At 68.3% G+C, this 55160-nt stretch carries 53 protein-coding genes (2 of these 53 running past the window's edge); 20 read left to right on the forward strand and 33 right to left on the reverse strand.

What is annotated here, in order from left to right; all coding sequences use genetic code 11:
• The 3 genes in view from ACTVZP_RS14495 to ACTVZP_RS14505 are tightly spaced (at most 8 nt apart) and all read right to left on the reverse strand, a layout consistent with a single transcriptional unit that may run on beyond the window.
• A protein-coding gene (locus tag ACTVZP_RS14495) for an NAD(P)-dependent oxidoreductase (protein ID WP_443212868.1) crosses the window boundary here: on the reverse strand, window positions 1-191 show its start. The gene continues 673 nt to the left of window position 1, outside the view; the window shows 191 of its 864 coding nt (coding positions 1-191); its start codon is at window positions 189-191; its stop codon lies beyond the left edge, outside the window.
• A gap of 1 nt (window position 192) precedes the next feature.
• Complete coding sequence (locus tag ACTVZP_RS14500) at window positions 193-801, reverse strand: RraA family protein (protein ID WP_443212869.1); 609 nt, start codon at window positions 799-801, stop codon at window positions 193-195.
• Window positions 802-809: 8 nt separating this feature from the next.
• Window positions 810-1508 (reverse strand): fumarylacetoacetate hydrolase family protein, encoded by a 699-nt coding sequence (locus ACTVZP_RS14505; protein ID WP_443212870.1) that lies wholly within the window; start codon window positions 1506-1508, stop codon window positions 810-812.
• 215 nt (window positions 1509-1723) lie between these two features.
• Between ACTVZP_RS14505 and ACTVZP_RS14510 the strand changes: the two genes are divergently transcribed.
• The 7 genes from ACTVZP_RS14510 to ACTVZP_RS14540 all read left to right on the forward strand — a co-directional run bounded on the left by ACTVZP_RS14510 (window position 1724) and on the right by ACTVZP_RS14540 (window position 8431).
• The gene (locus ACTVZP_RS14510) at window positions 1724-2755 is read left to right on the forward strand and encodes an ABC transporter substrate-binding protein (RefSeq protein WP_443212871.1); all 1032 of its coding nucleotides are present in this window, start codon (window positions 1724-1726) and stop codon (window positions 2753-2755) included.
• Window positions 2755-3570: an ABC transporter ATP-binding protein gene (locus tag ACTVZP_RS14515; RefSeq protein ID WP_443212872.1), complete on the forward strand. Its 816-nt coding sequence runs from the start codon at window positions 2755-2757 to the stop codon at window positions 3568-3570. Before ACTVZP_RS14510 ends, ACTVZP_RS14515 begins: the two co-directional genes overlap by 1 nt.
• Window positions 3567-4412, forward strand: a complete 846-nt coding sequence (locus ACTVZP_RS14520) for an ABC transporter permease (protein ID WP_443212873.1) — start codon at window positions 3567-3569, stop codon at window positions 4410-4412. Before ACTVZP_RS14515 ends, ACTVZP_RS14520 begins: the two co-directional genes overlap by 4 nt.
• 2 nt (window positions 4413-4414) lie before the next feature.
• Window positions 4415-5164: a GntR family transcriptional regulator gene (locus ACTVZP_RS14525; RefSeq protein WP_443212874.1), complete on the forward strand. Its 750-nt coding sequence runs from the start codon at window positions 4415-4417 to the stop codon at window positions 5162-5164.
• Between the two features lie 74 nt (window positions 5165-5238).
• The gene (locus ACTVZP_RS14530) at window positions 5239-5697 is read left to right on the forward strand and encodes a (2Fe-2S)-binding protein (RefSeq protein WP_443212875.1); all 459 of its coding nucleotides are present in this window, start codon (window positions 5239-5241) and stop codon (window positions 5695-5697) included.
• Window positions 5698-5700: 3 nt separating this feature from the next.
• A complete protein-coding gene (locus ACTVZP_RS14535; protein ID WP_443212877.1) occupies window positions 5701-7836 on the forward strand; it encodes a molybdopterin cofactor-binding domain-containing protein in 2136 nt (711 codons plus the stop codon).
• A 7-nt stretch (window positions 7837-7843) separates the two neighbouring features.
• A complete protein-coding gene (locus tag ACTVZP_RS14540) occupies window positions 7844-8431 on the forward strand; it encodes an Isoquinoline 1-oxidoreductase subunit (RefSeq protein WP_443212878.1) in 588 nt (195 codons plus the stop codon).
• An 11-nt stretch (window positions 8432-8442) separates the two neighbouring features.
• On the opposite strand, the gene ACTVZP_RS14545 is transcribed toward ACTVZP_RS14540, so the two are convergent.
• From ACTVZP_RS14545 to ACTVZP_RS14555, 3 genes are read right to left on the reverse strand one after another with little or no spacing between them, the layout of a single operon-like run.
• On the reverse strand, window positions 8443-9765 hold the full coding sequence (locus ACTVZP_RS14545) for a TRAP transporter large permease (protein ID WP_443212879.1): 1323 nt from the start codon (window positions 9763-9765) through the stop codon (window positions 8443-8445).
• Between the two features lie 9 nt (window positions 9766-9774).
• Window positions 9775-10338 (reverse strand): TRAP transporter small permease subunit, encoded by a 564-nt coding sequence (locus ACTVZP_RS14550; protein ID WP_443212880.1) that lies wholly within the window; start codon window positions 10336-10338, stop codon window positions 9775-9777.
• A 56-nt stretch (window positions 10339-10394) separates the two neighbouring features.
• Complete coding sequence (locus ACTVZP_RS14555) at window positions 10395-11414, reverse strand: TRAP transporter substrate-binding protein (protein ID WP_443212999.1); 1020 nt, start codon at window positions 11412-11414, stop codon at window positions 10395-10397.
• A gap of 650 nt (window positions 11415-12064) precedes the next feature.
• Here ACTVZP_RS14555 and mprF point away from each other — a divergent pair.
• On the forward strand, window positions 12065-14680 hold the full coding sequence (mprF, locus tag ACTVZP_RS14560) for a bifunctional lysylphosphatidylglycerol flippase/synthetase MprF (protein ID WP_443212881.1): 2616 nt from the start codon (window positions 12065-12067) through the stop codon (window positions 14678-14680).
• 325 nt (window positions 14681-15005) lie between these two features.
• Here the strand turns inward: mprF and ACTVZP_RS14565 are convergent, their stop codons facing one another.
• Window positions 15006-16229, reverse strand: a complete 1224-nt coding sequence (locus tag ACTVZP_RS14565; protein WP_443212882.1) for an extracellular catalytic domain type 1 short-chain-length polyhydroxyalkanoate depolymerase — start codon at window positions 16227-16229, stop codon at window positions 15006-15008.
• A 42-nt stretch (window positions 16230-16271) separates the two neighbouring features.
• Complete coding sequence (locus tag ACTVZP_RS14570) at window positions 16272-16679, reverse strand: CopG family transcriptional regulator (protein ID WP_443212883.1); 408 nt, start codon at window positions 16677-16679, stop codon at window positions 16272-16274.
• 422 nt (window positions 16680-17101) lie between these two features.
• On the opposite strand from ACTVZP_RS14570, the gene ACTVZP_RS14575 reads away from it, so the two are divergent.
• Genes ACTVZP_RS14575 through ACTVZP_RS14590 form a run of 4 tightly spaced genes read left to right on the forward strand, consistent with a single transcriptional unit; the run spans window position 17102 to window position 20376 of the window.
• Window positions 17102-18142 (forward strand): acyl-CoA dehydrogenase, encoded by a 1041-nt coding sequence (locus ACTVZP_RS14575; RefSeq protein WP_443212884.1) that lies wholly within the window; start codon window positions 17102-17104, stop codon window positions 18140-18142.
• Entirely contained in the window at window positions 18135-18842 is a 708-nt protein-coding gene (locus ACTVZP_RS14580) for a PIG-L deacetylase family protein (protein WP_443212885.1), read from the forward strand. Before ACTVZP_RS14575 ends, ACTVZP_RS14580 begins: the two co-directional genes overlap by 8 nt.
• A 5-nt stretch (window positions 18843-18847) precedes the next feature.
• Window positions 18848-19396, forward strand: coding sequence for a class I SAM-dependent methyltransferase (locus ACTVZP_RS14585; RefSeq protein WP_443212886.1), 549 nt, complete (start codon window positions 18848-18850; stop codon window positions 19394-19396).
• Window positions 19393-20376 carry a glycosyltransferase gene (locus ACTVZP_RS14590; RefSeq protein ID WP_443212887.1) on the forward strand — a complete coding sequence of 328 codons (984 nt, stop codon included), beginning with the start codon at window positions 19393-19395 and terminating at the stop codon, window positions 20374-20376. The genes ACTVZP_RS14585 and ACTVZP_RS14590 overlap by 4 nt, the downstream gene beginning before the upstream one ends.
• A gap of 23 nt (window positions 20377-20399) precedes the next feature.
• On the opposite strand, the gene modC is transcribed toward ACTVZP_RS14590, so the two are convergent.
• The 18 genes from modC to chvE form a co-directional block, all read right to left on the reverse strand.
• Window positions 20400-21521, reverse strand: coding sequence for a molybdenum ABC transporter ATP-binding protein (gene modC, locus ACTVZP_RS14595; RefSeq protein ID WP_443212888.1), 1122 nt, complete (start codon window positions 21519-21521; stop codon window positions 20400-20402).
• Window positions 21518-22204, reverse strand: a complete 687-nt coding sequence (gene modB / locus ACTVZP_RS14600) for a molybdate ABC transporter permease subunit (protein ID WP_443212889.1) — start codon at window positions 22202-22204, stop codon at window positions 21518-21520. The genes modC and modB overlap by 4 nt, the downstream gene beginning before the upstream one ends.
• 2 nt (window positions 22205-22206) lie before the next feature.
• Window positions 22207-22968 (reverse strand): molybdate ABC transporter substrate-binding protein, encoded by a 762-nt coding sequence (gene modA / locus ACTVZP_RS14605; RefSeq protein ID WP_443212890.1) that lies wholly within the window; start codon window positions 22966-22968, stop codon window positions 22207-22209.
• Window positions 22969-23011: 43 nt separating this feature from the next.
• Window positions 23012-23437: a TOBE domain-containing protein gene (locus ACTVZP_RS14610; protein ID WP_443212891.1), complete on the reverse strand. Its 426-nt coding sequence runs from the start codon at window positions 23435-23437 to the stop codon at window positions 23012-23014.
• A gap of 339 nt (window positions 23438-23776) precedes the next feature.
• The gene (locus ACTVZP_RS14615; protein ID WP_443212892.1) at window positions 23777-24562 is read right to left on the reverse strand and encodes a TOBE domain-containing protein; all 786 of its coding nucleotides are present in this window, start codon (window positions 24560-24562) and stop codon (window positions 23777-23779) included.
• A gap of 159 nt (window positions 24563-24721) precedes the next feature.
• Entirely contained in the window at window positions 24722-25459 is a 738-nt protein-coding gene (locus ACTVZP_RS14620) for a FadR/GntR family transcriptional regulator (protein WP_443212893.1), read from the reverse strand.
• 1 nt (window position 25460) lies between these two features.
• Entirely contained in the window at window positions 25461-26438 is a 978-nt protein-coding gene (yjfF, locus tag ACTVZP_RS14625; RefSeq protein WP_443212894.1) for a galactofuranose ABC transporter, permease protein YjfF, read from the reverse strand.
• Window positions 26435-27451 (reverse strand): ABC transporter permease, encoded by a 1017-nt coding sequence (locus ACTVZP_RS14630; RefSeq protein ID WP_443212895.1) that lies wholly within the window; start codon window positions 27449-27451, stop codon window positions 26435-26437. The genes yjfF and ACTVZP_RS14630 overlap by 4 nt, the downstream gene beginning before the upstream one ends.
• Window positions 27448-28968, reverse strand: coding sequence for a sugar ABC transporter ATP-binding protein (locus tag ACTVZP_RS14635; protein ID WP_443212896.1), 1521 nt, complete (start codon window positions 28966-28968; stop codon window positions 27448-27450). The genes ACTVZP_RS14630 and ACTVZP_RS14635 overlap by 4 nt, the downstream gene beginning before the upstream one ends.
• Before the next feature lie 49 nt (window positions 28969-29017).
• Window positions 29018-29989, reverse strand: coding sequence for a galactofuranose ABC transporter, galactofuranose-binding protein YtfQ (ytfQ, locus tag ACTVZP_RS14640; RefSeq protein ID WP_443212897.1), 972 nt, complete (start codon window positions 29987-29989; stop codon window positions 29018-29020).
• A gap of 113 nt (window positions 29990-30102) precedes the next feature.
• Entirely contained in the window at window positions 30103-30942 is an 840-nt protein-coding gene (locus ACTVZP_RS14645; protein ID WP_443212898.1) for an SMP-30/gluconolactonase/LRE family protein, read from the reverse strand.
• 49 nt (window positions 30943-30991) lie between these two features.
• Complete coding sequence (locus ACTVZP_RS14650) at window positions 30992-31603, reverse strand: 2-dehydro-3-deoxy-6-phosphogalactonate aldolase (protein ID WP_443212899.1); 612 nt, start codon at window positions 31601-31603, stop codon at window positions 30992-30994.
• A gap of 10 nt (window positions 31604-31613) precedes the next feature.
• Window positions 31614-32525 (reverse strand): Gfo/Idh/MocA family protein, encoded by a 912-nt coding sequence (locus ACTVZP_RS14655; RefSeq protein ID WP_443212900.1) that lies wholly within the window; start codon window positions 32523-32525, stop codon window positions 31614-31616.
• Window positions 32525-34267 carry an L-arabinonate dehydratase gene (gene araD, locus ACTVZP_RS14660; protein WP_443212901.1) on the reverse strand — a complete coding sequence of 581 codons (1743 nt, stop codon included), beginning with the start codon at window positions 34265-34267 and terminating at the stop codon, window positions 32525-32527. The genes ACTVZP_RS14655 and araD overlap by 1 nt, the downstream gene beginning before the upstream one ends.
• 8 nt (window positions 34268-34275) lie before the next feature.
• On the reverse strand, window positions 34276-35265 hold the full coding sequence (araD1, locus tag ACTVZP_RS14665; protein ID WP_443212902.1) for an AraD1 family protein: 990 nt from the start codon (window positions 35263-35265) through the stop codon (window positions 34276-34278).
• 4 nt (window positions 35266-35269) lie between these two features.
• Window positions 35270-36466 carry a multiple monosaccharide ABC transporter permease gene (gene mmsB / locus ACTVZP_RS14670; RefSeq protein WP_443212903.1) on the reverse strand — a complete coding sequence of 399 codons (1197 nt, stop codon included), beginning with the start codon at window positions 36464-36466 and terminating at the stop codon, window positions 35270-35272.
• An 86-nt stretch (window positions 36467-36552) separates the two neighbouring features.
• Window positions 36553-38070, reverse strand: coding sequence for a multiple monosaccharide ABC transporter ATP-binding protein (gene mmsA / locus ACTVZP_RS14675; RefSeq protein WP_443212904.1), 1518 nt, complete (start codon window positions 38068-38070; stop codon window positions 36553-36555).
• Window positions 38071-38148: 78 nt separating this feature from the next.
• Window positions 38149-39174: a multiple monosaccharide ABC transporter substrate-binding protein gene (gene chvE, locus ACTVZP_RS14680; RefSeq protein ID WP_443213000.1), complete on the reverse strand. Its 1026-nt coding sequence runs from the start codon at window positions 39172-39174 to the stop codon at window positions 38149-38151.
• 183 nt (window positions 39175-39357) lie between these two features.
• Here chvE and ACTVZP_RS14685 point away from each other — a divergent pair, with 183 nt between their 5' ends.
• The 5 genes from ACTVZP_RS14685 to ACTVZP_RS14705 all read left to right on the forward strand — a co-directional run bounded on the left by ACTVZP_RS14685 (window position 39358) and on the right by ACTVZP_RS14705 (window position 44687).
• On the forward strand, window positions 39358-40302 hold the full coding sequence (locus ACTVZP_RS14685) for a LysR family transcriptional regulator (protein ID WP_443212905.1): 945 nt from the start codon (window positions 39358-39360) through the stop codon (window positions 40300-40302).
• Between the two features lie 309 nt (window positions 40303-40611).
• Window positions 40612-41616 (forward strand): Bug family tripartite tricarboxylate transporter substrate binding protein, encoded by a 1005-nt coding sequence (locus tag ACTVZP_RS14690; RefSeq protein WP_443212906.1) that lies wholly within the window; start codon window positions 40612-40614, stop codon window positions 41614-41616.
• Window positions 41617-41747: 131 nt separating this feature from the next.
• Entirely contained in the window at window positions 41748-42311 is a 564-nt protein-coding gene (locus tag ACTVZP_RS14695; RefSeq protein ID WP_443212907.1) for a tripartite tricarboxylate transporter TctB family protein, read from the forward strand.
• Window positions 42311-43840 (forward strand): tripartite tricarboxylate transporter permease, encoded by a 1530-nt coding sequence (locus ACTVZP_RS14700; RefSeq protein WP_443212908.1) that lies wholly within the window; start codon window positions 42311-42313, stop codon window positions 43838-43840. Before ACTVZP_RS14695 ends, ACTVZP_RS14700 begins: the two co-directional genes overlap by 1 nt.
• The gene (locus tag ACTVZP_RS14705) at window positions 43824-44687 is read left to right on the forward strand and encodes a shikimate dehydrogenase family protein (RefSeq protein WP_443212909.1); all 864 of its coding nucleotides are present in this window, start codon (window positions 43824-43826) and stop codon (window positions 44685-44687) included. The genes ACTVZP_RS14700 and ACTVZP_RS14705 overlap by 17 nt, the downstream gene beginning before the upstream one ends.
• Window positions 44688-44902: 215 nt before the next feature.
• Here the strand turns inward: ACTVZP_RS14705 and ACTVZP_RS14710 are convergent, their stop codons facing one another.
• From ACTVZP_RS14710 to xth, 3 genes are all read right to left on the reverse strand, one after another.
• Window positions 44903-45997 (reverse strand): transglutaminase-like domain-containing protein, encoded by a 1095-nt coding sequence (locus ACTVZP_RS14710; RefSeq protein ID WP_443212910.1) that lies wholly within the window; start codon window positions 45995-45997, stop codon window positions 44903-44905.
• Between the two features lie 214 nt (window positions 45998-46211).
• Window positions 46212-46916, reverse strand: a complete 705-nt coding sequence (locus ACTVZP_RS14715) for a phytochelatin synthase family protein (RefSeq protein ID WP_443212911.1) — start codon at window positions 46914-46916, stop codon at window positions 46212-46214.
• Window positions 46913-47731, reverse strand: coding sequence for an exodeoxyribonuclease III (gene xth / locus ACTVZP_RS14720; RefSeq protein ID WP_443212912.1), 819 nt, complete (start codon window positions 47729-47731; stop codon window positions 46913-46915). Before xth ends, ACTVZP_RS14715 begins: the two co-directional genes overlap by 4 nt.
• 370 nt (window positions 47732-48101) lie before the next feature.
• On the opposite strand from xth, the gene ACTVZP_RS14725 reads away from it, so the two are divergent.
• A complete protein-coding gene (locus ACTVZP_RS14725; RefSeq protein WP_443212913.1) occupies window positions 48102-48662 on the forward strand; it encodes a putative glycolipid-binding domain-containing protein in 561 nt (186 codons plus the stop codon).
• A 182-nt stretch (window positions 48663-48844) separates the two neighbouring features.
• Here the strand turns inward: ACTVZP_RS14725 and ACTVZP_RS14730 are convergent, their stop codons facing one another.
• The gene (locus tag ACTVZP_RS14730) at window positions 48845-49468 is read right to left on the reverse strand and encodes an autoinducer binding domain-containing protein (protein ID WP_443212914.1); all 624 of its coding nucleotides are present in this window, start codon (window positions 49466-49468) and stop codon (window positions 48845-48847) included.
• 530 nt (window positions 49469-49998) lie between these two features.
• On the opposite strand from ACTVZP_RS14730, the gene ACTVZP_RS14735 reads away from it, so the two are divergent.
• On the forward strand, window positions 49999-51321 hold the full coding sequence (locus ACTVZP_RS14735; protein ID WP_443213001.1) for a mechanosensitive ion channel family protein: 1323 nt from the start codon (window positions 49999-50001) through the stop codon (window positions 51319-51321).
• Window positions 51322-51330: 9 nt separating this feature from the next.
• Here the strand turns inward: ACTVZP_RS14735 and ACTVZP_RS14740 are convergent, their stop codons facing one another.
• Both ACTVZP_RS14740 and ACTVZP_RS14745 read right to left on the reverse strand, forming a co-directional pair.
• On the reverse strand, window positions 51331-51810 hold the full coding sequence (locus tag ACTVZP_RS14740) for a VOC family protein (RefSeq protein WP_443212915.1): 480 nt from the start codon (window positions 51808-51810) through the stop codon (window positions 51331-51333).
• Between the two features lie 52 nt (window positions 51811-51862).
• Window positions 51863-52285 carry a VOC family protein gene (locus tag ACTVZP_RS14745; RefSeq protein WP_443212916.1) on the reverse strand — a complete coding sequence of 141 codons (423 nt, stop codon included), beginning with the start codon at window positions 52283-52285 and terminating at the stop codon, window positions 51863-51865.
• A 256-nt stretch (window positions 52286-52541) separates the two neighbouring features.
• Here ACTVZP_RS14745 and ACTVZP_RS14750 point away from each other — a divergent pair, with 256 nt between their 5' ends.
• Entirely contained in the window at window positions 52542-53189 is a 648-nt protein-coding gene (locus ACTVZP_RS14750) for a protein-L-isoaspartate(D-aspartate) O-methyltransferase (RefSeq protein ID WP_443212917.1), read from the forward strand.
• Window positions 53190-53207: 18 nt separating this feature from the next.
• Here ACTVZP_RS14750 and ACTVZP_RS14755 read toward each other — a convergent pair whose 3' ends face one another.
• A protein-coding gene (locus ACTVZP_RS14755) for a PAS domain-containing protein (RefSeq protein WP_443212918.1) crosses the window boundary here: on the reverse strand, window positions 53208-55160 show its 3' portion. 450 nt of this gene lie beyond the right edge of the window; the window shows 1953 of its 2403 coding nt (coding positions 451-2403); the start codon falls outside the window, past its right edge; its stop codon occupies window positions 53208-53210.

Raw genomic sequence — 55160 nt, forward strand, 5'->3', positions numbered from 1 at the left:
AGCGACAGAAGGATCAGGTCGCTTTGGGCGAGGTCCGGCAGAGACACCGCCTCTGCGCCCGCTTCGACGGCCGCTGCCTTCCGGTCGGGGTTGCGGTTCCAGACACGCACCCGATGACCCGTTTCGCAAAGACGCCGGGCGAAGGCCGTGCCCATACGCCCGGTGCCGGCTATGGCGACCGTCTCGATCATGTCAAACCTCCTTCATCAGGCCCAGTATCGACAGCGTCGTCTCGCCTCCTGCAATGCGGCGCTTCATCTCCTCCTCGCGCGCGGCGCGTTCGCGGCCTGCGGCAAGCGCCGCTTCCGCATCGCCCCTCGGAAGGATCAGAACGGCATCCGCATCCGCGACCACCACGTCCCCCGGCGCCACGGTCGCGCGCCCGAAGTCCAGAACGCAGCCTGTCTCGCCCCGGTCGGTCTTGCTCGTGCCACGAATGTCGAGGCCGCGGGCGAAAACCGGAAAGCCCGCGGCCGCGATCTGCGCACTGTCGCGCACCGCACCGTCGATCACCAGCCCCGCGATCCCGCGCGACCGGCAGGAGAGCGCCATGATTTCGCCGAAGGGCCCGCTCTCGAGGCTGCCGCCATAGTCGACCACCAGCACCTCGCCCGGCTGCGCCGCGGCCATCGCGCGGTGAAGCGCGAGATTGTCGCCCGGCCGGCAGCGCACCGTGAAGGCGGGTCCGGCCAGGGCCATCCCGTGCGAGAGCGGTCGGAGCGGCAGACCCGGCAGCCGGGCCGGAGGCCAGGCCTCGGCCAGAGTGGCGGTGCCGAGCGCGAGGAGGTCTGCCGGGGTCACGGGCGGCCTCAGGCCGCTCGCGACCCGACGCGCACCTGCATCGGCTCCAGCCCCTCCATGCTGCAATCGAGCACGTCGCCGGTCACGACCGCCCCCACTCCGGCCGGTGTCCCGGTCATGATGATGTCGCCCGGCTCGAGCCGGTGCTGCTCGGACAGCTTCGCGATGATCTCGTCCACCTTCCAGATCATCAGCCCGATGTCGGCGTCCTGCTTCACCTCTCCGTTGACCGCCAGCCGCAGCTGGCCGGAGGTGAGCACTCCGCAATCCTCGACCCGCGTGATCGGGCCGATCGGCGCCGAGAGGTCGAAGGCCTTCGTCACCTCCCAGGGCAGGCCCTTCTCGAGCACGCCCTTCTGGTGGTCGCGCCGCGTCATGTCGAGGCCCACCGCATAGCCGTAGATGTGGCTCGCCGCCTCGGAGACGGAAATGTTGTAGCCGCCCGATTTCAGCGCCACCACGAGTTCGCATTCGTAGTGGAAGTTCTCGGTGAAGACGGGATAGGGGATCTCGCCCCCGTTCGTCACCACCGCATCGGCGGGCTTCATGAAGATCACCGGCGGGTCGCGCTCGTCCGCGTTCATCTCGCGGATGTGGGCGACGTAGTTCTTGCCGATGCAGTAGACGCGGCGCACCGGATACTTCTCGTCGCTGCCGACGACATCGAGCCGGGCCTGCGCCACTGCAGGTAGAACATAGTCCGCCATCGTTTCCTCCTCCTCATCGGGTCGAGCCGTTCCGCATCACGCGGCGACTCGTCGGACAGAAGCGTTCCCCGGATCCCCGCCCGGATCAAGATACGAATACGTCTGAACGGGCATTTCGTATATTTTTTTGATTCAGAGGCGGAATGGTATACGCTACTGGCGGGAGCAACCGCTCGCCACGGGCGGAACTCCCGACAACGGGAGGAGAATGAGACATGACAAGCTCGACCAGGATGAGCCGCCGCAGCTTCGGCCTTCTGAGCGCCGGGGGCGTGGCCAGCCTCGCCATCGGCGCACCCGCCCTCGTCCGCGCACAGACGGCCGTGAACTTCGCCGTGCCGAACCCCTCGGCGCTGACCTGGCTGCCCTACTGGGTCGCCGTTGGCGAGGGTTACTTCGCCGAGGAAGGCTTCGAACCGCGGCTCGAGGCGATCGACGGCTCCTCCGCCGTTCTGCAGGCCATGTCGGCAGGTCAGGCGCAGATCGGGGCGCCCGGTCCCGGCCCCACGCTCGGAGCACGCGCGCGCGGAGTGGACGTGAAGTTCCTCTACAACCTCTATCCGAAGTCGGTCTTCGGCCTCCTCGTGAAGGAGGACAGCGACTTCAAGGCGCCTGCCGACCTCAAGGGTCAGGTCATCGGCGTGGGTACCGCCGACGGGGCCGAGGTGTCCTTCACGCGGGCGATCCTCACCGATGCCGGAATGGCCGAGGGCACCGACTACAGCTTCCTGCCGGTGGGCGACGGTGGCACGGCAGCGGTCGCCTTCCTGCGCGACGAGGTGGCCTGCTATGCCGGTGCCGTCTCGGACGCGGCGATCCTTGCGGCCCGCGGTCTTGCGCTGCGCGAGATCACGCCCGAGCAATATCTCGGCTTCTTCGGCAATGGCATTGCGATGCTGGAAAGCCAGATGCAGGCGATGCCCGAGCTGGCCCCCGCCTTCGGCCGGGCGCTGGTGCGCGGCACGCGCTTCGCCTCGGATCCCGCCAACAAGGAGAAGGCGCTCGCCCATTGCGCGGCCGGCAACCCGCAGGAGGGCGAGCAGGACTACGCGGCATCGCTCTATGACGGCGTGGTCAACCGCATGACGCCGACCGAAGCCTACATCGACAAGGGCTACGGCTACCAGCCGCCCGAGCACTGGCAGGCCATTCACGACTCGGCCGTGGCCTCCGGCGCCCTGTCGGAGCCGATCGCCGACCTCTCCTCGGTCTACACCAACGAGTTCGTCGACGGCTGGAACAGCTGATGGCGATGGCGGAGCCCCGTGCCCTGGCCTCGGAACCGGCTGCCTCCGCGCGGCCGATCTACGAGATCGAGCGCCTGTCGAAGACCTATGCCAACAACCGGCTGGTCGCGCTTCAGGACGTCCACCTGACCCTGCGCAAGGGCGAGTTCGTCTCGGTGGTCGGCTCGTCCGGCTGCGGAAAGTCGACGCTCCTGAAGATCATGTCGGGGCTCCTGCCGCCCACGCGGGGGCGCGTCGTGCTGGACGGCAAGCCGGTGACGGGGCCGCGCCCCGACATCGGCATGATGTTCCAGCAGGCGACGCTCCTGCCCTGGAAGACCACGATCGAGAACATCGTGCTACCCATCGAGATCCGCGAGGGGCGGGCGGCGGCGAGGGCCGCCCTGCCCCATGCCCAGGCCCTCCTGCAGCTCGTGGGCCTGGGCGACTTCGCCCATGTCTACCCGGGCGAGCTGTCGGGAGGCATGGCACAGCGGGCCTCGATCTGCCGCATGTTCATCTCCAACCCGGCGGTTCTCCTGCTTGACGAGCCCTTCTCGGCACTCGACGAGCTCACGCGCGACTTCATGAACATGGAGCTGCAACGGATCTGCGCCGAGCAGGACTCGACGGCCTTCCTCGTCACCCACTCGCTCGCCGAGGCGGTGATCCTGTCCGACCGGGTGCTCGTCATGAAGCCGCGTCCGGGGCGTGTGGTCGAGGAGATCGTGATCGACCTGCCCCGCCCCCGCACGCTCGAGATGATCAACACGCCGAAGTTCGGCCAGATCGTCGGCCACATCCGCGACCTGCTCGGCAAGGAGGCCCACCAATGACCGACACTCCCGACAGCCGCGACACCGTCTGGGTCGAGCACGAGGCGCTGATTGACCGAGTGCCGCGCTGGGTGGCGATGCTCGCCCTCGCCGTCGTCGTGGTGGCGATCTGGGATCTGGCCACCGCACGCATGGCCTGGGTCTCGCCCATCATCCTGCCGAGCCCCGGCGAGACGCTCGACGACCTGATCTTCGTCGGCAGGAACCTCCTTTCGGGGGGCTACATGCTCGAGGCGCTCTGGACGACGACGCGGACGGTCTTCTGGGCCTTCCTGCTGGCCACGGGCATCGGCTTCTCACTCGGCGTCCTCGTGGGCGAGACCAAGTTCGGCGAGCGGGCGGTCATGCCCTATCTCGTGGCCATCGACACGATGCCGAAGGTCGCCTTCGCGCCGCTCTTCATCGCCTGGCTCGGCTTCGACATCGCCTCGAAGGTGGCGCTCGCGGCCTTCATCGCGACCTTCCCCATCGTGGTCTCGACCGCCGCAGGCCTCTATTCGGCGTCCGAGAACGAGCGGATGCTGTTCAAGGCGATGGGCGCGTCACGGCTTCAGACGCTGGTGCGGCTCAAGCTGCCGAACGGGCTGCCGCACATCTTCACTGGCCTGAAGATCGCGGCCGTGGGGGTGATGGCGGGCGCGATCACGGGCGAGTTCCTCGGCGGCGGGCGCGGCTTCGGCGCATTGATCCGCCAGTCGGCAAGCCAGATGGACACGCCGCGCGTCTTCGCGCTGATCCTCTATCTCAGCCTCCTCGGTCTAGCCCTTTTCTTCACCGTGGCCTGGCTGCAGAAGCGTCTCGTTTTCTGGAACAAGGCGAATCAGCCCATCGGAGCTGCGTGAACATGAGTGCTGCGGAGAAGGCGCCCGCGGAGGCGAGGAACCTGTCCGAACGGGCCTATGACCGGATCCGTCGCGACATCCTGCGCGGAGGGCTCTTCCCGGGCGCGAAGCTCCAGATCGAGGGCATCTCGGAACGCTACGGCATCGGCATCGCGCCGGTGCGCGAGGCACTGAACCGCCTCTCCTCGGAAGGGCTCGTCGAACGCAAGAGCCAGCGCGGCTTCTTCGTGGCCGGCATCTCGATGACCGCCCTCGAAGAACTGGTGAAGACGCGGATCTGGCTCGAGACGCTGGCGCTGCGCGAATCCATTCCGCGGGGCGATCTGGACTGGGAGGAGAACCTCGTTCTCGCCTACCATCGTCTCGCGCGGACCAACCGGCGCATGCCGGCCGAGGAAGGCCGTGATCTCGCCGAGGAATGGGAGCATTTCCACAAGGCGTTTCACATGCTGCTGCTCGACCGCTGCGGCTCGACCTGGCTGCTCGGCTTCTGCTCGACCATGATGGATCAGGCGGTGCGCTACCGCAGCCTGTCGATGAACTTCCACCCGAACATCCAGCGGCGGGAGGGGGCGGCCGCGGAACATGCCGCCATCCTCGCGGCCGCCATCGACCGCGACACCGACCTCGCCTGCCGGCTGCTGACCGAGCACTATGCCGCAACCCTCGAGGCCCTGCGCGGCGTGATCGGCGAGCAGGGCATTGCCGAGGCGGACCGTGGCCCGGCCGCGCAGGATGCAGAGGCCGGCTGAACGGCCGCCTGCGGCCCCTTGACGCAGCGGCCGCCCCTCCTAGTTCGCCGGCTGAAGCCACCGGGGAGGCAGCCATGGTCAATCTGTCCATCAACGGACGCGAGGTATCCCTCGACGTCGATCCGGACACGCCCCTGCTCTGGGTCCTGCGCGACGAACTTCGGCTGACGGGCACGAAGTTCGGATGCGGCGTCGCGCAATGCGGCGCCTGCACCGTCATGCTCGATGGGATGCCGAGGCGCTCCTGCGTGACGCCGATCGGCTCGATCGAGGGAGGGCAGGTCACCACCATCGAAGGGATGGAGGGACGTGAGATCGAGGCGGTTCAGGCGGCATGGGCCGCCGTGGACGTGCCCCAGTGCGGCTGGTGCCAGTCGGGACAGGTCATGTCGGCCACGGCGCTCCTGCGGCAGATCCCGAAACCCACGGACGAGGACATCGACCACGCCATGGCCGGCAACCTCTGCCGGTGCGCGACCTATGTCCGGATCCGGCAGGCGATCCACGATGCCGCACGCACGCTGGAGGGCTGAGCCATGACCCTCATGTCACGCCGCAATTTCCTCGCCACCGGAGCGGGCTTCACGCTCGCGCTGGTCCTGCCTGCGCCCTTCGCGCGGGCGCAGGGCGCACCCTCCGACATTCCGGCCACGCCGAACGCCTTCATCCGGGTCGGTTCCGACGACACCGTGACCGTCATCATCAAGCATCTCGAGATGGGCCAGGGTCCCTACACGGGCCTCGCCACCCTCGTCGCCGAGGAGATGGACGCCGACTGGAGCCAGATCCGGGCCGAAGCCGCTCATGCGGATGATGCGCTCTACAAGAACCTTGCCTTCGGCGCACAGGGGACCGGGGGCTCGACCGCCATCGCCAACAGCTACATCCAGATGCGCAAGGCAGGCGCGGCGGCGCGGGCCATGCTGGTCGGCGCGGCGGCGGCCGAATGGGGCGTGCCCGCTTCCGAGATCACGGTGCGGGCCGGCCGCCTTTCCCATTCGAGCGGCAAGGAGGCGGGCTTCGGCACCTTCGCCGAGGCTGCGGCTTTGATGGAAGTTCCGCAGGATCCGCCGCTCAAGGATCCTGCGGATTTCGTGCTGATCGGCAAGGACGTCGCCCGCCTCGATTCCGCGGCCAAGTCGGACGGGTCGGCCCAGTTCACCCTCGACATCTACCGCGAGGGGATGCTGACCGTCGTCGTCGCCCATCCGCCGGCCTTCGGGGCGAGGGTCGCCTCGTTCGACGACGCGGAGGCGCTGAAGGTGGCAGGGGTCGAGATGGTCCGCCAGATCCCCGAAGGGATCGCGGTCTATGCCCGAAACACCTTCGCCGCGATCAAGGGCCGCGGCGCGCTCGAGATCCGCTGGGACGAAAGCGGCGCCGAGCGCCGACCCACGTCGATGATGATCGAGGACATGGCGAAGGCGCTTCCCGGCGCGCGGGTGGTCGAGGAATCCGGAGACGCCGGCGCCATCGACGGAGCGGCCGAGATCCTCGAGGCCGACTATCGCTTCCCCTACCTCGCCCATGCCCCGATGGAGCCCCTCGATGCGGTGATCGAGGTGAAGGGTGGGCAGGCGGAACTCTGGTACGGATGCCAGTTCCCATCCATCGACAAGCCCACCGTCGCGCAGGCGCTGCAACTGCCCCCGGATGCCGTCCGGATCAACGTGCTCTTCGCGGGCGGCTCGTTCGGGCGCCGCGCGCAGGGGAACGGGCACCTTGCCGCCGAGATCGCGCATGTGGCGAAGGCCGCGGGGCGCGACGGAACCTTCAAGCTGCTCTGGACTCGCGAGGACGACCTCAAGGGCGGCTATTACCGGCCGATGACGCTTCACCGCCTCCGCGCGGGGCTCGATGCCGAGGGCAACATCATCGGCTGGGAGAATGCGGTCGCCAACCAGTCGATCATGTCGGGCACCGCGCTCGAGGCCTTCATGCAGGACGGGCTCGACCCCAGCTCCTACGAGGGATCGAACGACCTGCCCTATGACGTGGGCGCGCGCCGCATCTCCTGGGCGAAGATCGAAAGCCCCGTGCCGGTTCTCTGGTGGCGCTCGGTCGGACACACCCACACCGCCTTCGCCGTCGAGGTATTTCTCGACGAGGTCCTGGAGCGGGCCGGGAAGGATCCGGTGCAGGGGCGGCTCGACCTGCTCACGCCCGGATCGGGCCGCTACAGGGGCGTTCTCGAGAAGGTTGCCGAGATCGCGGACTGGCAGGGGCGCACGAAGGACGGGCGCGGCTATGGCGTGGCCGTGGCCAAGAGCTTCAACACCTACGTCGCGCAGATCGTCGAGGTCGAGAACGGCGGGGTGATGCCGAAGGTCACGCAGGTCTGGTGCGCAGTGGATTGCGGCGTCGCGGTCAATCCCGACGTGATCCGCGCCCAGATGGAGGGCGGCATCGGCTATGCGCTTTCGGCCGCGCTCTACAGCGCGATCACGCTCGACGGCGAAGGGCGGGTGGAACAGTCCAACTTCGACGACTACCGCCTGTTGCGGATCAACGAGATGCCGAAGGTCCATGTCGCGATCCTGCCATCGGCCGAGCCGCCGACCGGCGTGGGCGAGCCCGGAGTGCCGCCGCTCGCCCCGGCCGTGGCCAATGCCTGGAGGGCGCTGACCGGTCAGCCCGTCCGCCAGCTTCCCTTCGCGCAACTCCTGTCCTGAGGTGACCATGCGTCTTTCCTTCGTTGCCGCCGCGATCCTCGCGGCGGCCCCGCTTGCCGCGCAGGAGTTGCGCGGCCCAGAGGCCTTCGAGGGCATGGCGGACGGGGCCGAACGCTCGGCCGCGATCTTCACGGAAATGGGCAAGGTGCTGACCCATCCGCGCTGCCTGAACTGCCATCCTGTCGAGGGCGGCCCCACGCAGGGTGACCGGATGCAGGCGCACAACCCGCCCGTCGTCCGCGGCCCGGCCGATTTCGGCGCCGTGGGCATGAACTGCACGACCTGCCATGGCCGCGAGAACGTGGCCTTCACCGGCAGTCCGGGGAGCATTCCGGGCCATCAGCCCTGGTCGCTCGCGCCGATCAGCATGGGCTGGGTCGGCCTCGGCCTCGGCGATATCTGCCGGCAACTGAAGGATCCGGCGCGGAACGGCGGCAAGACGCTCGAACAGTTGCACGAGCACAACGCGAGCGACGGCCTCGTCGGCTGGGGATGGGAGCCGGGCGAGGGGCGTGAGCCCGCCCCCGGCAGCCAGGAGATCTTCGGCGAACTGACCCGCGCGTGGATCGACAGCGGAGCCGCCTGCCCCTCGTGAGCACCGGGCCTTCAGCGGCCGGTGATCCCCGGGAAGGCAATCACGAGGGCAAGGGCCACGATCTGCAGCGCGATGAAGGGCAGAAGTGCGCGAAAGATCTCGCCCAGCGACATGTCCCGCGGCGCCACCGACTTCAGGTAGAAGGCGGCTGGCCCGAAGGGCGGCGACAGGAAGCTCACCTGCATGTTGATCGCGAAGACCACGCCGAACCAGATCGGATCGTAGCCAAGGCTCGTCACGATCGGCACGAAGATCGGCATGCAGAGGAGGGCGATCCCCACCCAGTCGAGGAACATGCCGAGCAGGAACAGGATCGCCATCATGAACAGGATGATGACGATGGGGTCCTCCGACACGCCGGTGATGAGTTCCGAGACGAAGCGCACCCCGCCCATCAGGTTGAAGACGCCGACCAGCGCCGATGCCCCGATGCCGATCCAGACGATCATGCCGACCGTCCGCAGTGTCTGGAGCGCCGCCCCCACGACCAGCTCGCGGCTGAACTCGCCCCGGATCACCGTAGAGAGCGCCACGCCGATGACTCCGATGGCCGAGGCCTCCGTCACCGAGGCGATGCCGCCATAGATCGAGCCGAGCACGAAGATCACCACGAGGATCGGCAGGAACAGCCCCTTGAGCAGCCGCAGCTTCTCCGACCTCGTGCGATCCTCGGGCTCGGCCACGGGCGCCATCGCAGGATTGATGTAGGCGCGGATCAGCACATAGGCCGCGTAGAAGCACGCGAGCATCAGCCCTGGCACGAAGGACGCGGTAAAGAGCTGCCCGATCGAGACGTTCGCTGTCAGCCCGTAGACGATGAGGACGATGGATGGTGGCACCATCGCCCCGAGCGCGCCCCCCGCGCAGCAGACGCCGATGGCGAGACCCCGATCGTAGCCGAGCCGCAGCATCTGCGGCAAGGCAAGGAGGCCGAGAAGGATGATCTCGCCGCCGATGATCCCCGACATCGCGGCGAGGATGACGGCCACCATCAGCGTCTGGATCGCCACGCCGCCCCGGATCCGGCCCGCCAGCACCTTCATCGCGTCGAACAGGTCGCGCGCGATGCCGGACCGGTCCAGGATCGCGGCCATCAGCACGAACATCGGCACCGAGACGAAGACGAAGCTGTTGACGAAGCTGAAGATCCGGCTGGTGATCAGCGGCAGCGCCATCGGCCCGAACCAGCCGAGCGCGAAGATCAGCGCGACGAGGAGTGTCACGAAGGCCAGCGGCATTCCGGTCAGAAGCAGCAGGATCAGCGACACGAACATGGCAATGGTCGCGCCCTCGATGCCGAGGGATTTCAGGTCGAACAGGGTGCTCGGATCCATGATCCCTCCTCAGCGCGCGTGCCGGCCGCGGGCATAGCCGGCGGCTAGGATGAGAAACTGGATGGCGAGCGCGACGAGCACCACGAGAAGGAAGACCTTCAGCAGGCCGGGATAGACGGGATCCCATGCGCTGCCTGAGCTCTCGAGCCGGAACTCGCCCGCGGGCGTCCAGACGGCGCGCTTCACGCTCTGCCACGCGGCGAAGGCGAAGAAGCCCGAGGCCACTGCACAAGTGAGCGAGATCGCCATGTCGAAGACCCGGCGCACGCCCGGCGACAGCGCATCGTAGAAGAGGACGACGCGGATATGGGTATTGAGCGCGGCGGCGTAGAGGCCGCCGAAGACGAAGGCGCAGGCATTCAGGAAGACAACCGTCTCATGCGCCCATGTCGTGGGACTGTTGAAGACATACCGCATGATGACCTCGTAGAAGAGGATCAGCGCCGAGACGACGATCGCGGCGGCAAAGAGCAGGCCCGCCCCCACGACGCCCCTCCCGAAGATCCCCGCCTCCGCAATGGCGGAAGGCCCGGGATGGACCATGTCTTCTTCCTCGTCGAGCGGTTCGTTCATCCGCGCCTCCTTCACTCTGGAATGAGGTCCCCGGCCGGCGGCCGGGGATGGCCCCGTCACTCGGTCAGGAGGCCCTTCTCCTGCAGGTAGGCCGTCAGCGTGTCATAGACCTTCTGCGAGGCCGGCGAGGCGGACGCCGCCTCTTCCCACTGCGTTCGGGCGATGCCTCGGAACTTCGCCCTCTCCTCGTCGGACCAGTCGTGGATCGTCACCTTGCCGGATGCCTCCGCCTTCTCCGCGGCGGCACGGTCGTTCTCGAGCACGGTCTGCGACTGGTATTGCGCAAACTCGCGCACGCTCTCGGTCATCGCCTGCTGGAGATCCTCGGGAAGCGCATCCCAGGCGGCCTTGTTCATCGAGACCTCGATCAGCGGCATCGAGTGGAAACCGGGGAAAACCGGATGCGTCGCGATGTCGTGCAGGCCCTGCGCCTCGTTCGTGGAGAAGGTGTTGTAGTCCGCCGCGTCGATGACGCCCTTGTCGAGCGAGGTGAAAACCTCGGAGCCCGGCAGGTTCACAGGCGCCGCCCCGGCTGCCGCGAAGACACGCTGCACCATGCCTTCGGGTGCGCGGACCTTCAGGCCCTGCAGGTCATCCACGCCGTCGAGCGGCACCTTCGAGACGAAGGCTTCAAGCCCGGGCGTGGTGGCGCCGATGAAATGCAGGCCGTAAGGCTCCAGCATCTCGTTCATCAGTTCCTTGCCGCCGCCCGTCTCCATGAAATCGAACATCTGGTCCGGCGAGGACCAGGCGCCGACCGGGTTGGCGATGAGGCCGAGGGCAGGCTCCTTGCCGGCGAAATAGGATGTGTCGGTGAAGTGGCCGTCGATGATACCCGCCGCCACGGCATCCTGGGTCTCGTTGTGGGCGACGATGGTTTCCACGGGCAGCATCTCGACGGCGATGCGGCCGCCGGACTTCTCGTCCACCATCCGCGCCCATTCCTTCTGAAGCTGGAAGTTGGTGTTGCCCGCCGGATCCGAGGACTGGAAGCGGAACGTGTGCTCCTGGGCCGAAGCGCCCGAGGCGAGTGCGATCCCCGCCGCGGCACCCAGCAAGAGGTGTCGCATCGTCATGTTCTTCATCTGGTTCCTCCCATCGGGGTCCCGTGCCTGCGCGCCGTCGCATGCGGCTGCGCCTCTTCACGCTGCCGGGACCGTGCTGCCCAACGCAGGCCGGACGCCGGGCGTTCCGCCGCAGGGTGCCTCCGCGGGAATTGCAGGAAGGGACGGCGCAGGTGGGCGTGCCCGGACGGCCACGGATCCGGGTCTGGCCGCAGACCCGTGCAATCTCAGAGGTGAAGCGGAAGGCGCGCCGGCGCCTGACCGCTGGCTCGGGCTGTCATGCGGCCTGCCGAAGGGCGGAGCGGGCCAGCGGCGCGGCGCGCCTACGGCTCGCGGACGCTCTCCCGGCCGAGAGCGGAGCCGGGCCGGCCCCCAGACACAGGCAAGCGACCGCGCGCGAGCGGACCCGGGCCTCGACCAGGCGCGGTCGCCTGCGCCTGTCTCGCCCGGCCGGCGGGTTGCGACCCGAGGGCGCGGTCCGGCGGAAGGTCGCCGGGGGGCTTGGCGAGCACGCGCCCGCAGGCTAGATGTCCACGCGACAACGAATTTCCGGCGGTCGGCGATCTTCGGTCTGTTGCATCCGGTCCTTCTGCGCGACGGGACCGGGCCGCAGGCTCAATCCGGTTCCGTCACGCCGGCAGGCGACCTAGAAGGGGCAAGACATGTCCTGGCGCAGCGAGACGCCTGAATCCGTCACCTCTGCCGGCGAAGGTGTGCCCGCCCGTGCCCGTCCCCTGCGGGACTGGTTCGGCCGCAACCGCACCATGCTTCTCGCGCTGGTGACCTGGGTCGTCTTCGCGGCGGTCGCCTACACGACCTACCGGATCACCGGCGACATTCGCTACCAGGACATCCTCCGGGCGCTCGAAGAGACCTCCTGGCGCGACATCCTGATCGCCGGCTTCTTCACGGTGGTGAGCTTCGTCCTGCTGGCAGGCTATGACGTGAACGCCCTGCGCCATCTCGGCCGGTCGCCGAACCTCGTGCAGGTCGGCATGGTGGCCTTCTGCGCCTATGCGATCGGCAACACGGTCGGGTTCGGCCCGCTATCGGCCGGGGCGGTCCGTTACCGCGGCTACAGCCGCCTTGGTCTGTCGGGAGAGCAGGTTGCGGCCGTCATCGCCTTCGTCACGCTGTCCTTCGGCATCGGACTGACGGTGACGACGGCCCTCGCCGCTCTCGTCGCGGCCGATCAGGTCGCTGCGCAGGCGGGCCTTTCTCCCCTGGCGCTCAGGCTCCTGTCGGGGGCGCTGCTGCTGGCGCTGGCGGTAATGGCGGCCTTCCTCTGGCGGCAGAACGGGCGGCTGCGGCCGCACATGCCGCGACCCGTCATCGCGCTTCAGCAGCTCGCCATCACCGCCGCCGACCTGATGGTCACCGCCACCGTCCTCTGGGTACTGCTGCCGCAGGACCTCGAGGTGAGCTGGATCTCCTTCGTCATCATCTACGCCATCGCGATCGGACTCGGCGTCCTGAGCCACGTGCCGGCGGGGCTCGGAGTGCTCGAGGCGGTCATCCTCACGAGCCTCGGCGGCTCGACCGGGACCGATGCGCTGCTGGGATCGCTGGTGCTCTACAGGGTGATCTATCACGTCGCGCCCCTGCTGATCGCCGTCGTGGTCGTGGCCTGGACCGAGGCGCTCGAGGCCCTGCATTCGCCCCGTCTCGAATGGGCGCAGCGCATGGGGACGCTGCTTGCGCCGTCACTCCTCGCCTCGCTGGCCGTGATCTGCGGCGTGATGTTGATCTTCTCGAGCGTCATCCCCGCGACCGATGCGGACCTCGCCTGGATCGCGGCATATGTGCCGGTCCAGCTGATCGAGGCCGCGCATTTCCTGTCCAGCCTGATCGGGCTCGTTCTCTTCGTGGCGGCACGCGGGCTGACCCAGCGCCTCGACGGTGCCTACTGGCTCACGCTCGTCGCGGCCGCTGCGGCCTTCGTCTTCACCTTCGTCAAGGCGCTCGCTCCCTACGAGGCCGTGATGCTGGCTGCGCTCATCGGCTTCCTGATCCTCAGCCGACCCCTCTTCGACCGTCCCGCCTCGCTTCTTTCGCAGACGCTGACGCCACCGTGGCTGGCCGGAATTGCGACCATCGCCGTCTCGGCCATCACCATCCTCTTCTTCGTCTACAAGGACGTGGATTACAGCCACGACCTCTGGTGGCAGTTCGAGGTCTCGGCCGAGGCGCCGCGCGGCCTGCGCGCGCTGCTGGGCGTCGTCATCCTCTCCTCGGTCATCGCTATCCACAGCCTGTTGAAGCCGTCCCGCCCCGAGACAGACCGGCCTGAGGACGACGAAGTGCAGCGCGCGCTTGCGATCGTGGACGCGCAGGACGGCAGTGAAGCCAACCTCGTGCGGATGCGGGACAAGAGCCTGATCTTTTCGGCCTCGGGCGACGCCTTCCTCATGTATGCGGTGCAGGGCCAGTCCTGGATCTCGCTCTTCGGCCCCATCGGGGCGCAGGGTTCGCAGGCCGAGCTGATCTGGCGCTTCATCGAAATGGCGCGCGCCAACGGCGGGCGGCCGGTCTTCTACCAGGTGCCGCCCGCGCTTCTGCCGCTCTGCGCCGACGCGGGCCTGCGCGGGCTGAAGCTGGGCGAGCGCGCGCTGGTGGATCTCGAGACCATGGACCTCCAGTCGAGCCAGTGGGCCGAGCAGCGGCAGGCGCTGCGGAAGGGCGAGCGGACGGGGCTCACCTTCGAGGTGGTGGAGCCGGCGGGCGTCGCGGCCATCCTCGACGAGCTCCAGCAGGTCTCGGATGCGTGGCTCGCACATCAGGACACGCGCGAGAAGGGCTTTGCCCTCGGCCGGTTCGACCGCTCCTACGTGGCCGAGCAACCGGTCGCCGTACTCAGGGCCGAAGGTCGGATCGTGGCCTTCGCGACGATCATGACCACCGCGACGAAGGCGGAGGCCACGGTCGATCTCATGCGCTTCGCGCGGAACGCGCCCTCGGGGTCGATGGACGTGCTGTTCTGCAACATCCTGGTCGAGATGAAGCGACAGGGCTTTCGAAGCTTCAGCCTGGGAATGGCGCCGCTCTCGGGCATCACCGCCAGTCAGTCGGCGCCGTTCTGGAACCACCTCGGCCAGTCCGTCTTCGAGCACGGCGAGCGCTTCTACAACTTCCGCGGGCTGCGGTCCTTCAAGGCCAAGTACCGGCCCGACTGGCAGTCACGCTATCTGGTGACGCCGGGCGGGGTGTCACCACTCGCCGCCCTCGTGGACGTGACGCTGCTGATCGGCGGCGGCCTCAGAGGCGTGATCCGGAAGTAAGGCGGCCAGGCGCGGGTTCGCCCTCTGCTCGACGACATTCTGCAAGGCGAGATCTGCCAGCGGCGGCGAAGCGCGAGGATGTGCTGCGTCTGCGCCACGCGGTCCTTCAACGCATCATGCTCCATCCCATGCCGAGGCGCTGCGGTGGGTCCGGGCCCGGCATCTGTCAGATCCGCTTTCGACCGAAGCGACAGACCTCCTCTCCAGGACACGGCCGGGGAACGGTCGCGGTTCGAAGGAGATGGTGCGGCTGCTCCGCGCCGCGCGGTCGGGGCAGGCTCGCCGCCCTCCCCGCGCGTCGAGGGAGGCGAGCCGGAACCTCAGGTCAGGAGGCGGGACCGGACCCTCCCCTTCCGTCGAGGAAGAAGCGGATCATCTCGGCCGAGGCATCCGGCCCGGCAGGATCGGTGTAGGAGCCGCTCGCGCTTCCCCCGGACCAGGCATGCCCCGCCCCGTCGATGCGCCAGATCTCGGCGATGCGGCGCCCGTCACCCCCGTCAAGCATCTCGCGGACGTAGCCGCGACCGCCCGGCGTCTGCCCCTTGTCGCGCGAGCGGGTGCCACCCGGCCGCTCTGCCGTGACGGCGGCGAGGATGGCATCGGCATTGGACGGATGGACCGTGGCATCGGCCGTGCCGTGGAAGACGATGGTCGGCTTCGGCTCGGGCACGGGCGCCCCGCGGCCTTGCCCCCGCATCGCGGCGAAGGCCGAGATCACGTCATGCGCCGACCCATGCGCGAGGCCGGAGTGGATCCCTGCAGCGGCGAACAGGTCCGGATGCGTCGCGGCCATCGTTGCCGCCATCGCGCCCCCGGCGGAAAGGCCCGCCACGAAGATCCGGTCCGGCTCTACGGCGAACTCGGCCGCGATTGCCCGCACGAGGCCCGCAAGCAGCGCCGGCTCGCCCGCCCGCGCCTGCTGGTCATCGGGGCGGAACCAGTTCCAGCACCCCTGCGCATTGTGCTCGCGGCTCTGGTGGGGATAGACCACGAGGAGACCCGACCGCTCCGCCTGTTCGTTCATCCTCGTGCCCGCCGCGAAGTCTTCGGGCGTCTGCGTGCAGCCATGCAGCATAAGCACGAGACCCCGCCCGGCTTCGGGCAGCGTCGACGGCACGTAGAGCCGGTAGGCCCGTGCGCCATGCGGTCCCGCGAAGCTGCGGCGTTCGAAACGGGCGCCCTCGGCCAGGGCGGGCTGCGGATCGGCCCCGCGCTGCGGCGCCGACGGCGTCCGGATCCGGCTCAGGGCATCGACCACCTCGCGCAACGGCCGACGACCGGGCATGGCGTCGCGCCGACCCGCCCGGGCGGCGGGGCGGTCTGAGACGATCTCGGCATCCTCGATGTCGCGAGCGGCCTTCGGAGCCCTCGCCGTGCTCTCATGTCCGGTGTCGACGGAGGGAGATGCCGGACCGTCCCGTTCCTCGACCCCCTCCGCCGGGGAGCGCGAGGACAGCGCCGTCTGGATCGTGCGCGTCGCATGCTTCAGCTCACCTGCACGAACCTGTTGCAGCGCCCGGCCCATGGCCGTCGCGAAGTCGATGGTCATTGCTGTCTTCCTTCGTGGAGGGGTGCCGTCCTGCGCCTGCCCCTAGCGGATGCGGTCCCGGAGAACCGCCTTGATCTCGGGCGCCGCCTGAAGCGCCCCGAGAACGGTGATTGATCCGATCGTGGCCTGCGCCAGATCGGGGGTAACGTCGGAAGCGATCCTCGCAAGGCCCACGACCCGGAGGTGAAGCATCTCGCCCGCCGCACATGCAGCCTCGAGATCGGCCCTCGTGACGTCGCGGAGTCCAAGCTCCAGCACATGCCGCTGGATGGAGCGCGAAATCACCTCGCCCTCGGTCGAGAGTTGGTTGCGTATGGCGGTCCGGATGAAGTCGCTGCGGTTGGAGTAGAAGCCCTCCTGAACCAGAAGATCGATCCGTCCCAGATCGACCGGGCCAAGGTTGATCGTGATCTTCTCGCTTTCGGACAATCTCGGGCTACGCTCGGTCACGGCATCTCCTTCCATATGGATGGTATATGGATGCCGTATATCGGGTTTCAAGAGCGGCGGAGGCATCAACAGCATGGAAACGGCCGGTGCCTCGCTCCCGACCACGGGAGACCTTCATGCGGGCGGGCACGCATCGGCGAGGAGGTGCTCCTGCGCGCCGGCACCGTGAAGCGCAACCGCTGGATGGCGCATCGACACGAGGCATCCGAACCACGCGCGCGGAGCGCCCGACGATGTGGCAGTCGCGTCCGCCGCCAATCCCCCGAACCGGAAGCGCTAAGGGCCCCGACGCCCCTCGCGCAAACCACCTTCGCCGCGGTCGGTCGCATCTTGGATACATGCGGGCCGGGAACCTGAGCCGCTCCTGCAGGTTCTACTGCATCTCCCCTGCAAGCCCGGAGACGGAAAGAGAAACGGTGAAGATGGCCTCGACCGCGGTCGCCTACGACAGTCGTCAGCAGAGCGGGGAGAATGGCCGCGGCGATTGCTGCCCGGCCTTCGGCGCCGAGCTCGCGCGCCTGAGGAACTCGGACCTTCTGGGCTCGAGGGCAGACGTGGAACCGCTCGCGCGCTCGCTGAGGCAGATCGCAGAGCGAAATCTCTCCGTCGCGCGGCTCTACGAGGGCCATGCCAACGCCCGGGGCCTCATCGAAGCCTATGGATCCGACAGCATGAGGTCCGAGGCTCTGGATGCCATGACGAGGGGACAACTCTTCGGCGTCTGGGGTGCGGACGGGGTCCCGCCCGTGACCGCGAAGGGCTGCCGCCTCTCGGGGCTCAAGAGATATGCGTCCGGCCTCGGCCACGTCGATCATGCGATCGTGGCCGCCGCCAGCGACGAGGGCCAGCAACTCTTCCTGATCGACGCGCGCGACCGGGCGAGGCACAACGCGGCTGCCTGGGACATGGCGGGGATGCAGGACAGCGCATCGGGTGTCTTCGACTGCGACGGCCTCGAGGGGCAGCGGCTCGGCCCCGCGAACGTCTATACGCGCGAACCCCTGTTCGTCGGCGGAACATGGCGGATCGCGGCCGTCAGCCTCGGCGGCATCGTGGGCCTGCTGGACGGCGCCGCGCGGGCCTTGCGGGCGCGCGGGCAGATCGAGGCCGAGGCACATCTCCTCCGCCTGTCTCCGCTCGCCGGCCGGACCATCGCAGCCTGGCCCTTCATCCTCCGCGCCGGGCGGATGGCCAGTGGCCCGGAGGGCGCGGCCGATCCGGAGCGCGCGGCGGCCATGTCGGCAGCGGCGCGGCTCCTGACCGAGGAACTGGGGCAGGAGGTGATCTCCGCTGTCGAACGCTCCGTCGGCCTCTCGCTCTTCGCGGCCGATGACCCGCTCGGGCGCCATGCGCGGGATCTCGGCTGCTATCTCCGTCAGGCGGCGCGTGACGCCTTTTCGCTGCGGGTGGGACGCGCGCTTCTGGCTTCCGGCGCGCCGCTCGGCGAGTGGCTCGATGCGTAACTGGCGGCACGCGTCCTTCGCCGATCTTTCCGGCGGCCGGCCCATCGTCGTGCTGGCTCCCCACCCCGACGACGAGGCGCTGGGATGCGGAGCGCTTCTGGCTGCGGCGTTCCAGGGGCCGGGCGCCCGCGTCGTCTGCATGACCGATGGCGCGGCGTCCCATCCCAACTCGCGGCTCTGGCCCAGGGACCGGCTGGCAGCCCTGCGGGCCTCGGAACTCGATCTCTCGATCCGGGAACTCGGCGGGGCGCCCGACATCGTGACGCGCCTGAACCTGCCGGATGCCGCCATGCCAGGGCCCGGACCGGCGCGCGAGGCTGCTCTGCAGCAGGTCGAAGCGGTGATCCGCGCGTGCAAGGCCGGTGCGCTCTTCGCCACCTCCCCGACGGATCCGCATTGCGATCACATCGCGACGGCTGCCATCGCTCGTGAGGCAGCGGCGCGGACGGGCGTTCGTCTCTTCTTCTATCCCATCTGGTCCCGCTGGTCGGATCCGGACTACAGGCGGCGCATGGGGTCGGTGATCGAGCATCGGTTCGATGCGCGGCGCGGTGCTTCCGCCAAGGGGCGCGCGATTGCCGCCCACCGCAGCCAGCTAGGACTGGTGATCGGGGACGATCCCGAGGGCTTCGTGCTGCCCGAGGCTTTCCTCGCCGACTTTCGCACGGGGGACGAGATCTTCTTCGAGGAGGCGTTGTGACGGGAGTGAGCGCAGAGAAGCTCGCCGGGATCTATGCCAGCGGCGACGACCCGTGGAACTTCCGGACCAGCGCCTACGAACAGGCGAAGTTCCGGGCCACGGCGGCTGCGCTGCCGCGCTCCGCCTATCGCGCGGCGCTGGAGGTCGGTTGCGGCAATGGCGAGCTTGCACGGCACGTGGCACCGCGATGCGAGGATTACCTAGGGGTGGACGCCATCGACGCCGCGCTAGGCGCGGCCATGCAGGCGGTGCCGACAGCGCGGTTCCGCAAGCTCTTCCTGCCGGGGTCGTTGCCCGAGGGGCCCTTCGACCTGATCCTGCTGTCAGAGATCCTGTATTTCCTGAGCCCCGAGGCGCTGGCCGATCTTGCCGCGCGGATCGACGGCCGCTGGCCGGGGGCCGACGTGCTCTGCGTCAACTGGCTCGGCGAGAGCGGGAACCCGCTGCAGGGTGCCGAGGCGTTTTCGCTCTTCGCCGCGGCCTCGCAGCGCCCGTTCCGGCGGGTGGATGCCTCCACAAGTTATCGCATCGACGTGGCGGAGGCCCTTGCGTGAGGCTGTGGGTCGAAAAGGCGGATCTTCCGCGCATCGCGCGTGCGGACATGACCATCGTCATTCCCGCGCGCGACGAGGAGGACATGCTTCCCCGCTGTCTCGCGGCGCTGGCCGATCAGGATGGCATCGAGGCCGCGGCCGTTACCCTTTGCGTGAACAATTCGCGCGATGACACCGCGACCTCGGCATGGCGCACCGCAAGGGCGCTCGGCCTTGCATTCGTTCTGGTCGAGGTCGATCTGCCGCGCGGGGGCGTCGGGCGCGCGCGGCGGCTGGGTCATGCCGTCGCGATGAGGCACAGCCCGCGCGCGCGAAAGCTGCTGTCCACGGATGCGGACAGCACGGCGGCGCCGGGGTGGCTTGCGGCGATGGGCAGGGCGCTCGACAAGGCGCCTGCGGTGCTGGGACGGATCGAGGGCCTGCCCGACATCGCCGAAGGCGACCTCCGCCGTCTCGGCCCTGTGGATGAGGTCGAGCAAGCGTATCTGCGGCTTTCCACCGAATTCGAGAGGCTTGTCTCGGGGCGGCCATTCGGCCTCAACCTGGCGGGCGGCGCGAACCTCGGCTTTCGCCGTCAGACCTATCGGGCCCTGGGCGGCTTCCGGCCCCTGCCAAGCGGCGAAGACCGGGATCTCGTCAGGCGCGCCCTGTCGGCAGGACTGCGCGCGGTGCATGCGCAGGATGCCGTCGTCCGGGCCTCGCAGCGATCCTCCGGGCGGGCGCCCGGCGGAATGGCGGACGGGATCGCCGCCCGCCTCGCCGGCGGGAATCCCGCGCTCGATACGGCACTGTCGCCGCTGCGCGTGATGATCGACCGCCACCTAAGGGGCGAGGATGCACGGGCAGCGCCGATCTCGCTCTTCGAGGCCGCGCGCGATCTGCCGGCGCTCTCCGCCTGTGTGGCCGAGCTTCGGAAGAGCCCCGGCCCGACGGCGCGGCGCGACGTGCTCGCGCGGTTTGCGGCCCGCGGTGACTGCTGAGCCCGCGCGGACGCCGCCGAGGGTCACGAAGGACGCGCGCCTGCCCCGCGGAAGGCCTCGGGTGGCTGCGCGGGCTCGGCCAGCGCCACCGCCTTCAGTCGCGCCACGACCAGATCGCCCGTTCGCAGCGCCAGCCTCTCCCACGACTTCCGCGATACGCGCGACAGAAGGGCGGCCCCCTGCCCGTCGGGTCCGAGACGCAGACGCACGGTGATCTGGTAGGGACCGGCGGGTTCGGCGCCCTCGATGCGGGCGGGCAGGGCATTGAGGATCGTGGTGTCCAGCGGCGCATGGCGCCCGAGGCTCACGTCGCTTGCCGGAATGCGCAGACGGCGGCGCACCCCGTTCGGCCCGAGGTCACCGGGCACGGTGACAACGCCGCCCGGCACACGGATGTCGGAGAGGCCATAGCGGGAATCGGTCGCGATCACCTCGCCCTCGACCACGGCGGCAGGCTCGGGCAGGTGGATCAATGGCAAGGCGGGATCGGCGAGCAGGTCGGCGATGGGGCCGGCCGCACGCACCCGCCCCGCCTCCATCAGCACCAGCGTGTCCGCCAGCCGCTCGACCTCGGCGATGTCGTGGCTGACGTAGATCACCGGGATCGAGAGCGTCGCGTGCAGACGCTCCAGATAGGGCAGGATCTCGTCCTTCGAGAACCGGTCGAGCGCCGAGAGCGGTTCGTCCATCAGAAGAAGGCGCGGCTGCGACAGGAGCGCCCGGCCGATGGCCACCCGCTGCCGCTCGCCTCCCGAAAGGCTCCTGACCGGCCGGTCGAAGAGGGGGGCGACGCCGAGGAGTTCGACCACCTCCTCCATGCCGATGCGCACCCCGGACCTCGAGCGGCGCAGCCCGAAGCGGAGGTTGCGCTCGACCGACAGATGCGGGAACAGGCTCGCCTCCTGGAAGACATAGCCGATGTCGCGGCGGTGCGGCGGCAGGAAACGCCGCCCATCCTGCCAGGTCTCGCCGTTTACCCGCAGCAGGCCTTCGGGCAGGCGCATGAGCCCCGCCATGCCGCGCAGGACGGTGGTCTTGCCGCAGCCCGAGGGGCCGAAGAGCGCGGTGATGCCCTCGCCCGGGACGGAGAAGGCTGCATCCAGCGCGAAGCTGCCGAGCCGGCCGCGGAAGGCGGCCTCGATCATCGCCGCGCCCCGCTCAGCCGCCGTTCGACCAGCATCATGGCGAGGATCACGAGGAAGGACATCACCAGCATGCCGCCCGCCAGCACATGCGCCTTGCCCCATTGCAGCGTCTCGACGAAGTCGTAGATCGTGACCGACAGCACCTTCGTCTGCCCAGGAATGGCCCCGCCGATCATCAGCACCACGCCGAATTCGCCCACGGTATGGGCGAAGCCCAGGATCGCGCCGGTGAAGATCCCCGGCAGGGCCAGCGGCAGGGCCACGTTGAAGAAGGCGTTGATCGGAGAGGCGCGGAGCGTCGCCGCCGCCTCCATCGGCCGGTCGCCCATGGCCTCGAAGGCGTTGCGGATCGGGTTGACCACGAAGGGCAGCGAGTAGATCACGGATCCCACCACCAGCCCCTCGAAGCTGAACGACAGCTTGCGCCCCAGAAGTGCTGTCAGCGGCGAGTTCGGCCCCATCGCGATCAAGAGGTAGAAGCCCAGCACCGTCGGTGGCAGCACGATCGGCAACGAGACGACGGCGGCAACGACCTCCTTCCAGAGTCCGCGCGCCCGTGCCAGCCACCACGCCAGAGGAGTCCCCACCAGCAGGAGCACGACGGTCGTGACAGAGGCGAGCTTCAGGGTGAGCCCGATCGTCGCGATCATCGCCGCATCGAACAGCGGGCCTTCCTCACCCATTCTCAGTCGCCGGTCGCATAGCCGTATTTCCCGATGATGGCAGCGGCTTCGTCACCCTTCAGGAAGTCCATGAAAGCCCGCGCGGCCTCGCTCGTCTCGCCCTTCTTCAGCAGCACCGCGTCCTGCCGGATCGGGGTGTAGAGGTCTTGCGGCACCAGCCAGCGGGACCCGGAGTCGTCGGCCATGACCTGGCTGAGTGCGACGAAGCCTGCATCCGCGTTGCCCGTGGCCGCAAACTGGTGGGTCTGGCTGATGCTCTTGCCCTGCACGAGCTTCGGCTCCAGGCTCTCGAAGACGCCGAGCGCCTTCATCGCCTCGACCGCCGCAGCACCATAGGGGGCGGTCTGCGGGTCGGCAATGGCGACGTGGGTAAGGCTCTCGTCCTTCAGCGTAGCCGCGCCGTCGACGCGCGCGGGATCCGCGCTCCACAGCACCAGCTTGCCCACGGCATAGGTGAAGCGGCTGCCCGGCACGGCCAGTCCCTCGGCCTCGGCCTTCTCGGGCCTTGCCTGATCGGCGGAAAGGAAGACCTGGAAGGGCGCATCCTGCGTGATCTGCGCGTAGAGCTGCCCGGTCGGGCCGAAGCTGTAGGTCACCGTGTTCCCGGTCGCCGTCTCGAAGGCCGCACCCAGTTCGTTGGCGGCATCGGTGAAGTTCGCAGCCACTGCGGCGAGGATCTCCTCGGCCCGCGCCGGTGCCGCGAGAACCATGGAGACGAGCAGAGCGGCGAGGCCGGCGCGCCGGTGGGTCGTGGAGGAAGACATTCAGACAGTCCTTGTGCTGGTTGCATCCGGCTTGTGGCCGGCGTCACGGCATCGCGATGATGACGTGGCTCGCCTTGAAGAGAGCAATCGCCGCCGCGCCGGGCACGAGGCTCAGGCTGTCCGCGCTCTTCCGCGTGATGATGGCGGTGATGGCCTTGCCCTCGCCGAGGTCGAGGGTGATCTCGCTGTTGACCGGCCCGTCCTCGCGCGAGGACACCTTTCCGGCCAACTGGTTGCAGGCCGAGATGCGGCCCGGATCCTCGCCCGCCGCCAGCATGACGAAGGTCGACTTGATCAGCGCGAAGACCTCCGACCCCTCGCGGAGGCCCATGTCCTCGGCACTGCGTTCGGTGATGACCGACGTCAGCCGGTGTCCATCCGTCAGTGCGAGTTCGACCTCGGCGCTGACCGTGCCCTGGGTGACCCGGGCGACGGTGCAGCGGAAGGTGTTGCGGGTGCTGGTCTGCATCTTGAAGCTCCAGAAGGTGGGGCGGCGCCCCTCGGCGCGGCCTGTTTCGATCTTGTCCGGCGCCCTCACCCGAATGACAGGTGGAGGTGTCGCTATGGTGTCCGGCTATATAGAGCTTGAGCCAAGACGGAGACAAGCGCCTCGTTCGGAGCGTCGCCTATATAGCGCCTGAAAGCAGCAACATGGAGGTCGGGATGCACTCGCCCGAACCGAGCGGGTTCGCGAAGGTCCGGCAAATCGGGCGGCCACGCACAGCGCTGCCCAATTGCGCGGCAGCAGTGACGCGACAATGGGTAACGAGGGGCGAATCGCCCGGCGCCGGCATCGGGCAGGCGGAGGTCAGGGAAGGGCGAGGATGACGTGGCTCGACTTGACAAGTGCCGTCGCCGTGTCGCCCGACCCGAGGGCCAGCGCCTCGGCGCTCTCGCGCGTGATCGTGGCCGCAAGCGTCTTGCCCTGCCCCAGGTCGAGCACCACCTCGCTGTTGACCGCGCCGTCCGTCCGCGACGTCACCGTTCCGACCAGCCGGTTGCGAACCGAGAGCGGCCCGATCTCCGCCCCCTTCGCCAGGATGACGAAGCTCGACTTCACCAGCGCGAAAACCTCGACGCCCGGAACGAGACCCATGTCGGCGGCGCTGCGCCCGGTGATGACCGACACGAGGCTCTGGCCGCCGCCGATGTCCATCGCGACCTCCGCGCTCACGGCGCTCTCGGTGACGGAGGTGACGATCGCGCGGTAGGTGTTGCGGGCTGAGGTCTTCATCATCAGGCTCCAGAGGATATCGCCGGGGTCGAGGTCGATCTGCGCTTCGAGCGTGTCTATGACGCGTTCGAGACCTTCGCGAATTGCGGTATAGGCGGCGATCACCTTCTCTCCGGCCGGCGTGAGCGTTGCGCCGCCCCCCGCGCGGCCCCCGGGCGCCGCCGTCACCAGCGGGCTTGCGAAGAGGTTGTTCATCGCATGAACGCCATCCCAGGCCGCCTTGTAGGAGAGGCCCACCTCTCGCGCCGCGGCCGAGATCGAGCCGGTCCGGCCCACCGCGGCAAGCAGCGCCACCCGGTCGGCGCCCATGCGTGCACCCGGCCGCTCCAGCGTCAACGCACTCCGCACGGTTCCCGGCATGGCGATGCTCCCTCGACTGCTTGGATACGTTCTTAGCTTGCCCTGCCTCGCTTCACCACCACCCGTCGGATCACTCGCCGCACCGGGCATCGCCCGGAGCAGCAGGAACACCGGACCGCCCACGCCAGCTGATGCGTCGATGGCGGGCGGAGCCAAGGCTCAGACGGTCGCGTCGAGCCGCACCTGCGCCTCGTCATGGTCGAGGATTGCCGCCATCGCTTCGCGTGCCGCGAGCGGGTCCCCCGCCTCGATCGCCGAGAAGAGGCGGAGGTAGACCGGATGCTTCGCCTCGGCCAGCCCTCCGGAACCGCGGCGCGCGGAGACCCATGTCACCAGAGCGAATTCCGTCAGTGCAGTGGCTGCGCGCAGAAGCGGGTTGCCGCTCGCCTCGCAGAGGATGCGGTGGAATTCGAACTCGGCAAGCGCGAAGGCCTCGGGCAGGTCGGATGCGTCGAGACGCTGGCCGAGCCAGTAGCCCATCTGGCGCAGGTGCTCGGCGCTGCGGCCGCGGGCCGCGAGGGCTGCAACCTCGAGTTCCAGCAATCGCCGCACGGCGAAGGCAGAGGTCAGGAACGCGGGCTCGGGGCCGGCTTCATGCATCCACCGCAGCACCTGCCGGTCGAACAGGGTCCAGCGGGCAGCGGGCAGCACGCGGGTGCCGACCTTGGGCCGCGCCTCGACGAGGCCCTTCGACTCGAGCGTCTTCAGCGCCTCGCGCAGGACGGTGCGCGAGACGCCGTAGCGGGCGATCATCTCGGCGTCGCCGGGCAGCACCGACCCCGCCTTGCGCTCGCCCGAGACGATGCTGCGGCCGAGGTCGTTGATCACGAAGGAGTGGAAGTTGCGCGCCGGCTGCCGACCGGACAGCGACCGGATGAGGCTTCCCGGCTCGCTCATCTCACGCCCGCCGGAGCGCCTTTCTGCGCGGTCCGGAGGCCCGGAACACCAGCCGTTGCAGCAGGATGAAGGTGAAGAGCAGCGCGCCGATGACGATCTTCGTCCACCAGCTCGACAGCGTGCCGTCGAAGACGATGTAGGTCTGCACCAGCCCCTGGAGCATCACGCCCACCAGCGTGCCGGCGACAAAGCCGTATCCGCCGGTCAGCAGCGTGCCCCCGATCACCACCGCGGCGATGGCGTCGAGTTCCACCCCCACCGCCGAAAGCGAGTAGCCCGCCGAGGTATAGAGCGAGAAGACCACCCCCGCGAGGCCCGCCAGGGTCGAGGACAGCGTGTAGATCAGGATCGTGGTTCGTGCGACAGGAACTCCCATCAGCGCGGCGGAGGTCTCGGACCCCCCGAGCGCATAGACGAACGAGCCGAAGCGCGTCCGGTGCGCGACCAGCACCCCGAGCGCGAAGACCGCAAGCATCAGCCCTCCGATCAGGCTCAGACGTCCGCCGCCGGGCATCAGCCAGTAGGTCCGGGAGACGGCGGTGAAGAACGGATGCGAGATCCCGATCGAGTCGGGAGAGATGACCGAGGCCGCGCCGCGCGCCAGAAACATCCCGGCCAGCGTCACGATGAAGGCGGGCACGCTCAGGAAGGCGATGGCGGCCCCCATCGCGGCGCCGAAGGCCGCGGCGACCGTCAGGGCCGCGGCAAAGGCCAGAAGCGGATGCACCCCCCACCAGCTGACCATCACGGCAATGAGGACAGTGGTGAAGCCGATGACTGCCCCGACGGAGAGGTCGATGCCACCGGACAGGATGACGAAGGTCATCCCCACGGCGGTGATGCCGAGGAAGGCATTGTCTGTCAGGAAGTTGCCGAGGACTCGCGTTGACCACAGCCCGGGATACTGCGTGATCGCCAGGGCATAGGCCAGCACGAAGATGGCCACCGTGGCCAGAAGCGGGCGCAGGGCGCGGTTCATGGGCTCGTCCTCTTGCGCGGCTCCGGCCTCGGCGCCGGCCTCGTTCGCCGCGCGAGGAGTGCTGCCGCCTGCGGGGACTGAAGGACGAGGATCAGGATGATGACGCCCGCCTTCACGACGAGGTTGAACTCCGGCGGCAGTCCCGAGATCAGGATGCCGGTGTTCATCGCCTGGATGATCAGCGCGCCGACCACCGACATCGGGATCGAGAACCGGCCGCCCATCAGCGAGGTTCCCCCGAGCACCACGGCGAGGATCGCGTCGAGTTCCAGCCAGAGCCCGGCGTTGTTCGCATCCGCGCCGCGGATGTCACCGGCGACGATCAGCCCGGCCAGCGCGGCGCAGAGGCCCGCGAAGGAATAGACCGCCACCAGAAGCAGACGTGCCGAGATTCCGGCAAAGCGCGCGGCCGAGCGGTTCACGCCCACTGCCTCGATCAGGAGACCCAGGGCCGTCCGCCGCACGAGCAGCGTCGCCAGCACCGCCAGCGCCAGCATCAGGACGACCGGCATCGGCAGCCCGAGAAACGAGCCCGTGCCGATGAAGATCAGCCAGGGATCCGAGAAGGTGACGATGAAGCCCTCGGTCACGAGCTGCGCGAGGCCCCTGCCCGCGACCATCAGCACCAGTGTCGCCACGATGGGCTGCATCTCCAGCACCGTCACCAGAAGACCGTTCCAGAGCCCGCAGAGCACGCCCGCAACGAGCGCCGCGGCAATGGCCACCGCCGCGGGCTGCCCCCCCACGACCAGCACCGCGGCGATGGCGCCCGAGATCGCCATGACCGCGCCGACCGACAGGTCAACTCCGCGTGTCGCGATCACGGCCGTCATCCCGATTGCCAGGATCGCCACGGGCGCCCCGCGGTTGAGCACGTCGATCAGGCTGCCGAACAGCCTCCCGTCCCGCCAGGCGAGGTCGAAGAAGTTCGGAAACAGCATCCAGTCGATCAGCAGCACCGTGGCGAGGGCCACGAACTGCGGGCGCAGAAGGGCGGCGGGGCGCAGCCTCATCCCCGGACCCCGGAGTTTCCGGCGATCTCCTGCACGATCACCGAGGGGTCGATCCGGTCCCCGCGCAGTTCGGCCACCATCTCGCGCTCGCGCATGACGACGACGCGGCTCGAATAGGCCACGACCTCGTCGAGTTCCGAGGAGATAACGACGAGTGCCATCCCGTCCTCGCGCAGCCGGTTGATGGTGCGGACGATCTCGGCATGGGCCCCGACGTCGATCCCGCGCGTCGGCTCGTCGAGGATCAGCACGCGAGGGTCCATCGCGAGCCAGCGGGCGAGGATCACCTTCTGCTGGTTTCCCCCGGAGAGCAGCTTGACGGGCATATCGTGATCGGCGGCGCGGATGTCCAGCATCTCGGCATAGCGGTCCGCGATATCCGCCTGGTCGTCGCGGTCGAGCGCGCGGAACCAGCCCAGCCGCGCCTGCAGCGCGATCACGATGTTCTCCCTGACCGACAGCTCGCCGAAGATGCCGTCGAGCTTGCGATCCTCAGGACAGAAGCCGAAGCCGGCTGCCACCGCCTGCGCCGGGCTGCGGATCGGAACCGGCTGGCCGCCCATGCGGATCTCTCCCGCATCCGGCTGGTCGATCCCGAACATCAGCCGGGCCATCTCCGTCCTCCCGGATCCGAGCAATCCCGCCACGCCGACCACCTCGCCCTCGTGCAGCGCGAGGCGGAACGGCGCCACAGCGCCGGTGCGGCCGATCCCGTCGAATTCCACGATCGCGGGGCCCGCTTTGCCCTCGGCGCCACCGGCCATGACAGGCGAGAAGGCGACGTCCTTGCCCAGCATCATGCGGACGACCTGCGTGGGGTTCAGCCGGTCGAGGCGCTCGGTCGCGACGAGGCGGCCGTTCCTGAGGACGGTGACGCGGTCGGCCACGGCGAAGACCTGATCGAGGAAATGGGTGATGAAGATGATGGCTAGTCCGCGTGCCTTCAGCCTCGCGATCACGTCGAAGAGCAGCGCCACCTCCGCCCGGTCGAGGCTCGCCGTCGGCTCGTCGAGCACGAGGACCTTGCCGGACAGCTCGACGGCCCGCGCGATGGCCACGATCTGCTGCACCGCGACGGAATGGCTGCCGAGCTCGGTTCGCACGTCGATGTCGAGCCCGTAGTCGGCCAGCACCCGTGCCGCGCGCGTCTCGATCTCGCGCCGCCGGACCAGACCGAAGCGCGTGGGCTGATGACCGAGGAACAGGTTCTCGGCCACCGGCCGGTTCGGCAGCAGGTTGACCTCCTGATAGACGGTGCCGATGCCGTGTTCCTGCGCGTGGAGCGGGTCGCGGAAGCTGACGCGGCGCCCCTCGAGCCGGATCTCGCCGGCGTCCGGTCGGTAGGCGCCGGTCAGGATCTTGATGAGCGTGGACTTCCCCGCGCCATTCTCGCCCAGAAGCGCGTGAACCTCGCCGGAAGAGGCGGAGAAGTCCACCCGATCCAGCGCAGGATAGGCCCCGAACACCTTCCCGATGCCTCGGGCCTCCAGAACCGGCGTCCGCTCGACAGCCACCATTGTCCCCTCCCCTTCGACGGCCCGCCGGACATGCCGGCGGGCCGAAGTCTCAGTATCCGAGGCCCTTGCGCCGGTCGTATTCGCCCTGCGGGTCATCGGCCGGCGTGTAGAGCTTCGACTCGGTGATGATGGCCTTCGGCGGCTCCGTGCCGCCGTTGAGATAGGCGTCGAGCGCCTCGAGAGCGGGCCCGGCCATGTTAGGCGTGAGTTCCACCGTGGCATTCGCCTCACCGGCGGCCATCGCCGCGAAGATGTCCGGCACGGCGTCGATCGAGACCACGAGGATGTCGCTGCCGGGCTTCAGCCCCGCATCCTTGATCGCCTGGATTGCGCCCACGGCCATGTCGTCGTTGTGGGCGTAGACGGCGCAGAGGTCGCTGCCACCCCCCTCGGCCTTGAGGAAGCCCTCCATCACCTCCTTGCCCTTCGAGCGGGTGAAGTCTCCGGTCTGGCTGCGCACGATGGTGACGTTCGGATGATCCGCGATCGCCTCTTCGAAGCCCGTCTTGCGGTTGATGGCGGGGGACGATCCGACGGTGCCCTGCAGCTCGACCACCTTGCACTCCCTGTCGCCGACCTCGTTGACCAGCCAGTCGCCGGCCACGCGGCCCTCCTTGACCTGGTCCGAGGCAACGGAGGTGAGGTAGAGATCGTCGGGGGCATCCACGCCGCGGTCGAGCAGCACGACCGGAATGCCCGCGTCCTTCGCCTCGGACAGCACGTCGTCCCATCCCGTCGCCACCACCGGCGCGATCAGGATGGCATCCACCCCCTGCGCGATGAAGCCGCGCACGGCCTTGATCTGGTTTTCCTGCTTCTGCTGGGCATCCGCGAACTTCAGGTTCACGCCAGCCTTCTCGGCCTCGGATTTGGTGACGGCGGTCTCTGCCGCCCGCCATCCCGACTCCGATCCGATCTGCGAGAAGCCGATGGTCTTTCCGTCCAGCCCCGCCGCGAGCGCCGTCGTCGAGGCAAGCGCCGACAGCCCTCCTGCGAGGGCGATCCTGTGAAGAACAGACATGTTTCCTCCCGTGGTTTCGTCGCTTGCCCTCCCCGGCAGAGGCGACGCATGAAGGGTATCAAAAGTCATACTATATGTAAATTATTCTTGTTTTACGGCTTTTGGGGGTAGAGTTAGAGGATGACCGACGGCTCTGCGCGGCCCTTGGCCTCCACGGCGAGGCGAAAGGTCTGGCCGGACAGCGGCGCAGCGGCCAGGGCGTCGGATCCCAGCCCTTCCCTTGCGGTCGTGACATAGAGGACACCGTCGCCGAAGGCCGGGCAGGTGCAGTTCGGCACGGGCAGCGGAATGGACCGTTCGAAGTCGCCATCCGGGCGATACCGGGCGATGCGGCCGGCGCCCCATTGTGCATTCCAGAGGCAGCCTTCGGCATCCGTCACCGCTCCGTCGGGATGAAGACCCTCGGCCGAGAGATCCGCGAAGACCTCCGGGGCAGCGGCGGGCCAACCTTCGGCGTCGAGCCTCTGCGTCATGATCCGCGAGGTCGTCGTGTCCGAGAAATAGGCCCGGTCGCCTCCGGGAGCGAAGCAGATGGAGTTCGGAATCGTGACCGCCTCGTGCAGCCGGACGAGCTCCCCGCGATACCAGCGGTAGATCGAGCCCGCGCCCGGCTCCGCCTGCCGACCCATCGTGCCGATCCAGAACCCGCCGCAGGGGTCCGCGCGACCGTCGTTCGACCGCGTGACGCGGTTGTCCGCCTCCAGTTCGGCAATCGGGTCCCTCCTCCCGCTCTCGACGTCGAAGCGGATGAGCGCCGAGGCCGTCGCCACGAGCAGCGTCTCCGCATCCACCCAGCCGGCGGCCGAGGCCGGCTCGCCGAAAGTCCACTCGCGGCCCGGAGCGAGAAGCCGGCCGGCGAGGATGTCGAACCAGAACAGCTCTCGCCTGATCGGATGCCAGAGCGGGCCCTCGCCGAGGAAGCAGGGGCGGCTGTCGAAGACGGTGGCGGTCATGGTCCGGGTCTCCTCCGGCTGCGGCGATGCACGGCGCGCGTCGCGGCCGTCATGGCGTCATTGCAAGATCGTAGGCCTCGACCAGCGCACGGGCACGCGCGGCGACCTCGGCCGCATCGAGGCCCGGGCGGTAGAGGGCGGTGCCGATGCCGAAGCCGTCCGCCCCCGCCTTCCGCCATTCGCCGAGGTTGTCGGGCCCTGCCCCGCCGACGGCGTAGACCTGCGTGCCTGCCGGCAGCACGGGGCGGATCGCGGCGAGGCCCGCCGGTCCCGCGAGGACGCCGGGGAAGAGCTTCAGCCCGTCCGCGCCGGCGCGCAGCGCCGCGAAACACTCGGTCGGAGTGAAGACCCCCGGAAAGGAAACGAGGCCCGCGGCCTTGGTTGCGCGGATGACCTCGGGGTTGCAGTCGGGCGAGACCACGAGACGGCCCCCGGCATCCCGGACCTGCGCCACTTCGGCGGGCTCGAGCACCGTTCCCGCCCCGATCAGCGCCCGGTCGCCGAAGGCACGGGCCATGCGGGCAATGCTCTCGAGAGGCCGGGGAGAGTTCAGCGGAACCTCGATCCGGTCGATCCCGGCCTCGAGCAGAGCCGCGGCCACAGGCTCGGCCTCGTCCGGCGTGATCCCCCTCAGGATGGCGATGATGGCGCGCGACGTCATGGATGTTCCTTCAGAAGCTGAACGCGGCGACGGTCCTCCGCCGCCCGAGAGTCAGAGCGTCGGCCACATGCACCATCGGGGCAAGGTCGACGTCGCGGCGGCCTTCGCGCACAAGCTCGGCCATGCGGCGGTAGAGACCCGCGTATTCCCCCTCGAGCGCCGCCCGCGTCCCGACCTCATCGCCATCGATCTCGAGACGCGCTCCGCCGTCGGTCAGGCGAAGCGTGCCGCCATCGGTCTCGACCGAAATGTCCCATGTCTGCGGCCCCTCCTGCCGCCAGTCGAATTCGGCGGTGACGTTGCCGGAGAAGGCCAGTTCGGCCGCGATCGGCGTGTCGCGGTTCTCGGGATACTGGAGTGCCGCCGAGGTGAGGTGGACCGGCCGGGGCAAGATGGCGGTCAGGATCGAGAGCGCGTTGATGCCCGGATCGAAGACGCCCATGCCGCCCGGCTCGAACACCCAGTCCTGCCCCGGGTGCCATTTCCGGACGTCCTCTCGCCAGACGATGCGCGCGCCGATGATCCTGCGCGATGCCAGCCAGTCCCGTGCGGGCGCGACCCCCGCCGCCATCCGGCTGTGCCATGTCGCATGGAGCGTCAAACCCCGTGCCTCGGCCATCGCCTCGAGCGCGTGGACCTCGGCCAGTGTCGCGCCGGGCGGCTTTTCCAGCATCACGTGACGGCCCGCCGCAAGCGCGGCCTCGGCCGGGCCGAAGCGCGGAACCGGGGGCAGGCAGAGCGACACCACGGGGATGTCCGGGCGGGCCGCGAGCATGGTCTCGATGTCGGTGAAATTTTCGACCCCCTCGACCCTGCCATGGCGCGAGACCGCGGCCGCAAGCTCCCACTCCTCCGAGGCGGCGATGGCGGGGATGTGCTGGTCGCGGGCGATCTTGCCGATCCCGACGAGGGCCACCTTCATCAGTGCGAATCCTTTCCCACCGGAGCCCCGCGGCAGCCCTTGAGGAAATCGAGGTCCGCCCCCGTGTCTGCGCCTTCGACATGGGTCTGGTGCAGCCAGGCATAGCCGCCCTGCGGCCGGTCGCCCGGCGGCTGCCATGCGGCAAGCCGCGCGGCCAGCTCCTCGTCCGGAACCTCGAGGTGCAGCCGCCGGTTCGGCACGTCGAGCTCGATCATGTCGCCATCGCGCACCACGGCCAGAGGCCCGCCGGCCGCAGCCTCGGGCGAGGTATGCAGCACGACCGTCCCATAGGCCGTCCCCGACATCCGCGCGTCCGAGATCCGCACCATGTCGGTGATACCCTTGCGCAGTACCTTGGGCGGCAGGCCCATGTTGCCCACCTCGGCCATGCCGGGATAGCCCTTCGGCCCGCAGTTCTTCAGCACCATCACGCAGGTCTCGTCGATGTCGAGCGCCTCGTCGGCGATGCGGGCCTTGTAGTCGTCGATGTCCTCGAAGACGACGGCGCGGCCCCGGTGCACCATCAGAGCAGGCGTCGCCGCCGAGGGCTTCAGCACCGCCCCCTTCGGCGCAAGGTTTCCCTTCAGCACCGCCACCCCGCCCGAAGCCGCGAGCGCGCGATCCACCGGCAGGATCACGTCCTCGTCGTGGTTCACCACGTCCCTCACCTGCTCCCACATCGTCTCGCCCGAGACGGTCAGCGCATCGCGGTTGAGCAGCCCCGCCTCGCCCAGCCGCTTCAGCACCACCGGCAGGCCGCCGGCGTAGAAGAACTCCTCCATCAGATACTTGCCCGAGGGCATCAGGTTCACCACCGTCGGCACGTCGCGCCCGCAGCGGTCCCAGTCGTCGAGCGTGAGATCCACCCCCACCCGTCCCGCGATGGCCAGCAGATGGATCACCGCGTTGGTCGAGCCGCCGATGGCGGCGTTGGTGCGGATCGCGTTCTCGAAGGCCTGCTTCGTCAGCACGTCCGAGGGCTTCAGCTCGTCCTTCACCATCTGCACGATCCGACGCCCCGAGAGCTGCGCCATCACGCGCCTGCGCGAGTCCACCGCCGGGATCGCCGCGTTGCCCGACAGCGCCATTCCCAGCGCCTCGGCCATGCTCGCCATCGTCGAGGCAGTGCCCATCGTGTTGCAGGAGCCCGCCGATCGGCTCATCGAGGCTTCGGCCTCGACGAACTCGGCCTGCGTCATCGTCCCGGCCTTCACCGCCTCCGAGAATTTCCACAGATGCGTGCCCGATCCCACCCGCTCGCCGCGGAAATAGCCGTTCAGCATCGGACCCCCGGTCACCACGATGGAGGGAAGGTCGGTCGAGGCGGCGGCCATGAGCAGCGACGGCGTGGTCTTGTCGCAGCCCACGAGCAGCACGCAGCCGTCCATCGGCTGGCCGCGGATCGCCTCTTCCACCGCCATCGCGGCAAGGTTGCGGAACATCATCGCCGTGGGACGGAAGCCGGATTCCGAGGCCGAGAACACCGGCACCTCGACCGGAAAGCCGCCGGCCTCGTAGATGCCGTGCTTCACCCGCTCGGCGAGGACGTCGAGATGGGCGTTGCAGGGCGTCAGCTCCGACCAGGTGTTCAGGATGCCGATGACGGGGCGGCCGTCGAACAGGTCGTGGGGGAAGCCCTGGTTCTTCATCCATCCGCGGTGGTAGATCTGGTCGCGGCCGGAGCCGCCGAACCATTCCTGCGAGCGAAGCCTGCGGGGCCAGGGAGCGGGGGTGAAGGTCATCTCGGTCCTCACAGGGTCTGGACGCTCAGCGCCGCGTCCGATGCGGGCGCGACGGCGAGCGGATTGCGGAGCGGCAGGCCGAGGGCCGGGCAGTCGATCTCGAAGACGTCTCCGGGCTGGGCGCTGACTCCATCGGCGAAGGACAGCGTGGCCGTGCCGAAGAAATGCACATGCAGGTCCCCCGGCCGGCGGAACAGGTCGTACTTGAAATGGTGGTGCTCGAGATTGGCGAGGCTGTGGCTCATGTTGGCCTCGCCCGACAGGAAGGGCTTCTCCCACAGCACGCGACCGGCGCGCAGGATGCGGCTCCGGCCCTCGACATGGTCGGGCAGGGGCCCGACGAGCAGCTCGGGACCGAAGGATGCCGGACGCAGCTTGGAATGAGCGAGCCAGAGGTAGTTGCCGCGCTCGGTCACGTGGTCCGAGAACTCGTTTCCCAGTGCGAAGCCGAGGCGGACCGGCGTGCCGTCGGGCGCGATCAGGTAGATCCCCGCCACCTCGGGTTCCTCGCCCGCGTCACGCGCGAAGCCGGGCGAAACCAGCGGCTGGCCCGGAGCCGCAGCCCCGTGACCATTGCCCTTGTAGAACCACTCGGGCTGCACGCCGACGCGGCCGACCGCAGGCCTGCCGGCCTCGACCCCCATGCGGAACATCTTCATGCTGTCGGTCATCTGCTCGGGATCGGCGGCGGCATGCATCGCGTCGCGGGCGGCGGCCGAGCCGAGGTGGGTGAGACCGGTGCCGGTCAGGTGCATGTGCGCGGGATCGGGATGATCGACGGGCAGCAGAAGGCGCCCCTCGGCCAGCGCGGCGGCAAGGTCGACCGCCTCGCCCTGTCCACGGGCCGCGACCTCTGCCGCAAGCGTCCGGTGCCCGGCGAGCGCGGCGCCGGCGAGGTCCAGCACGGTGCGCACACCGGGCACGACATGCGCCGTTCCATCGTGGCGGGCTGCAACGTGGCGCGATCCGACGCCGTCGGTGATCTGGGAAAGGAACATGACTTCAGGCCTGCTTCTGCTTGTTGTAGACATCGAAGAACACGGCGGCGAGCAGCACGAGGCCCTTGATGACCTGCTGGTAGTCGATGCCGATGCCCATGATCGACATGCCGTTGTTCATCACACCCATGATGAAGGCGCCGACGACCGCGCCCACCACCTTGCCCGATCCGCCGGCCATCGAGGCGCCGCCGATGAAGACGGCGGCGATCACGTCGAGTTCGACCGCGAAGCCTGCCTTGGGTGTCGCCGTGTTGAGCCGCGCCGCGAAGATCAGCCCGGCGAGCGCCGCCAGAAGCCCCATGTTGGCGAAGGCGAGGAAGGTCAGCCGCTCGGTCCGGATGCCCGAGAGCTTCGCGGCCTTTCGGTTGCCGCCGAGGGCGTAGATGCGGCGGCCGAGCACGGTGTTCTCGGTCAGGAAGGCATAGATGATCGTCAGCACTCCCATCGAGATCAGCACGTTCGGCAGGCCGCGGAAGGTCGCAAGCTTCCACGTCACGAAGAGAAGCGCCCCGGCCACGATCAAGTTGCGCATCACGAAGAAGGCGGCCGGTTCGTCCTCGAAGCCGTACTGCCGGTTCCGGGCACGGGCGCGCAGGCCGATCCAGAGGATTGCCGCCACCGCCAGGACTCCTGCCGCAAGCGCGGTTCCGTTCGGCCGCCCGATGCCGAAGAGGTCCGGAACGAAGCCGGTCGAGAGCAACTGGAAGCTGCGCGGAAAGGGCCCGACGGATTGACCAGCCAGTACCCAGAGGGAAAGCCCGCGAAAGACCAGCATCCCCGCCAGCGTGACGATGAACGACGGGATGTGCCAGAACGCCACGAAATAGCCCTGTGCTGCGCCTATCAGCGCGCCGAGCGCGAGGCAGGCCGGAACCGCCAGTGCCAGCGGCACCTGCCACTGCACGATGAGAACCGCCGCGACCGCGCCCACGAAGCCCATCACGGATCCCACCGACAGGTCGATGTTGCCCGAGACGATCACCACGAGCATCCCGAGCGCCATGATGATGATGTAGCTGTTCTGCAGGAACAGGTTGGTGATGTTGACCGGGCGGAGCAGCGTTCCGTCCGTCACGATCTGGAAGAACACCATGATCGCGATCAGCGCGAACAGCAGGCCGTAGTCGCGCAGGTGGCCCATGAGATAGCTGCCGATCGTGCGGTGCGATGACGTCTCGCGCGAACCCGTCAGATCCATTCTGAACTCCTGTTCGGTAATATGTGCCGCAAGCGGCGACTTCGGCCCGTGCGAGGCGGCGGCGCGGCTCCGCCGAGTGAAGAAGCCTATTCGGTGACGATCAGCGACATGATCCGCTCCTGGCTTGCCTCGGCGGCGGAAAGCTCGCCGACGAAGGTTCCCTCGCTCATCACGTAGATGCGGTCGCACATGCCCAGCAGTTCGGGCATCTCGGAAGAGATCATGAGCACCGCCTTGCCGGATCGGCTGAGCTCGTTGATGATGCCGTAGATCTCGAACTTGGCGCCGACATCGATGCCCCGCGTCGGCTCGTCGAGGATCAGCACCTCCGGCTCGGCGAAAAGCCATTTCGACAGCACGACCTTCTGCTGGTTGCCGCCCGAGAGGTTCATCACCTTCTGGAAGACCGAGGGCGTGCGGATGTTCATGGCCGAGCGGAATCCCTCGGCCACCGTGGTTTCGCGCGCCTCGGTGATGACCCCGCTGGTCGAGACCGCACCGAGATTGGCCAGCGTCACGTTGCGCTGGATGGTTTCCTCGAGGATGAGACCCAGCGACTTGCGATCCTCGGTGACATAGGCAAGGCCCGCGTCGATGGCCCGGCTGACCGTCGAGACATCCACCGGGCGGCCGTGAACCCGCGCCTCGCCCCTGATGTTCCGGCCATAGCTCTGGCCGAAGAGGCTCATGGCCAGCTCGGTCCGCCCGCATCCCATCAGGCCCGCGATCCCCACCACCTCGCCGGCCCGCACTGCAAGGTTCACGTCATGGATCACCTGACGGCCGGCGTGCTCGGGGTGGAAGACCGACCAGTCCCGCAGTTCCAGCACCACCTCGCCCGCGCGGCGTTCCCGCGCGGGGTAACGGTGCGCCATGTCGCGGCCGACCATGTCGCGCACGATCCGGTCCTCGGTGATGCCGGCGGAGGCATCGAGGGTCGACACCGTGGCCCCGTCGCGGATCACCGTCACCGTGTCGGCTATGCGGCGCACCTCGTTCAGCTTGTGGCTGATGATGATCGAGGTGACGCCCTGCGCCTTCAGTTCGAGAAGCAGGTCGAGCAGGGCCTGGCTGTCCTGCTCGGAAAGCGCCGCCGTCGGCTCGTCCAGGATCAGCAGCCGGACGTCCTTGGACAGCGCCTTGGCGATTTCGACCAGCTGCTGCTTGCCGACGCCGAGGCTGTCCACCTTCGTGCCCGGAGGCTCCCTGAGCCCGACCTTGCGCAGCAGAGCCTCGGTCTGGCGATAGGTCTCGGGCCAGTTGATCACGCCGCCCCTCGCGCGCTCGTTGCCGAGGAAAAGGTTTTCCGCTATCGAGAGCAGCGGGACGAGGGCCAGTTCCTGGTGGATGATGATGATGCCCCTTCGCTCGCTGTCCGAGATGTCGCGGAAGGCCGCAAGCGCACCGTCGTAGTGGATCTCTCCCTCGTAGCTGCCCGCAGGATAGACGCCCGAGAGCACCTTCATCAGCGTGGACTTGCCGGCGCCGTTCTCGCCCACCAGCGCGTGGATCTCGCCGCTCCGGACCGAGAGGTTGACCCCGTCGAGCGCCTTCACGCCGGGAAACGTCTTGGTGATGGAGCGCATCTCGAGCAGCGCCGTCATGTCCGGTCTCCGAAGCTGGCAGTGGCTGCGGCACGTGCTGCCCCATGGCGCCTGCCCGGAGGCAGGCGCCGGCCGTGCTCACTTGATCTGGTCCATGGTGTAGTAGCCCGAATCCACCAGCACCTTCTCCCAGTTGCTCTCGTCGACCGGGACGGGCTCGAGCAGGTAGGACGGCACCACCTTGACCCCGTTGTCATAGGTTTCGGTGTCGTTGATCTCGGGCTCGCTGCCCTTCATCATCGCATCGACCATGCCGACCGTGACCCGTGCAAGCTCGCGCGTGTCCTTGAAGATCGTGGAATACTGCTCGCCCGCGAGGATCGACTTGACCGAGGGCACCTCGGCGTCCTGACCCGTCACGATGGGCATCGCAAGATCGCCAGAGCCGTAGCCGACGCCCTTGAGCGAGGACAGGATGCCGATGGACAGCCCGTCATAGGGCGAGAGCACCCCGTTCACGCGCTCGTCCGTGTAATTGGCGGAAAGCAGGTTATCCATGCGGGACTGGGCCACCGCCCCGTCCCAGCGCAGCGTTCCGACCTTGTCCATGCCGGTCTGGCCCGAGGGGATGGCCACGTCACCCGCGTCGATCATCGGCTGCAGCACGCTCATCGCGCCGTCGTAGAAGAAATAGGCGTTGTTGTCGTCGGGCGAGCCGCCGAACAGTTCGACGTTCCACGGCTTCACGTCCGGGAAGCGGTCCTTCAGGCCGGCGACGAGGCTTTCGGCCTGCTGCACGCCGACCTGGAAATTGTCGAAGGTGGCGTAATAGTCGACATTCCCGCTGTCGCGGATCAGGCGGTCGTAGGCGATGACCTTGATGTCCGAGGCAGCCGCGTTCTCGAGCGCATTCGACAGCGTCGTGCCGTCGATGGCGGCGATGACCAGCACGTTGACGCCCTTGGTGATCATGTTCTCGATCTGGGCGAGCTGGTTCGGGATGTCGTCCTCGGCATATTGCAGGTCCGTCTCGTAACCTGCGGCCTTGAACTGTTCGACCATCGAATTGCCGTCCGAGATCCAGCGGGCCGACGACTTGGTGGGCATCGAGATGCCGACGGTCCCCTCGGCCGCTGCGGGCATGGCAAAGCAGGTCACGCACATCGCCAGCGCCGTGGCGACGGTTCCGATTTTCATGATTTTCCTCCCTGAGCCGGGGCTGACCCTCCCAGCCGCCCCTCGCGAGCCTCTCGATCGAGCGAGGCCGCACCGAAGTCCTAATTCGACTTCGCATATCCGTAAAATTACTTTACTGCCGTTCTACATATCAATGATGGTAACACTTCGATGACCGACCTCGCTCTGGGGCTGAAACCCGTCCAGCTGCGCCTGATCGCTGCCATCGCCCGGCATGGTCAGTTGCAGGTCGCGGCCACCGAGACCGCCATGACCCAGCCGGCCGCCTCGCGGATGCTGTCCGAGATCGAGCGGATCGTCGGCGCGCCGCTCTTCCTGCGCCGGCCGAGGGGCATGGAGCCGACCGAGACGGGGCTCGTCGTCGCCCGCCGGGCCGCCTCGATGCTGCGCGAGATGCGGATCATGGCGGCCGAGGTGCGGGCGCTGCGCGAAGGCCTCGGCGGGTCGGTCCGCATCGGGGCCGTCACCGGGCCGGCCGTCGGCTACCTCGTTCCGGCGATCCGCGAAGTGAAGCGGATGGCGCCCGGCGCCAGCATCACCGTCGATGTCGCGCCCTCGCGCCAGTTGCTGCGCGACCTCGCCACCGGAGCGCTCGATTTCGCCATCGCGCGCATCCTGCCCGAGTTCGAGAGCCGCGAGTTCGAGATCGAGCCGATGCGGGACGAATCCGTGTCGCTTCTGGTCCGCAGCGACCATCCGCTGTCGCGGGCGGCCAGCGTCACCCTGACCGAGCTGTCCGATTATCCCTGGGTCATGCAGGAGCGGGGCGCGCCGATCCGCGAGGCCCTGCTGGACGCCTTCGGCGCCGTCGGCCTGCCCGAGCCGCGCGACATCGTCAACAGCGCCTCGCTGCTGCTGATGATCGCCTATCTCACGCGCAGCGACGCGATTGCGCCGATTTCGGAGGAGGTGGTCCAGCTTCTGACCCATGCGCCGGTCGGCGCGCGCTTCGCGACGCTGCGCGTGGACCGCGCCATCCGGGTCTCTCCCTATTACATGCTGCGGCTGAAGGGCCGGCCGATGCTGCCGTTGGCCGAGCGGCTTCGGTCGCTCGTGCTGGCCGAGGCCAGCGCCGCCGGCCTGCCCGGGTCCTGACGCTGCCAGCCGTGGCCCCGAAACTCTCCTCCAGCACGGACCCTTAACGGCGGGGTCGACGAAGACGCTGCCGTCAAGCCCGGAGCGGCGGCGGAGAGGCCGACGCCCGCGGACATCTTCCGCGCCTGCGGACGGCCTGCTTCCGGGGCTGTCCTCCTTCTGCGGCAACGGGAAGCAGCGAAATAACATAATGCCAATGACGGGCAATTTGACGTTTGACGACGGCGACCGGGCGCGCAAGTTTGGGCGCCAGGTCCGGCCGCTGGAACCGTCAGAGCGCAGCGCCGGGCCACGACAAGGGAGGAAGACATGAAAAGACTTGCCCTCGGTGCGGTGTCCGCACTGGTGATCTCCGCCACCTGCGTCTTCGCGCAGGACTATCCGGAAAAGGAAATCCAGGGGATCATCCAATGGGGCGCAGGCGGTTCGACCGACACGGTCATGCGCTCCGTCACGCCCCATGCCGAGGAGACACTGGGCGGCACCGTCGTCATGCAGAACATGACGGGCGGGGTGGGCGCCATCGCGCTGAACTACGTGGCCGATGCCGAAGCCGACGGCTACACACTGCTGATGGGCGCGGAAAATCCGCTGCTCTACAAGGTGATGGGTCTCGGGGACAAGGACTACTCCGACTTCGTCACCATCGGTCTTCTGGCCCGCGGCACGGCGATCCTCGTGGCCAATCAGGAGGCCCCGTTCGACGACTATGCCGGCATGATGGCCTACATCAAGGAGAACCCCGGCGAGCTGCGGGTGGGGGCGACGGGGCCGGGCGGACTGCCCTCCGTCATCACCGCGATGATGAACAGCGTCGAAGGCAAGCTCGACGTGATCTCGGTGCCCTTCGACGGCGACGGTCCGGCGCTTACGGCGCTTCAGGGCGGCGCGATCGACGTCATGCCCGCCGTGCTCGGCGCAGCGATCGAGGGCGTCCGCGCCGGCAAGCTGAAACCCCTGGCGATCTTCGACGTGGAGACGCACGAGGCCCTGCCCGATGTGCCGCTGGTGACCAGCTTCAACGACGGCTACACCAGCTATCTGCCGTGGGGGCCGTTCTTTGGCGTCTTCGTCAAGAAGGGCACGCCCGACGCGGTGGTCGAGAAGCTCGTGAACGCCTATGGCGCGGCGGCCAAGTCCGAAGATTTCGTCGAGCTGATGGACAACCGGGGCTATACGGTGATGGGCACGAGCGGCGCCGAGGCGGAAGAGTTTCTTGCCGGCTGGCAGGCGAATACCGTCTGGCTCCTGCAGGATGCGGGCCTTGCCAAGCACTCGCCCGAGGAATTCGGCATCTCACGTCCTGGCCAGTGACGCGGACCTGACGACCGCAATCCGGTGACCTGCCCGAGCCGCAGGTCCAAGGGCGCCGCCGCGAGCCGGCCGGCGCCCGTCTTACGAGGACCGTCTGACAGGACAGGCGAGCCATCGCGCAAGGAAGAAGAATGGACGGGGATTACGAGCACCACGACGGCACATCGGACGCTTCGCCCGGAGGCTACGACAACGGCCGCCGGCCGGGAGAGGCAGCTTTCGCGCTCTTCCTGCTTGGGGGAAGCCTGTTCCTGCTGTGGAGCGCCTATGGCATCTCCGGATTCGAGGCACTCTCCGCCCCCGGTGCGGTGCCGCTGGCCGCGACCGCGGTCATGGTCGTCACCGCACTCATCGTGTTCATCCGGACCTTCCGGCTGCCGCTGGTGGCTGGCGAGACGATCAGGCGTGACATCTTTCCGCCCGTCGCGGGCCTTCTGGTCCTGCTGCTGGTCTCCTACGCGCTCCTTCTGCGCCCGCTCGGCTTCGTGCCGACCTCGGCGCTCTTCCTCGTCGCATCGATCAAGCTGCTGTCCCGGCGCGGATGGACCTTCACGCTGCTGGTGTCGTTCGGCAGCCTGCTGGCGATCTGGCTGGTGTTCCGCATCGTCTTCACGGTGCTGATGCCGGCGGGCATCTTTCCCGAGGCGGAACTGATTCAGGTTCTCCGCACCCTCCTGCGGGGCGGAAGCTCCTGATGGACGCGTTTCTCGCCTTTCTTACCGTCATCCTGCATCCCGAGCTGCTTCTGCTGGTCGCCGTCGGCACCTTCGCGGGCATCTATGTCGGGGCCATCCCCGGCCTTTCGGTCACGATGGCGGTGTCGATCCTCATCAGCTTCACCTTTTCCTGGGACGTCCATCCGGCGCTGGCGCTGATGGCGGGCATCTACATGGGCGGGGTCTACGGCGGATCGCGAACCGCGATCCTTCTGAACATCCCCGGGGCGCCGTCCGCCATTGCCACCGCCCTCGACGGCTACCCGATGGCACAGCGGGGCGAAGCCGGCACAGCCATCGGCATCACCACGGTGATGTCCTTCCTCGGCGGCTTCATCGGAATCGGCGTTCTGGCGCTGGCCGCGCCCTTCGTCTCGGACTTCGCGCTGAGGTTCCAGCCGCGGGACTACATGCTGCTCGCTGTGCTCGGCGTCCTGCTGGTCGGCTCGCTGTCCAAGGGCAGCCTCGTCAAGGGGATCTTCGCCGGCGCGCTCGGGATCGCCATCGGCACGGTGGGGATGGACCCGCTGACCTTCACCGAGCGGCTCACCTTCGATCTGCCCTTCCTGCGGGGCGGCATCTCCTTCATCGCGGTGATGATCGGGCTCTTCGGGGTATCGGAGGCGCTGCTGCAACTGCACCATCTCGACACGCCGGCCATCCGGCAGAAGATCACCCGCATCCTCCCCTCGCTCGGCACGGTCCGCAAGCACCTGCCGCTGGCGATGCAGACCTCCTCGATCGGCGTGATGATCGGGGCCCTGCCCGGCACCGGGGGCGACATCGCGGCGCTCATGGCCTACGACCATGCCCGCCGCGTCACCAAGAACCCCGAGCGGCCCTTCGGAGAGGGCGCGATCGAAGGCCTCGTCGCCCCCGAGACCGCCAACAACGCAGCGGTCGGCGGCGCCTTCATCCCGATGATGACGCTGGGCATTCCGGGCGATGCGGTGACGGCGATCATGATCGGCGCGCTGTTCATCCATGGCCTCAACCCCGGCCCGATGCTGATGGTGGACCATCCGGACATGTTCTGGTTCATCGTCGGAGCGCTGGTCATGGCCAACATCTTCATGCTGCTGTTCGGCCTGACCGGCGTCCGGCTCTTCACCCGCATCGTCGAGATGCCGAGGCCGGTTCTCGTGCCGCTGATCATGCTGCTGTCGATCGTCGGCGCCTATGCCGTCAACAACTCGGTATCCGACGTCTACTGGATGCTGGGCTTCGGCGTCTTCGGCTACTTCATGCGCCACTACGGCTATCCGCTCGGCCCGGTAATCCTCGGCGTGATCCTGTCACGGCTGCTCGACGACAACTGGCGCCGCGCCATCATCTCGGAGCGCGAGGATCTGGGCCGGTTCTTCGGCGGCCTGTTCCACAGCCCGCTGTCGACGGTGCTCCTGGCCGCGGTCATCCTCATCTTCCTCTCGCAGACCCCGGTATGGCGCTGGCTGATGTCGCGGCTGTCCGGAAGCCGCCGGAAGGACGACAATGCCGCTGACCGCTGAAGAACCGATCCGGCTCGGACTGATCGGGGACAACATCGCTGCCTCCTCGGCCCCGCGCCTGCACCGGCTCGCCGGAGAGCTGGCCGGTCTCCCCGTGCGCTATGACCGCCTCGTCCCGAAGGTGGAAGGCCTCGACTTCGAGTCGCTCTTTCACCGTTGCGCCGAGCGGGGCTACCGCGGGCTGAACATCACCTATCCCTACAAGGAGCGCGTTCTGAGGCTGGTCAAGTTCGCCGAACCGGCGCTGCAGGCGATCGGCGCGGTCAACACAGTGCGCTTCACCGACAGCGGGCCAATGGCCCACAACACGGATTACACCGGCTTCATGGCAGCCTACGAAGGCCTCCGTGGCACGCGCGCGCCGGGCGTGGTGGCCCTGATCGGCACGGGTGGCGTCGGCCGCGCCATCGCCTTCGGCCTCGCCCGCTTGGGGGCCGAGGCGATCCGGCTGTTCGATGTCTCTCCCCAGAAATCGGAGGCGCTCGCCCGAGACCTGGGCGGCCTCTATCCGGCGTTGCGGATCGAGCAGGCGCCCGGCGCGGAAGAAGCGGCCCGCGGCGCAACCGGCATCGTGAATGCGACGCCTGTCGGCATGGTGGGTCTGGGCGGCATACCGATCGCGGCCAGCACCTTGCCGGCCGCCGGCTGGGCCTTCGATGCGGTCTACACGCCGGTGGACACTCCGTTCCTGATCGAAGCCGAACGCGCGGGCCTGCAGATCGTATCGGGATGGGAGCTGTTCTACTGGCAGGGTGTGCATGCCTGGACGATCTTCACCGACCTCGGCGTGGATCGCGCCGCGCTCCGTGCGCGGCTCGAGGATCTTGCGCAGTCATCCGACGTCTGAGCGTCCGCCGGTTGAAGCGGCGAAGTCGCGATTGGGCGCCATCCAGTGGTCCCGCTGCGGTTCACGATTAATGGCATCGCGTGCCGCCCCGGATCTTCACGGGGCGGTTCATTACCGACAACGTCCACACTGCACCTCCGCAACGGAGGACTCAGCGGTTCCACGCGGCCATCCCACCCTGGCCGCGCGAGAAGGCCGCCCCGAACCGGGCGGGCTCAGCCGGTCAGCTCTTCCGCCGTGATGGAGTAACGGAAGTCGTCGGGCGCAAGCTCGTCCAGACGGACGCCACCGACCTCGGCCGCGGGATACATCAGGAACGGCAGCGGACCGTCAGTGGCGCCGGGCAGGGCCACGTCATGAGAGAAGTTGTAAGCGATCCAGTTGCCTTCCCAGGACCCGAAAAGCGCGCGGCGCACGTCCCGGACCGCGTCGTCCTGAAGCGTCAGCGTCTTCGGCGGCTCTTCGAGCACGACCTTGCGCACATCGGCCGGATCGACGGGGACCCATCCGAGGCCATCGAGATACACCTCGGCCCGGCAGTGCTGGGCCTTGGTCACATTGGACGAGCCGGCCCCCAGGCTCTTGTATCCGAAGGCCGACGGAGCCACCCGCAGACCGTAGACGTCGCGCGCCGGCAGGCCGGAAGCGCGCGCAAGCCCCACATAGAGAGTGTTCAGATCCGCGCATTTTCCGGTGAGATCGCCCGTCTTGAGCATCGAGGCGATGTCCCCGAGCCCGCAGCCCCGCGTCTCCGGATTGCGCTCGGTGCTGTCGACGACCCAGTCGTAGATGCGCCGGGCCTTCTCGATGTCGTCCTCGGCTCCGGCAACGATCTGCTGGGCCGTGTCGCGGACGATCCCGTCCGTCGGGATCAGCTCGGTCGCGGAGGTGAACTGCCGCCGTTCGGCCTCCGAAAGCGGCCGTGCCTCACCCGAGGCGGTCAGGTCCACCGCGCGATCCTGCGCCGAAGCAAGAGAGGTCACCTCCAGCACCGCGGGCCCGGATCCGGCCGGCCAGACAGCGTGGACGAACTGCGCGCCCGTCCCGTCCGCCTTGATGGCAGCTTCCGCAGCGTTCGTGCTCCACGTGCTGTCGCCTGCCCGCATCCACTCCGCTTCGGTGACGGCGGGGATCGGGATCCAGACCTGCGTCTCGGCGCCGTTCCGCGCGATCTCGACACGGGTCACAAGCCGGAACCTGCGCCAGCCGGAAGGGGTGGGCGCGAAGGCCGCGGAGGCCAGCCGCGGAAAGGTGGTCGCAAGGGCTGCCGCGCCGCCCAGCTTCATGATCGTGCGTCTGCTCAGGTGCATGGCTTTCCTCATCGAATTCAGACAACCGGTCGGACTGATTACCCGGATAGGTCGGATGGCGATGCGGATCAAGGGAGGAGCCGCCCATGAGACGAAGAGATTGCGGGCTTCTTGCCCGGCGACGCGCCGCAGAAGCGAAGTCGCGGAATGTGACGCCGCTGAAGCACCGCCCTCGGGAAGAACGGCGGGGATAGGGCATTCCGGCGGCGTGCCCTCAGGGGCCGGCCCGCACCTCGACATAGCCGCGCGGCAGGCCGCTTTCTCCATCCGTGGTCGCCATGGCGGCTAGGAGATCGGGCAACGGCACCCATGTCCAGGGAAAGCGGTGCGCAGCGGTGTCGAGCACAAGGACGCGGTCGCTTTCCGCATCATAGGCGGCCAGCGGTGAAATATGCCCGGACGCACCCTGCCCCAGCACCTCCCGCAGGTAGTTCACGATCAGGTAGTCGCCCTCCGTCGAGAGGTTTCGCCGGAGGGCGGCGCGAAACTCCGCGGCCCCCAGCCCGTCCGCGTGCCGCACCTCGACGCTGGCACCACGGGCGACCAGCAGCCCGCCCAGCGCGTCGAGCGGCATCCCGCCGAACACCACCCGCCATCGCGAACGAACCTGCCCGGTCCGCCCGTCGAAGAACCCGCGCTGTGTCACTGTCTGGCCGAGCGCATTCAGCACGGCCACGCTGCTCGCCACCCCGCAGAAGCTCGTCAGCCGCTGAGGCCGGAAGCTCGCGGACAGGTCGTCAAGATCGGCCGTGGCCTCGGCCTCCGCCAGAAGCGCCTGCCCCGCCTCGCTGTCGAAGGGGATCAGGGAAGCGGGCAGCGGCTGCGGGTTCTCGCGCGGCACGAGGAGGACAGCCATCGCCACGGCGGCGCCGACCAGCAGCAGAAGCGGAAACGCCACAAGAAACCGCCGCAGGGTCATCCCGCCTTCCTCCTGCCGGACGGCGCGCGCCGTTCGCGCGGTTCCTCCGTCGCAAGTTCGATCCAGGCGGGAGCATGGTCACTTGCCTTCTCCCAGCCACGCACATGCCGGTCGACATCCGCTGCCTTCAGCTGCGGCACGATCATGGGGCTCAGCAGCAGGTGATCGAGGCGCAGGCCGGCGTCCCGCTCCCACGCGTTCCGCAGATAGTCCCAGAACGTATAGATCCTGTCGCCGGGGTGCAGATGCCGGACGGCGTCGGTCCATCCCTGTGCGAGGAGACGGGCAAAGGCGTCGCGCACCTCGGGCCGGAAGAGGGCATCCTTGCGCCAGCGGTCAGGCCGGTAGACGTCGAGCTCCGTCGGCATCACGTTGAAGTCTCCGCACAGAACGACCGGCACCTCGTGGCGCAGCAGATCGCCGGCATGATCGAGAAGGCGCGAGAACCACTCAAGCTTGGCGTCGAATTTCGGACCGGGTGCCGGGTTTCCGTTCGGCAGGTAGAGGCAGCCTACGAGAAGGCCCCCGACGGCGGCCTCGATGTATCGACTCTGCCCGTCCTCGACGCCGGGAAGTCCGCGCCGCGTCTCGACCGGTTCGGCCCCGCGGGCGAGGATGGCCACGCCGTTCCAGCTCTTCTGCCCATGCCAGACGGCGCCATAGCCCGCCTGATCGAGGGCCGCAGCGGGAAAACGCTCGTCCGGGGCCTTCAACTCCTGCAGGCAGACGACGTCCGGCTGCGCCTCGTCGAGCCAGCGCAGCAGAACCGGAAGGCGGCCGTTCACACCGTTCACATTGAAGGTCCCGATCTTCATGTTCCTCAGGTAGCGCCGCAGTCTGCCGTTTCCGGTGCTTTCCTGCCGCGCCTTTTCGTCCGACTGCGGCCTGCGCCTGAAGTCGGCCCTCGGTGCCGGGCAGCTCTGCCCCAGGCATCCGGCAGCGGATGACGTGCCGGGGACGGGATGGCCGCCTGCGACGATGACGGCAGCCGGAGCCAGAATTGGCCGGTATGATCCAGCCGTTCGGAACCGACAGAGGCATGCAGGAATATCATCGAGGGCAACCGCGCCGTCGATGCATCAAATGGCTCGCAACCTTCAGCGGCCTGCTTGCCGCCGGAGGAAAGGTCAGAGTGCCTGTGTGACTACTGCGCCTCCGGCGCAGGGCAAGGAGCGTCGGGACCCCATGCATACCATCCTCTGGCGCCGACTGAGTCAGGAAGGGCACGATGCCTGTCGCTATCGGGAAACCCCGGAGGGCTGGATGATCGACGGCACCGCCGTCTTCACTCATGCCGACAGGGCTGCGATGCTCTCCTACCACGTCATGTGCGACCCGGAATGGGCAAGTCGCGGCGCGGCCGTCTCGGGATGGATCGGGTCGCGGCCCTTCCGTCTGGACCTGTGGCGGGCCGACGATGGCCTTTGGCGCGTCAACGGCCACATCGACCGGAGCCTTGACGGCTTGCAGGACATCGACCTCGGCTTCACGCCCGCAACGAACACGACTGCCATCCGGCGGTTGCGCCTGCCTGAGGGCTCGGGCGCCCGGTCGGTCGCAGTCTGGCTCGACGATGGCGACTGGACAGTCAAGCCGCTGGTCCAGACCTATCGTCATGTCGCAAGGGGCAGATACGCCTACGAGTCTCCGCTGCACGACTACGGCGCGACGCTGCTCGTCGATGATTTCGGGACCGTGACCGACTATCCGGAGCTCTGGAAGATGGTGAGCCGCGAGACGGGATGACCGCGTGACCACTGGGCACGGAGTAAAAACGCGAGCCTCCTTCTGCAGGATCGCACAGCTGAACGAGTCCGGCGCTCAAGGGTGCGGATGCCGCCCGGCGCGCGGAGGACGCTGCACAAATGCCCGGGAGACGTGATCGCAGCATCAGGCCGCCCGGCCTCGCCGATACGGGCTTGGGCTTCTCAGAGCAAACCCGCCGAGCAGGCCTTGGCCACGGCCTCCGTCGTGGTCTTGGCCCCGAGAGCGCGGCGGGCGCCGTTCAGCCGGATCTTGCAGGCCATCAGGCTGATGCCGAGGCGCGTGGCCGCCTCTTGCTGGCGGCACCCCTGTTCGATGAGACGCAGCGCGTCGACCTGCTTCGTTGTCAGGGTCGGCCCGCTTTCGTCCAGCAGCGCATGCATTTCCGAGATGATCGCGATCAGCTGGCCGAGTTCGGCCTCGGAGAACTCGCGGTCATGGCGGCCCAGGCCGCAGATGCTCGGGTTGGGCCCCGGTCCCACCGAGAAGACGGCACCAAACTTCAGCCCGTGGCTGGCTGCACCCGCCATGACGCCCATCGGATCATCGGTGAATTCGCTCCAGCGGCGCACGCCACGACTGTGGAGCGCCCAGGTAACGGAAGGGTCGGCGATGGCGAGGGACCTCTCGAGGTAGAAGTCTGTCCAGGCCTGAGGATAGGTGATGGACACCCACTGCGGCTGAAGAGCCCTGATGTGCAGGGCGATGTAGTGGCCTGCCGTGGCGAGCGCCTGCACCTCGGCCAGCAGCGTCTCGAGCCACAGGTCACGGGTGGCAGGGTCCCGCACGGGTCGCGTGCAGCCGGACCGTCGACGCCCGAGCAACATGTCGTGCGCCGCTTCCGCGGGCTTGCCGTCATCCTGCGACGGAGGACGGCCATCGGAATCGGTGGCAGAGGGCATGGGATCGCTGACCGGCAAGTGGAACTTCAACCAGATACGGTCATGGCCGATGTCATGCTAGTGCGCAAACTGTCCTCCCGGCCAATTTTAGCAGTGACGGAGCAGGCGTTGCAGATCCTGATGGGACGACTTCCGGCTGGACCCGGGAATTGCCCCCCTTGCCATCGCGCGCCTGGGCTCCCTCCTGACCTTCGCCGCTCCGGCATGATCCGTCCCGCGCGAGCGTTTCCACGGGCCGGCCGCGCGGTGCCCGCAAGAGCCGGCGGTCCCGACGGCTCGCGGGGCCCGTGCGTTCAGGCCTGCCGAGCCCTCGCCGACTTGTAGATCGGGCGGCGCGGTCTGTCCCGCTGCGGAACTCGGGTAGCCCTGATGCGCTTGGGGTCGAGGGAGGGTAGCGGGTGACTGACCTGGCAGAGATGCTCGACGGCCTGATCCGGGATCTGGAGCTCTTCATTGCGAGCCTGCTCCGGCCCTGGAACCTGTATCAGATCGCCATCGTGCTGGCGCTGGCGCTGGTGGCGCATCTGATGGCTGCCTGGGCAGCCCCGCGGCTTCATGCCTGGATGCGCAGCCGCGAGGGCTGGGCGCTCTGGCGCATGCGCCTCATGGTGGTCGTTCACCGGAGGCTGCGGGGGATCTTCTTCGTGATCCTCACACAAGCGACGGTCTGGATCATGCGCAGCGTCACGTGGCCGAGCCGCTCCTACCTCGTCGCGGCCGTGGCGTCGCTGGCGCTCGCCTGGCTGATCGTCGTCTTCTCGACACGCCTGATCGCGAACCCGCTGCTGCGCTCGGCCGTCAGATACGGCGCCTGGATCTGGGTCACGCTGCGGATCCTGAACCTCGATGCAGACGTGGCCGACCTGCTCGACCGGCACGCCGTGATGTTCGGCACGCTGCGCGTCTCGACATGGACGCTGGTGCAGGCGGTCGTCTTCGTGGGCCTCTTCCTCGTGCTGGCGCGATTTCTCACCCGGATCACGTCGGCGCGGGTGGCGGTCAACGACCAGATCTCGCCCTCGATGCGCGTGCTGATCGTGAAGCTGCTGCAGGTCAGCCTCTACGGCGCGGCCTTCGTCGTCGGCCTGCGTGCGGTCGGAGTCGACCTCACCGGCCTCGCCTTCCTCTCGGGCGCCATCGGCCTCGGGCTCGGCTTCGGGCTGCAGAAGGTGGTCTCGAATCTGGTGTCGGGTGTCATCATCCTGCTCGACAAGTCGATCAAGCCCGGCGACGTGATCAGCCTCGGCGAGACCTTCGGCTGGATCAACGCACTGGGGGCGCGTTACGTCTCGATCACCACCCGCGACGGACGCGAGTTCCTGATCCCGAACGAGGACATGATCACGAACCAGGTGGTGAACTGGACCCATTCCGACGACTATGTCCGGCTCGACATCCATTTCGGAACGTCCTACGGCGACAACCCGCACGACGTCCGACGCATTGCGATCGAGGCCGCCAAGGGCGTCGACAGGGTGCTGGTGACGCGCGCTCCGGTGTGCCACATCACCGGCTTCGGAGAGTCAAGCATCGACTACATCCTGCGCTTCTGGATCGCCGATGCGACCGGCGGGCTCACCAACATCCGCGGCAATGTCTTCCTCGCCCTTTGGGATGCCTTCCAGGCGAATGGCATCACCATTCCCTTCCCGCAGCGCGAGGTGCGGATGCTGGGCGGGTCCAAATCGGCGAAAACGGGTGACGGTTCTTCCGCCACCACGGCCGGACCTTCCGGTTAGCGGACCGCCTCATCCGCGGCGAGCGGCGTCGATGGCCCCGACATCGATCCTACCCATGGTCATCATCGCCTCGAAGGCGCGTCTGGCCTCGTCGCCGCCCGCCGCCATCGCCTCGATCAGCGTGCGCGGCGTGATCTGCCACGAGATGCCCCATCGGTCCTTGCACCAGCCGCAGGCGCTTTCCTGGCCGCCATTGCCGACGATGGCGTTCCAGTAGCGGTCGGTCTCCTCCTGGTCGTCGGTCGCGATCTGGAACGAGAAGGCCTCGCTCTGGCGGAAGGCAGGCCCGCCGTTCAGCCCGAGACAGGGGATGCCTGCGACCGTGAAGTCCACGGTCAGCACGTCTCCCGCCTTGCCCGAGGGATAGTCGGCGGGCGCGCGATGGATCTCGCCGACCGAGCTGTCGGGGAAGATCCCGGCATAGAAGCGGGCGGCCTCCTCGGCGTCCTTCTCGAACCACAGGCAGACCGTGTTCTTCGGGATTGTCATCTTCCGTCTCCTGTCCTGCATGTGGTCGCAGTCGTTCCTCGGGCCATGCCCGTTACGCCACGGTCTTCGACCCGGTGTAGTTCAGCATCCAGGGCGTGCCGAAGCGGTCGGTGAACATGGCGAAGCGGTCGGCCCAGTAGGTTTCGGCGGGCGGCATCGTCACGCGCTGCGCCTCGGCCGACAAGGCCGAGTAGATGCGGTCGAACTCGGCTTCCGAAGCGGGCGAGATCGAGACGGCGAAGCCCTGCGGCTTGCTGTACCATTCCTCCGGGGCGTCCGAGGCCATGACTGTGGCGCTGCCAAGCGTCATGCTCATGTTCATGACCAGATCGTCCCCTCCGGGCATGCGGCTCTCGGCATCGGGCGCGTCGCCGTTGCGGAACACGCCCTTGATCTCGCCGCCAAGCGTCTCGGCGTAGAAGCGCATGGCCTCAAGGCAGCAGCCGTCGAAGTTGAGGTAGATCGTCGGTTCCATCTGCAGATCCCTTCCGTCGAAAGCGGAGACAACGGCCCCAGGCAGGACAGTCGAGGCCGCCCGCCGGAACGCGACCGGCGCGCCCGGTCTCGGCCGCGCTGCGTCGAAGAACCTCCGCCGCGCTTCCTGGTTCCCTTGCGGAAGCTGCGACCTGCCCCGGGCCGCCCTCCCCTGCACATTCCGTCAATGCGGGGCAGCAGCTTTCCGTTCATGCTGACCCGACTGGCGGCGGACTGCGCAGAAGGAAGGATGCCAGATGAGCGACATGGACATTGCGCGTCGGCGGATGGTCGACTGCCAGCTTCGCGCCCGCGGTATCGTGGACAGGCGCGTGCTCGAGGCGATGGGCCGAGTTCCGCGCGAGGAGTTCGTGGACGAGGCCCGGCGGGCCGTGGCCTATGAGGATACGCCCGTGCCGATCATCGGGGGGCAGACGGTCTCGCAGCCCTGGATCGTCGCCCGCATGGCCGAGGCCGCCCGGATCGGCCCCACCGACCGCGTGCTCGAAGTCGGCACCGGCTCGGGCTATGCGGCGGCCGTGCTGGGACTGCTCGCAGCCGAAGTCATGGGCATTGAGCGTCTGGCCGCGCTGGCCGGTCCGGCAGCCGAGAGACTGGCCCGGCTCGGCTATGACAATGTCTCGGTCCACGAGGGCGACGGCACGCTCGGCCTGCCCGAGGCTGCACCCTTCGATGCGATCCTGGTGGCCGCGGGCGGCCCCTCGGTGCCTCAGGCGCTCTTCGACCAACTCGCGCCGTGGGGACGCCTCGTCATGCCGGTGGGTCCCGCGCGGCGCGAGCAGCGCCTGCTGCGGATCATCCGCACAGGACCGGTGGATTTCACGACCGAGGATCTGGGTGCGGTGAGGTTCGTGCCGCTTCTCGGGGCGCAGGGCTGGGAGTAACCCATCCACCCGCAGCTCTCATGCCGGATCCGCCCCCGGCAGTCCGTCCGTCCTGCCGGAGACCGGGATCGAGATCGTGCAGCGGACGCCGTCGGGGCCGAACCCGAAGCTCGTCCGGGCACTCAGCTGGAAGGGCAGCGCATGTTCGATCAGCTCGCGCCCCTGCCCCGTCGGGCAGTCGGCGGCGGCTTCGGGCGGCATGGTCACGCCGCTCTCGCTCCAGTCGATGTGCAACCACGGTTCGCCTCCCTCCTGCGCCGGCTGGAAGCTCCAGCGGATGGAGAGATGCCCTTTCGGCTGGCCGAGTGCCCCGAACGTGACCGCGTTGGCCGCGAGTTCGTGCAGGGCGATGGCGAGCGTCTGCACGGTCGAGGATCGCAGCGAAATTCCCGCTGGCCCTTCGAGCGTCACCCGGTCGGCCTGCCCATCCTCCACCGCGAGGATCTCGGCGCGGATCAGTTCGTCGAAGGACACCCGGGCGTGCTCGTCCATCCGGGAGAGCAGGCGCTGCGCCCGCGCCAGTGCCTGCATGCGATTGCGGAACTTCAGCCGGAATTCCACAATGTCCGAGCAGTTCCGCGCCGTCTTGTCAGCCAGCGAGCTGACCACCCCCATCAGGTTCATGGTGCGGTGCTGCAGCTCGGCGATCAGGACCCGCTGGTGCTCCTCCATCTCGCGGCGTTCGGTCATGTCCGCGACCGCGCCCACCATCCGCCGCGCCCGCCCGGCCTCGTCGTAGAAGAACCGACCTCGGGCCGAGAGCCAGCGCACCGTGCCGTCCGCGTGGACGACCCGGAACTCGTGTTCGTAGACCTGTCCGGACGCGCGCGCCTCGAGCACCGCCGCCTCGGCAACGGCGCGGTCGTCGGGATGCAGACACTCGGCCCAGACGGCATAGGCGGGCGTCACCGAGCCCACGGCATGGCCGAGCATGCGGTAGTGCTCGTCGGACCAGTGCACCTCGTCCGTCACCATGTTCCAGTCCCAGAGGCCCAGCCCGCCGACCTCGATGGCGCTGCGCAACCGCTCCTCGCTCTCGCGGAGCGCCTCCTCGGCGCGCATCTGCTCGGTCACGTCCTGCGCGATGCCGCCGACCCTTGCCACACGCCCCCGAAGATCGGGCATCGGAAAGCCCGTGTCCCGGATGTAGCGGACCGCGCCGTCACCGGGGCGGACGATGCGGTAGGTCTGCTGGAAGATCTCTCCGGCAAGCGGGTGCGACATGCCCTGCGCCGCGGATTCCCGGTCCTCGGGATGCAGCAGCTCGGCCCACCGGCCGATGTCGCTCATGACGCGGTCCCGGCCTTCCCCCCACATGGTCTCGAATGCCGGGTTCAGGAACTCGAGGCGGCCGGTGCCCGTGTTCAGGATCCAGAGCGTGTCGCCGGTGTTGTCGGCGAACTGATGGAAGCGCCATTCGCTTTCGCGCAATGCTGCCTCGGCCCGCGCACGCCGGATCGCATGCCACAGCCTCTCGGCCGTCTCCTCGATCACCGCGGTCTCGCCGTCCGCCCAGTCCCGCGGCACGGCCTGCACGACGCAAAGCGCGGCATCGAGGCTGCCATCCTTCACCAGCGGCACGTCCACCCAGGCACTCACGCCCTGCTGCGAGAGATAGCTTCGCTCCTCGGGCGAAACGGCGCTTTCGCCGACATCGGTCACGACCCAGGTCTCGCCGCTGAAGATCCGCCGGTAGGTCGAGCGGAAGGCGTCCATCGGATGGCGCCCGACGAGGCTGCTCAGGCCCTGTTCGCGGTAATCGTTGATCACGATGCCGCAATCGTCGGCCGCATCATACTCCAGATAGTAGACCCGCGAGGCGCCGAGAAACTGGCCGAGGAGACGGCAGGCAACCGAACACGCCTCGTCGGCATCGGCCAGCGGACGCAGCGCGTCGCTCATCTTCACGAGGAACTCGCGTCGCCTCTGGCGCTCGAGCAGCGCGTCACGCAGGCGGAATGTCTCGGTCGT

This window comes from Rhodobacter sp. NSM, assembly GCF_052244495.1.
Lineage (GTDB): Bacteria > Pseudomonadota > Alphaproteobacteria > Rhodobacterales > Rhodobacteraceae > Cereibacter_A.

What these genes read in the sequence shown, in the direction of transcription:
- ACTVZP_RS14505 (WP_443212870.1), bottom strand. Translation starts at nt 1,508, where the DNA reads ATGGCGGACTATGTTCTACCTGCAGTGGCGCAGGCCCGGCTCGATGTC.
- ACTVZP_RS14510 (WP_443212871.1), top strand. Translation starts at nt 1,724, where the DNA reads ATGACAAGCTCGACCAGGATGAGCCGCCGCAGCTTCGGCCTTCTGAGC.
- ACTVZP_RS14515 (WP_443212872.1), top strand. Translation starts at nt 2,755, where the DNA reads ATGGCGATGGCGGAGCCCCGTGCCCTGGCCTCGGAACCGGCTGCCTCC.
- ACTVZP_RS14520 (WP_443212873.1), top strand. Translation starts at nt 3,567, where the DNA reads ATGACCGACACTCCCGACAGCCGCGACACCGTCTGGGTCGAGCACGAG.
- ACTVZP_RS14525 (WP_443212874.1), top strand. Translation starts at nt 4,415, where the DNA reads ATGAGTGCTGCGGAGAAGGCGCCCGCGGAGGCGAGGAACCTGTCCGAA.
- ACTVZP_RS14530 (WP_443212875.1), top strand. Translation starts at nt 5,239, where the DNA reads ATGGTCAATCTGTCCATCAACGGACGCGAGGTATCCCTCGACGTCGAT.
- ACTVZP_RS14535 (WP_443212877.1), top strand. Translation starts at nt 5,701, where the DNA reads ATGACCCTCATGTCACGCCGCAATTTCCTCGCCACCGGAGCGGGCTTC.
- ACTVZP_RS14540 (WP_443212878.1), top strand. Translation starts at nt 7,844, where the DNA reads ATGCGTCTTTCCTTCGTTGCCGCCGCGATCCTCGCGGCGGCCCCGCTT.
- ACTVZP_RS14545 (WP_443212879.1), bottom strand. Translation starts at nt 9,765, where the DNA reads ATGGATCCGAGCACCCTGTTCGACCTGAAATCCCTCGGCATCGAGGGC.
- ACTVZP_RS14550 (WP_443212880.1), bottom strand. Translation starts at nt 10,338, where the DNA reads ATGAACGAACCGCTCGACGAGGAAGAAGACATGGTCCATCCCGGGCCT.
- ACTVZP_RS14555 (WP_443212999.1), bottom strand. Translation starts at nt 11,414, where the DNA reads ATGACGATGCGACACCTCTTGCTGGGTGCCGCGGCGGGGATCGCACTC.
- mprF (WP_443212881.1), top strand. Translation starts at nt 12,065, where the DNA reads ATGTCCTGGCGCAGCGAGACGCCTGAATCCGTCACCTCTGCCGGCGAA.
- ACTVZP_RS14565 (WP_443212882.1), bottom strand. Translation starts at nt 16,229, where the DNA reads ATGACCATCGACTTCGCGACGGCCATGGGCCGGGCGCTGCAACAGGTT.
- ACTVZP_RS14575 (WP_443212884.1), top strand. Translation starts at nt 17,102, where the DNA reads ATGGCCTCGACCGCGGTCGCCTACGACAGTCGTCAGCAGAGCGGGGAG.
- ACTVZP_RS14580 (WP_443212885.1), top strand. Translation starts at nt 18,135, where the DNA reads ATGCGTAACTGGCGGCACGCGTCCTTCGCCGATCTTTCCGGCGGCCGG.
- modC (WP_443212888.1), bottom strand. Translation starts at nt 21,521, where the DNA reads ATGATCGAGGCCGCCTTCCGCGGCCGGCTCGGCAGCTTCGCGCTGGAT.
- modB (WP_443212889.1), bottom strand. Translation starts at nt 22,204, where the DNA reads ATGGGTGAGGAAGGCCCGCTGTTCGATGCGGCGATGATCGCGACGATC.
- modA (WP_443212890.1), bottom strand. Translation starts at nt 22,968, where the DNA reads ATGTCTTCCTCCACGACCCACCGGCGCGCCGGCCTCGCCGCTCTGCTC.
- ACTVZP_RS14610 (WP_443212891.1), bottom strand. Translation starts at nt 23,437, where the DNA reads ATGCAGACCAGCACCCGCAACACCTTCCGCTGCACCGTCGCCCGGGTC.
- ACTVZP_RS14615 (WP_443212892.1), bottom strand. Translation starts at nt 24,562, where the DNA reads ATGCCGGGAACCGTGCGGAGTGCGTTGACGCTGGAGCGGCCGGGTGCA.
- ACTVZP_RS14620 (WP_443212893.1), bottom strand. Translation starts at nt 25,459, where the DNA reads ATGAGCGAGCCGGGAAGCCTCATCCGGTCGCTGTCCGGTCGGCAGCCG.
- yjfF (WP_443212894.1), bottom strand. Translation starts at nt 26,438, where the DNA reads ATGAACCGCGCCCTGCGCCCGCTTCTGGCCACGGTGGCCATCTTCGTG.
- ACTVZP_RS14630 (WP_443212895.1), bottom strand. Translation starts at nt 27,451, where the DNA reads ATGAGGCTGCGCCCCGCCGCCCTTCTGCGCCCGCAGTTCGTGGCCCTC.
- ACTVZP_RS14635 (WP_443212896.1), bottom strand. Translation starts at nt 28,968, where the DNA reads ATGGTGGCTGTCGAGCGGACGCCGGTTCTGGAGGCCCGAGGCATCGGG.
- ytfQ (WP_443212897.1), bottom strand. Translation starts at nt 29,989, where the DNA reads ATGTCTGTTCTTCACAGGATCGCCCTCGCAGGAGGGCTGTCGGCGCTT.
- ACTVZP_RS14645 (WP_443212898.1), bottom strand. Translation starts at nt 30,942, where the DNA reads ATGACCGCCACCGTCTTCGACAGCCGCCCCTGCTTCCTCGGCGAGGGC.
- ACTVZP_RS14650 (WP_443212899.1), bottom strand. Translation starts at nt 31,603, where the DNA reads ATGACGTCGCGCGCCATCATCGCCATCCTGAGGGGGATCACGCCGGAC.
- ACTVZP_RS14655 (WP_443212900.1), bottom strand. Translation starts at nt 32,525, where the DNA reads ATGAAGGTGGCCCTCGTCGGGATCGGCAAGATCGCCCGCGACCAGCAC.
- araD (WP_443212901.1), bottom strand. Translation starts at nt 34,267, where the DNA reads ATGACCTTCACCCCCGCTCCCTGGCCCCGCAGGCTTCGCTCGCAGGAA.
- araD1 (WP_443212902.1), bottom strand. Translation starts at nt 35,265, where the DNA reads ATGTTCCTTTCCCAGATCACCGACGGCGTCGGATCGCGCCACGTTGCA.
- mmsB (WP_443212903.1), bottom strand. Translation starts at nt 36,466, where the DNA reads ATGGATCTGACGGGTTCGCGCGAGACGTCATCGCACCGCACGATCGGC.
- mmsA (WP_443212904.1), bottom strand. Translation starts at nt 38,070, where the DNA reads ATGACGGCGCTGCTCGAGATGCGCTCCATCACCAAGACGTTTCCCGGC.
- chvE (WP_443213000.1), bottom strand. Translation starts at nt 39,174, where the DNA reads ATGTGCGTGACCTGCTTTGCCATGCCCGCAGCGGCCGAGGGGACCGTC.
- ACTVZP_RS14685 (WP_443212905.1), top strand. Translation starts at nt 39,358, where the DNA reads ATGACCGACCTCGCTCTGGGGCTGAAACCCGTCCAGCTGCGCCTGATC.
- ACTVZP_RS14690 (WP_443212906.1), top strand. Translation starts at nt 40,612, where the DNA reads ATGAAAAGACTTGCCCTCGGTGCGGTGTCCGCACTGGTGATCTCCGCC.
- ACTVZP_RS14695 (WP_443212907.1), top strand. Translation starts at nt 41,748, where the DNA reads ATGGACGGGGATTACGAGCACCACGACGGCACATCGGACGCTTCGCCC.
- ACTVZP_RS14700 (WP_443212908.1), top strand. Translation starts at nt 42,311, where the DNA reads ATGGACGCGTTTCTCGCCTTTCTTACCGTCATCCTGCATCCCGAGCTG.
- ACTVZP_RS14705 (WP_443212909.1), top strand. Translation starts at nt 43,824, where the DNA reads ATGCCGCTGACCGCTGAAGAACCGATCCGGCTCGGACTGATCGGGGAC.
- ACTVZP_RS14710 (WP_443212910.1), bottom strand. Translation starts at nt 45,997, where the DNA reads ATGCACCTGAGCAGACGCACGATCATGAAGCTGGGCGGCGCGGCAGCC.
- ACTVZP_RS14715 (WP_443212911.1), bottom strand. Translation starts at nt 46,916, where the DNA reads ATGACCCTGCGGCGGTTTCTTGTGGCGTTTCCGCTTCTGCTGCTGGTC.
- xth (WP_443212912.1), bottom strand. Translation starts at nt 47,731, where the DNA reads ATGAAGATCGGGACCTTCAATGTGAACGGTGTGAACGGCCGCCTTCCG.
- ACTVZP_RS14725 (WP_443212913.1), top strand. Translation starts at nt 48,102, where the DNA reads ATGCATACCATCCTCTGGCGCCGACTGAGTCAGGAAGGGCACGATGCC.
- ACTVZP_RS14735 (WP_443213001.1), top strand. Translation starts at nt 49,999, where the DNA reads ATGCTCGACGGCCTGATCCGGGATCTGGAGCTCTTCATTGCGAGCCTG.
- ACTVZP_RS14740 (WP_443212915.1), bottom strand. Translation starts at nt 51,810, where the DNA reads ATGACAATCCCGAAGAACACGGTCTGCCTGTGGTTCGAGAAGGACGCC.
- ACTVZP_RS14745 (WP_443212916.1), bottom strand. Translation starts at nt 52,285, where the DNA reads ATGGAACCGACGATCTACCTCAACTTCGACGGCTGCTGCCTTGAGGCC.
- ACTVZP_RS14750 (WP_443212917.1), top strand. Translation starts at nt 52,542, where the DNA reads ATGAGCGACATGGACATTGCGCGTCGGCGGATGGTCGACTGCCAGCTT.